Origin of the sequence: Pseudomonas sp. CAM1A (assembly GCF_047501685.1) — a bacterium.
GTDB lineage: Bacteria > Pseudomonadota > Gammaproteobacteria > Pseudomonadales > Pseudomonadaceae > Aquipseudomonas.
Genome location: NZ_JBFNXP010000001.1, coordinates 735,391 through 785,905 on the forward strand (window position 1 = coordinate 735,391; position 50,515 = coordinate 785,905).

Consider the following 50,515-nt stretch of genomic DNA (forward strand, 5'->3'; position numbering starts at 1 on the left):
CGGTGTTGCCGGCCTTGATCGCTTGCGAGTAAGTGCCGATGGCGGCTGGGGCCTTGTCGCTGGTGATGACGGTCTTGCTCATGATGACTCCTTGCGGTTGGCGGACTACGCACGCATCCGGGTGATGCGGACCACGCCGGTCAAGGTGCGCAGCTTCTTGATCACACGGGCCAGGTGTACACGGTCGTGCACGCTGACCACCAGTTGGACCACGCTGATACGGCCGTCGCGTTCGTCCATGCTGATTTTCTCGATGTTGCCGTCGGCGGCGTTGACGCTGCTGGCCAGCAGGGCGATCAGGCCGCGCTGGTGCTCCAGCTCGACGCGCAGCTCGACGTTGAACTCGCCGGTGATGTCCTTGGCCCAGGAGAGCTGCAGGCACTTCTCAGGGTTATGCCGGACTTCACTGATGTTGCGGCAGTCTTCCAGGTGCACGACCATGCCCTTGCCCGCCGACAGGTGGCCGACGATCGGATCGCCCGGGATCGGCGTGCAGCACTTGGCGTAGCTGAGCACCAGGCCCTCGGTGCCACGGATCGCCAGCGGGCCTTCCGGGGCCGGCAGTTGCTCGCCTTCGGCGGACAGCAGGCGGCGGGCGACCACGTAGGCCATGCGGTTGCCCAGGCCGATGTCTTCGAGCAGGTCCTCGACCAGCTCCAGGCGGTACTCGGTGAGGATCGCCTGGATGCGCTCCTGGGGGATCTTCTCCAGGCTGCTGTCGAAGCCAGTAAGTACCTTGTTCAGCAGGCGCTCGCCGAGGCTGATGGACTCGGAGCGGCGCTGCTGCTTGAGGGCGTGGCGGATATGCGTACGCGCCTTGCCGGTGACCACGAAGTTGAGCCAGGCCGGGTTCGGCCGGGCACCCGGGGCGCTGACGATCTCGACGGTGGAGCCGCTCTGCAGTGGCTCGGACAGCGGCGCCAGGCGGCGGTTGATGCGGCAGGCGATGCAGCTGTTGCCGACGTCGGTGTGCACCGCGTAGGCGAAGTCGACCGCGGTGGAGCCTTTGGGCAGCTCCATGATCCGGCCTTTGGGGGTGAAGACGTAGACCTCGTCCGGGAACAGGTCGATCTTCACGCTCTCGATGAATTCCAGCGAGTTGCCGGCGCGCTGCTGCAGTTCGAGGATGCCCTTGACCCACTGGCGGGCGCGGGCGTGGCTGCCTTTTGGCTGCTCTTCCTCGTTGGACTTGTACAGCCAGTGCGCGGCGATGCCGTTGTTGGCCATCTCTTCCATTTCGCGGGTGCGGATCTGGATTTCAATGGGCACGCCGTGCATGCCGAACAGCGTGGTGTGCAACGACTGGTAGCCGTTGGCCTTGGGGATCGCGATGTAGTCCTTGAAGCGGCCCGGCAGCGGCTTGTACAGGTTGTGCACGGCACCGAGCACGCGGTAGCAGGTGTCGACCTTGTCGACGATGATGCGGAAGGCGTACACGTCCATGATCTCGGTGAAGGCGCGGCGCTTGCCGCGCATCTTCTTGTAGATGCCATAGAGGTGTTTCTGCCGGCCGCTGACCTCGCCCTCGATGCCGTCGGCGGCCAGGCAGTTGGCCAGCGAGGTCTCGATTTTGGCGACGATTTCCTTGCGGTTGCCGCGCGCGGCCTTCACCGCCCGGTGGATCAGCGACGAACGCATCGGGTGCATGGCTTTGAAGCCGAGGTCCTCGAACTCCACGCGCACGGTGTGCATGCCCAGGCGATTGGCGATGGGGGCGTAGATCTCGAGGGTTTCCTTGGCGATGCGCCGGCGCTTTTCGCCGGAGAGCACTTCCAGGGTGCGCATGTTGTGCAGGCGGTCGGCCAGCTTGACCAGGATCACGCGGATATCGCGGGCCATGGCCATGGCCATCTTCTGGAAGTTTTCGGCCTGCGCCTCGGCCTTGGTCTCGAAGTTCATCTGGGTCAGCTTGCTGACCCCGTCGACCAGCTCGGCGACGGTCTCGCCGAATTGCTGGCTCAAGGCTTCCTTGGCGATGCCGGTGTCTTCGATCACGTCGTGCAGCATGGCCGCCATCAGGCTCTGATGGTCCATGTGCATGTCGGCAAGGATGCTGGCCACTGCCAGCGGATGGGTCACGTAGGGCTCGCCACTGCGGCGGCGCTGGCCATCGTGGGCCTGCTCGGCGTAGAAGTAGGCCCGCCGAACCAGGTTGACCTGTTCGGGGCCCAGATAGGTCGACAGCCGTTCGGCGAGGGCTTCTATACCCGGCATGGTTTCACCTCTTGCAGTAGAAGAGGGCCTTGCGCCGCACGGTGTCGACTGGGCATCAATCAGACGGCCTCGTTGTTCTCGTCCTCGAACGCGGCGAATACCGGATCCTCGGTGACGATCTCTTCGGCGGCGATGAACTCTGGCGTGACGATGCCTTCGGCGATTTCACGCAGGGCGACGACGGTAGGCTTGTCGTTTTCCCACGCAACGCGTGGCTCTTTGCCGCCGGTAGCCAACTGGCGGGCGCGCTTGGTCGAGAGCATGACCAGCTCAAAGCGGTTATCCACGTGTTCCAGGCAGTCTTCAACAGTTACGCGGGCCATGGTCTTCCTCAGTAGCAAATGCGGTTAGGCGTGCAGCCCAGAATGGGCAGGCGGACTCGATAGTTTAAAAAATCACCAGCCAATAGGGAAGGGCTGTTTTGTCGGGTGTACCTGTGGCGCCTTCATCACGAGGCTGCGTGGGAGCGGGCTTGCCCCGCGAAAAGGCCGATCCAGGCAACTGCAGCCAACCGCCGATACCCGACAATAGCGTGCCGTGCATCGCCGGCACAACCGCCCTTGGCGCGTTAACGCAACATTGCGTCGCGCAGGCGCGGGGTCAGCTCCTCGAACAGCGTCTGCACCGAGCGCAGGGCACGGCAATCGGGCCGCGTCAGCAGCCACAGCTGGGTGTCGCAGCCTGGCAGCGGGCCGCTCAGTGCCTCGACGCCGGGCAGGTCGTGGACCATGTAGTCGGGCAGCGCCGCCACGCCCAGACCGGTGGTCACCAGTTGGGCGATGGTCGACATGCCGCTGCACTGGTAACGCGGGATCAGGCCGGGATGCTGCTGGTTGCGCCAGACCACGGTGGCGTGGTCCTGCATGGAATCGTCGGGGGCGATCCAGGGCACGCTCAGGGGCGCCTCCTGCAGCCGCTCGCGCAGCGCCGGCTGGCCGCAGACCACATAGGAGGTTGAGCCCAGGCAGCGCCCGACAAGGTGCTCCGGCGGCGTGTTGGTCAGGCGCAGGGCGATGTCGGCATCGCGGCGGCTGAGGTTGGCGAAGGTGTTGGAGGTGCCCATCTCCAGCGACAACGCCGGGTAGTTGGGCATGAACTCGGCCAGCGCCGGCAGCAGCAGGCTGTGCAGCACGGCTTCGGTGCAGGTCAGGCGCACGGTGCCGCTGACCACCTGTTCGCCGCTGGTCAGGGCGATGCGCGCCGCATCCAGTGCCTGTTCGGCGCGCTCGGCCTGCTCGGCCAGGGCCTGGGCGGTGTCGGTGGGCAGGTAGCCTTTGCGGCTCTTGACGAACAAGGCGGTGCCCAGCGCCGACTCCAGCCGGCGGATCGAGCGGAACACCGTCGAAACGTCGACCTTGAGCAGTTCGGCAGCCTTGGCCAGCGAGCGGCCGCGCTCCAGTGCCAGGACCAGGGAAAGGTCCGCATGGGTGATCTGATATTGCATCGGTGCACGCTCTGCTTGCCAGAATGCCAATGTCTGTTGCGTTTTGGCCATTTTATAGTGGAACGGCACCCGGTAATCAATGCAGCCGGTCGGCAACCAGCCCCCAACGATGGGCCAGTGAAAAAAACAACAGCAGCACCATCGTCGCCCTCCAAGGCGTCATCCGCAGTTCCCACATCGCCGCTCCGAATCAAAGGATGTACAGCCATGACGTCGGTCTCCCCGTGCGCCAGTTCTTCCCGCGAGATGAATGAATTCCTGGATGCCCATCCGGATACCCAGTACGTCGACCTGCTGATCTCCGACATGAACGGCGTGGTGCGCGGCAAGCGCATCGAGCGCGCCAGCCTGCACAAGGTGTACGAGAAGGGCATCAACCTGCCGGCGTCGCTGTTTGCCCTGGATATCAACGGCTCGACCGTCGAGAGCACCGGGCTGGGCCTGGATATCGGCGACGCCGACCGTATCTGTTTGCCGATTCCCGGCACGCTGTGCGACGAGCCGTGGCAGAAGCGCCCGACCGCGCAGTTGCTGATGACCATGCACGAGCTGGACGGCGCGCCGTTCTTCGCCGACCCGCGGGAAGTGCTGCGTCAGGTGGTGAGCAAGTTCGACGACCTGGGTCTGGATATCTGCGCCGCGTTCGAGCTGGAGTTCTACCTGATAGACCAGGACAACCTCAACGGCCGCCCGCAGCCGCCGCGCTCGCCAATTTCGGGCAAGCGCCCGCAGTCGACCCAGGTGTACCTGATCGACGACCTCGACGAATACGCCGACTGCCTGCAGGACATGCTCGAAGCCGCCAAGGAGCAGGGCCTGCCGGCCGACGCCATCGTCAAGGAAAGCGCCCCGGCGCAGTTCGAGGTCAACCTGCACCACGTCGCCGACCCGCTGAAAGCCTGCGACTACGCGATCCTGCTCAAGCGCCTGATCAAGAACGTCGCCTACGACCATGAGATGGACTCCACCTTCATGGCCAAGCCCTACCCGGGCCAGGCGGGCAACGGCCTGCACGTGCACATTTCGTTGCTGGACAAGAAAACCGGCAAGAACATCTTCGCCCATGACGACCCGCTGCAAAGCGACACCCTGCGCCATGCCGTCGGCGGTGTGCTGGAAACCATGCCGGCATCGATGGCGTTCCTCTGCCCGAACATCAACTCGTACCGTCGCTTCGGTGCCCAGTTCTACGTGCCCAACGCGCCGAGCTGGGGCCTGGACAACCGTACCGTGGCCGTCCGCGTGCCGACCGACAGCAGCGAGAACGTGCGCATCGAACACCGTGTGGCCGGTGCCGACGCCAACCCGTACCTGATGCTTGCGGCGATCCTCGCCGGCATCCACCACGGCCTGACCAACAAGGTCGAGCCGGACGCGCCGATCGAAGGCAACTCGTACGAACAGTTGGAGCAGAGCCTGCCGAACAACCTGCGCGACGCCTTGCGCGCGCTGGATGACAGCGAAGTCCTTAACCAATACATCAGCCCGGACTACATCGACATTTTCGTGGCCTGCAAGGAGAGCGAGCTGGCCGAGTTCGAAGTGTCGATCTCCGACCTCGAGTACAACTGGTACCTGCACACGGTGTAAGCCCATGAGCGCAATTGCGGTCCCCTTGATCGGTGTCAGCGCCTGCCGCCAGCAGGTGGGGAAGAACTCGTCGCACACGGTGGGCGACAAGTATGTCGAGGCCGCGGGCTTTGCCGGGCTGCCGCTGATCCTGCCGGCCCGTGACGGCGGCAGCGACACGCAGGCGCTGCTGGCCAGGCTCGATGGCATTCTTTTTACCGGTTCGCCTTCAAATGTCGAGCCGCATCATTACAATGGCGCGCCCAGCGCGGAAGGCACCCGGCACGATCTTGCACGTGACCGCCTGACCTTGCCGCTGCTGCAGGCGGCCATTGCCGCGGGTGTGCCGGTGTTGTGCATCTGCCGTGGCTTCCAGGAACTGAACGTGGCCCTCGGTGGCAGCCTGCACCAACGGGTGCAGGAGTTGCCCGGCTACCTGGACCACCGCGAACCTGAGGACGCACCTTTGGAGGTGCAATACGGCCCTCGTCACCCCGTCGGCATACAGCCGGGTGGGATGTTCGAGCGCCTGGGCCTGGCTGCGCGGTTCGAGGTCAACTCGCTGCACAGCCAGGGTATCGACCGCCTGGCCCCGGGCCTGCGCGTCGAGGCACGGGCCCCGGATGGCCTGATTGAAGCGGTGTCGATGCCTGATGCGCCGGGCTTTGTACTCGGCGTGCAGTGGCACCCTGAATGGCGTTTCGCCGAAAACCCGGTTTCGCTGCGCCTGTTCGAGGCGTTCCGCGAGGCCTGCATTGCCCATGCTGCACGGGAGGGTGTGCGCCAGAAGACCCTCTGACGTCACCCGGTAGTCTCGGATGACCCACCCCGGCAGTGAGCTTTCAATGAGTGGAAGCGGGCCCTCTACGGCGGGCCTGTGAAAACAATTCCAATAGTTACGGCAAATACTCATGAGCGATTACACAGAAGCCGGCCGCCCACCCGACGTGGCGGCCGACTCGGGCAACACCCAGCGCAGCAAGGGCCTGGCCAAGGGCCGCCTCGGCCTGCTGGCCAGCGTGGTGCTGGGCATATCCACCATTGCACCGGTCTACACCCTGACTGGCGCGCTCGGCCCGACCGTGCGTGAAGTCGGCGCCCACTTGCCGGCGGTGTTCATCGTCGGCTTTCTGCCGATGCTGCTGGTCGCCCTGGGCTACCGCGAGCTGAACTCGGCGGAGCCCGACAGCGGCACGTCGTTCACCTGGTCGGCGCGGGCCTTCGGTCCGATGATCGGCTGGATCGGCGGCTGGGGGCTGGTGGTCGCCACCACCATCGTGCTGTCCAACCTGGCAGGCGTTGCGGTGGACTTCTTCTATCTGTTCCTGGCGCAGATCACCGGCAACCAGGAGCTGGCCGCGCTGGCGGACAACCTGCTGATCAACGTCAGCACCTGTTGCGTGTTCATCGCCCTGGCCGTGTGGATCTGCTGTCGCGGCATGGCCACCACCATGACGGTGCAGTACGGCCTGGTGGCCTTGCAGTTGCTGGTGCTGATCGGCTTCGCCTTTGCCGCGTTCGGCGAGACCACCGCGCCGCCGCCGCTGGCGTTCGACCTGGCCTGGTTCAACCCGTTCGGTGTCGAGTCGTTCTCGGCCTTTGCCGCCGGCCTGTCGTTGTCGATTTTCATTTTCTGGGGCTGGGACGTGTGCCTGACCGTCAGCGAAGAGTCGATCGGCAGCGATGAAGTGCCGGGCAAGGCGGCAACCTGGACCGTGCTGCTGATTCTCGGCCTGTACCTGCTCACCGCCATCGCCACCCTGCAATTTGCCGGGATCAGCGAGCACGGTCTGGGCCTTAACAACCCGCGCATCCAGGAGAACGTGTTCGCCCACCTGGCCGGGCCGGTCATGGGGCCGCTGGCGATCCTGATGTCGATCGCGGTGCTGGCCAGCACCGCCGCCTCGCTGCAGTCGACCTTCGTCTCGCCGGCGCGCACCCTGCTTGCCATGGGCTACTACGGCGCCGTGCCGCAACGCTTTGCCACGGTGTGCCCGCGTTCGCAGACGCCACGTTACGCGACCATCTGCGCCGGCATTGCCGCTGGCCTGTTCTACGTGACCATGCGGACCCTCAGCGAAAACGTGCTGGCCGACACCATCACCGCCCTGGGCATGATGATCTGCTTCTACTACTCGCTGACCGCCTTCGCCTGCGTGTGGTACTTCCGCCGCAGCCTGTTCGACAGTGTGCGCCACTTCTTCATGCGCGGCGTGTGCCCGCTGGTGGGTGGCCTGATCCTGTCGGTGATCTTCCTGCGCACGGCCATCGACAGCGCCTCGCCGGACTTCGGCAGCGGCTCGCATGTGGGTGGGTTGGGGCTGGTATTCGTGATCGCGGCGATCATCTCGGCGCTGGGCATCGTGCTGATGCTGCTGTCGCGCCTGCGGGCGCCAGCGTATTTCCTGGGGGCTACCCTGCGTCAGCAGGCGACCATTCAGTTGCAGGAATAACCCAGCCGGAACCCTCGCGGGGCAATCCCGCTCCCACGAGTCCGTGGGAGCGGGATTGCCCCGCGATGCTTTTTCAGCCGACCAGTTGTTTCAGCAGCGCCCCATGGCGCTGTTGCTGTTTCTTCAGCAGCAGGCGATTGGCCTTGAACACTGCCTTCATCTCTTCCAGTGCCACCGCGAAGTCATCGTTGATGATGACGTACTCATATTCGTCGTAGTGCACCATCTCGCTGACCGCTTCCTTCATGCGTCCGGCGATGATTTCCTCGCTGTCCTGGCCACGGCCGTCCAGACGTTGGCGCAGGGCCTCAAGGCTTGGCGGCAGGATGAAGATCGAACGTGCCTCGGGCATCAGCTTGCGTACCTGCTGGGCACCTTGCCAGTCGATCTCCAGAATCAGGTCGTAGCCCTGGTCGAGGGTTTCCTGCAGGGCGCTGCGTGAAGTGCCGTAGAAGTTGCCGAACACTTCGGCGTGCTCGAGGAAATCGCCCTGGGCGATCAGTGCCTTGAACTCTTCGTGGACGACGAAGTGATAGTTGACCCCGTGTTCCTCGCCCGGGCGCATGGCGCGGGTGGTGTGCGAGACCGAGACGCGTACGCGCTCGTCGTCCTTGATCAGGGCCGTGACCAGGCTGGTCTTGCCGGCGCCGGACGGGGCCGAGACGATGTAGAGGGTGCCGCTGCTGTGGTTCATGGTAGGGGTGGCCTTACTCGATGTTCTGTACTTGTTCACGCATCTGTTCGATCAGCACCTTCAGGTTGACTGCCGCCTGCGTGCTGCGTGGGTCGAATGCCTTGGAGCCAAGGGTGTTGGCTTCACGGTTGAGCTCCTGCATCAGGAAGTCCAGGCGCCGGCCGGCGGCGCCGCCCGACTTGAGCACCCGGCGCACCTCGGTGACGTGGGTGCTGAGGCGGTCCAGCTCTTCGGCGACGTCGCTTTTCTGCGCGAGCAAGACCATCTCCTGCTCGAGGCGCTGCGGGTCGAGCTCGGCCTTCATATCGCCGAAGCGGTCGAGGACCTTCTGCCGTTGCGCGGCCAGCATCTGCGGCACCAGGGTGCGCAGGGTGGCGACTTCGCCGGCCATGCTGTCCAGGCGCTCGTTGATCAGCCTGGCCAGTTCGGCGCCTTCGCGTTGGCGGCCGGCCTTGAGTTCGGTCAGGGCTTCGTCGAACAGTGCGATGGCTTCGGCGTTGAGCGCTTGCGGATCGGTGGCGTCGGCCACCAGCACGCCCGGCCAGGCCAGCACTTCCAGCGGGTTGAGTGGTGCCGGTTGCTTGATCAGGCTGGCGACGGTTTCGGCGGCGGCGACCAGTTGCGCGGCGCGTTCGCGATCGACCTGCAGTGGCTTGCCGGTGCTGTCCTCGCTCAGGCGCAGGGTGCACTCGACCTTGCCGCGCGAGAGGCCTTGGCGCAGGCCTTCGCGTACGGCACCTTCGAGGTCGCGCAGGGCCTCGGGCAGGCGCAGGTGGGGTTCGAGATAGCGGTGGTTGACCGAGCGCAGCTCCCAGACCAGGGTGCCTTGGCTGCCAGCGCGCTCGACACGAGCAAAAGCGGTCATGCTATGCACCATGGGGAGTACCTCGCGTATTCAGGTGAACGGGGAGCCTGTCGGCTGCAAGGCGCAGGATTGTAGCGCAGTGCGGCGCGGGCGCCCAATCCAGCCATGCTAACGGTCGCCCGGAAACCTGTCGGAAAACACGACAGGCTGCGCGCGCGACGACAGGCGTGCCTTCGTCGGGTGTCGGGCTCTATAATGCTCGGCAGATTCAAAGTCCCCGTACAGGTATTCCAGATGAAACGTCCAAGTGGTCGCGCCGCCGATCAGCTCCGCTCGATCCGCATTACCCGCAACTACACCAAGCACGCCGAAGGATCGGTTCTGGTCGAGTTCGGTGACACCAAGGTCATCTGCACGGTCAGCGTCGAGAACGGTGTTCCCCGCTTCCTCAAAGGCCAGGGCCAAGGTTGGCTGACCGCCGAGTACGGCATGCTGCCGCGCTCCACCGGCGAGCGTAACCAGCGCGAGGCCAGCCGTGGCAAGCAAGGCGGCCGCACCCTCGAGATCCAGCGCCTGATTGGCCGCTCCCTGCGCGCCGCGCTGGACATGAGCAAGCTCGGCGACATCACCCTGTACGTCGACTGCGACGTGATCCAGGCCGACGGCGGCACCCGCACCGCCTCGATCACCGGCGCCATGGTCGCCCTGTGCGACGCCCTGGCGGTGATCAAGAAGCGTGGCGGTCTCAAGGGTGGCAACCCGCTCAAGCACATGATCGCCGCAGTATCGGTGGGCATGTACCAGGGCGAGGCCGTGCTCGACCTCGACTACCTCGAGGACTCCGCCGCCGAGACCGACCTGAACGTGGTCATGACCAGCGCCGGTGGTTTCATCGAGGTACAGGGCACTGCCGAAGGCGCGCCGTTCCAGCCTGCCGACTTCAACGCCATGCTGGCGCTGGCGCAGAAGGGCATGGACGAAATCTTCGAATTGCAGAAGGCGGCGCTGGCCGACTGAGCAGACGCCAGGGAGGTGCGGGACATGAACGATTCGGATCTGCCGATCACCCCGCCCAGCGCCGATGTCCGGCAATGGGCGATGTTCTGCCACCTCTCGGCGCTTCTGGGGCTGGTGCTGCCCCTTGGGCATTTGCTGGGCCCGCTGGTGCTGTGGCACCTCAAGCGCGAGCAGGACCCGTTCATCGATGCCCAGGGCAAGGAGGCGCTGAACTTCCAGATCAGCGTGACCATCGCCGGCTTCGTCTGCTTCCTGCTGATGTTCGTGTTCATCGGCATTCTGCTGTTTGCCGTGCTGATGGTGGCGGTGCTGATCCTGATCATCCTGGCAGCGGTCAAGGCCAATGAAGGCAAGCCGTATCGCTATCCCTTCATCTGGCGGCCGATCAGATAGACGCAAAAAAGCCGACCCGATGGTCGGCTTTTTTGTGCGTGCCATCCTCAGATGGTCAGCGTCCAGTCATAGTCCACGATCAGCGGCGCGTGCTGGGAGAAGCGCGGCTGGCGCGGCAGGCGGGCGTTGCGCACGAAGCGGCGCAGGCCTGGGGTGAGGATCTGGTAGTCGAACCGGTAACCCAGGTTGAGCATCTCGGCCTGCTCGTTGTCCGGCCACCAGCTGTACTGGTCGCCTTCACGGCTGACTTCGCGCAGGGCATCGACATAGCCCATGTCGCCGACGATGGCGTCCATCCAGGCGCGCTCGGGTGGCAGGAAACCCGGCGACTGCTGGCTGTCACGCCAGTTCTTGATGTCGAGCTTCTGCTGCGCCACGTAGAACGAGCCGCAGTAGATGTACTCGCGACGCTTGCGGCGCTGCTTGTCCAGGTACTTGGCGAAGTCGTCCATCAACTTGAACTTCTGGTTCAAGTCTTCGTCGCCGTTCATGCCCGAAGGCAGCAACAGGCTGGCAATACTGACTTTGTCGAAATCTGCTTGCAGATAACGCCCGTAGCGGTCGGCTGTCTCGAAGCCCAGGCCGGTGATGACTGCCTTGGGCTGCATGCGCGAGTAAAGTGCCACGCCACCTTGGGTGGGCACCTCCGCGTCGCAGGCGTAAAGGAAATAGCCATCGAGCTGGAAAGCTGGGTCGTCGAGTTCAAAGGCCGAGGCGCGGGTATCCTGAAGGCAGATGACGTCGGCATTCTGGGCTTGTAGCCAGCTGAGCAATCCACGCTCGGCCGCAGCCTGAATGCCATTTACGTTCACACTGATGATCCGCATAAATGGCCCCAAAAATCTCGTGCGTGTATGATACCCGAGCTCAACACATTTAGCTAAATCCGTGGTGTCCGGGACCTTTCATGCAGCCGTATCAGCGCGACTTCATCCGTTTTGCCATCGATCGCGGCGTTCTGCGCTTCGGTGAGTTCACCCTGAAATCGGGGCGTACCAGCCCGTACTTCTTCAATGCCGGCCTGTTCAATACCGGGTCCGCCCTGGCGCAGCTGGGGCGTTGCTACGCGGCGGCCATCGTCGACAGCAAGATCCCCTTCGACGTGCTGTTCGGCCCGGCCTACAAGGGCATCCCCCTGGCGGCGGCCACTGCCGTGGCCCTGGCCGAGCAGCACCAGCTGGACGTGCCGTGGTGCTTCAACCGCAAGGAAGCCAAGGACCATGGGGAGGGCGGCAGCCTGGTCGGCGCCCCGCTGGCCGGCGACGTGCTGATCATCGACGACGTGATCACCGCCGGCACTGCCATCCGCGAAGTGATGCAGATCATCAACGCCCAGCAGGCCAAGGCGGCCGGTGTGCTGATCGCGCTGAACCGCGAAGAACGTGGCAATGGCGAGCTTTCGGCGATCCAGGAAGTCGAGCGCGACTTCGGCATCCCGGTCGTGAGCATCGTCTCGCTGACCCAGGTGCTGGAATTCCTGGCTGACGACCCGCAGCTCAAGCAGCACCTGCCGGCGGTCGAAGCCTACCGCGCCCAGTACGGCATCTGACCGGCCCGCGGCGCATGAAAAAGGCGACCTTCGGGTCGCCATTTTCATGCCTGTGGTTCAGCGGCGGTTCGGGKAAGGGTCCTGCACGGCATCACCGACGCCGGKGAGGATCTTCCAGCCACGCTTGGGGTGGGTGCCGGGGGTAAAGTCAGGGCAGGGGGGCATCGAGGTCTTGCCCTGGTTGGAGTACTTGCGTCCGCAGTCGGCGCATTCGTAGCTGCCTGCGGAAACATCACTGCCATATTTGACCAGTTCTTTCTGCATCGCTGTATCTCCGATGGGGTGGAGTTGGAATGCTAGTCGGCTGGCAGAGATGCGTGTTGTAGTGCCTGTCCGTGCTGGCGGTAGGATATTTCCGAACGGCAAAAGAAAGGCGGCCCTTGGGCCGCCTGCGCATCGTGTCAGTCTGTGCCGTACTTCGGCGAACGTGGCCCGTAGAGGATCCCGCCGTTCGGGTAGGGCGTCAGCAAGCGTGCGCTGGTCATCCCGGCGATCGGGTAGCCGGCGTCATCCTGCACGCTGCTGATGATCTGGTTGATGGCCGCCGCCACCAGCATGCCGATCAGGCCACCCTGGTTCTGCTTGCCTTCCTCGCTGGAGGCCGTGGCGCTGCCGGTCCACAAGGTGGCGCCGGTCTTCAGGTCGACCAGTTTGGCGCTGGCGGTGACGATGGTCGCGCTGCTCAGCACCATGTAACGCGTGCCGTAGTCGCTGACGGTCACGTACAGGCCGGCGTCGGCGCCGAAGATCTCGTTCAGCTTGGTCGTGGGCAACTGGTGGATATCGGCCGGCGTGGTCAGGCCGTTCTGGCGGAAGGTTTCATCCACCAGCGCCACCGGCATCACGTAGTAGCCGGCCTCGGCCAGCGGATAGGTGACCTGGGACAGCATGCTGTAGGTGGCCTTGACGTCGGGCGACTCGTTCAGCGGTGGCAGGATCAGGATCGACTTCGGTCGGCTCTGTTTGTAGGCCGAATAGTCGATGCTCTTGCGCTCGGCGCAGCCGGCGAACAGTACCAGCACGCAGGCGCCGACGATCAGTTGGGTCAGGCGCTTGATCATTGCTTGGCCCCCTTGCTGGCGTTGCTCATCAGGAAGTCCATATAGGCCGCCGACTCGGGGAACAGCGCTTTTTCGGTACGGAACTGCTGGATCATCTGGTCATCCTTGCCCAGGCTGGAGTACAGCAGGCCCAGCTGCGCGTGGTAGCCCGGCGGCACGGCGCCGTTCTTGGCCTTGATCTTCTCCAGGTCGCGCTCCAGGGCGGTGGCCTGTTCTTCCTTGGCGTCACCCTTGAGGTAGCCGTACACCTGGGGCTGGTAGCTTTCCCACTGGTACAGGGTCTTGGGTGAATTGCAGCCGGCCAGCAGGACGCTGCCCAGCAGCAGCCCGGCGACGGTGCGCCAGGCCGGGTAGGTGATGCTCATCGAACGGTCTTCCTTGTCGTGTTGTGCTTGTTATTGCGCTTGTGGCTTCCATTGGCCGCTTTCGACTGCGCCCACCAGTTTGTTGACGGCTTCGCGCATGGCCAGGTCGAGCACTTTGCCGTTGAGGGTCGAGTCGTAGCTGGCGGTGCCGCCGAAACCGATGACTTCACGGTTGGACAGGGCGTACTCACCGGCGCCCTGGCTCGAATAGACCACTTCGGAGGTGCTGATGTTGACGATGTTGAGGGCGACCTTGGCGTAGGCGATCTGGGTCTTGCCGCGGCCGAGGATGCCGAACAGCTGGTGATCGCCGACTTCCTTGCGGCCGAACTCGGTGACGTCGCCGGTCACCACGAAGTCGGCGCCCTTCAGGCGCTGGGCCTGGCCCTTGATGGCAGCTTCCTGCTGGATTTCGCCCATGTTGTCGCGGTCCAGCACGTTGAACCGGTTGGTTTGCTGCAGGTGGGTGATGAGGATGGTCTTGGCCTGGCCGCCGAGACGGTCGACGCCATCGGAGAAGATGCCGCGCATGTAGCTGGAGCGGTTGTCGAACTTGCCCACGGCGATCGGTGTGCGCACGCCGCTGTAGGGGCGGTTGACGCTTTCGACCTGTTGCACGGCAACAGCGGTAGAGGTTTCGGTAGCACAGCCGGCGAGGGACCCGACAGCCAGGGCGGCTGCCAGCACGAGTCCATGTGATGCGTATTTCACGCGTGTTCTCCAGGTAAATAGAAACTATTTGCAATGAGCGTGCATTCTGCCACGTTGTTTCGGCAGATTACCGGGATTCTTGATGGTCAAATATGAAGAATGATGGCTTTGAGCCATCTTTTTGCGTGTGTGCAATTACCCATCGCGGGGCAAGGCTGCTCCCACTGTCATGCGTGGGTACGGCCTTGCCCCGCGAAGGGCTGGTAGGGTCAGCGTGGCTTGCGGTTGCTGATCAGCGTGCCCACGCCGCTGTCGGTGAAGATCTCCAGCAGCACGGCATTCGGCACGCGGCCGTCGATGATGTGCGAGGTGTTGACGCCGCCCTGGACTGCGTCCAGTGCGCACTTGATCTTCGGCAGCATGCCGCCGTAGATGGTGCCGTCGGCGATCAGTTCGTTGACCTGCTCGGTGCTCAGCCCGGTGAGGACTTCGCCCTGCTTGTCCATCAGGCCGGCGATATTGGTCAGCAGCATCAGCTTCTCGGCCTTCAGCGCCTCGGCCACCTTGCCGGCCACCAGGTCGGCGTTGATGTTGTACGACTCGCCGTTGGCGCCCACGCCGATCGGCGCGATCACCGGGATGAAGTCACCCTTGACCAGCATGTTCAGCAGGTCGGTGTTGACGCTGACGACCTCGCCGACATGGCCGATGTCGATGATTTCCGGGGTGGTCATCTCCGGAGTCTGGCGGGTGACGGTGAGCTTCTTGGCGCGGATCAGCTCAGCATCCTTGCCAGTGAGGCCGATGGCGCTGCCGCCGTGGCGGTTGATCAGGTTGACGATGTCCTTGTTCACCTGGCCGCCCAAGACCATCTCCACCACGTCCATGGTCGCCGCGTCGGTGACGCGCATGCCATCGATGAAGTGGCTGTCGATCGACAGGCGCTTGAGCAGGTCGCCGATCTGCGGCCCGCCACCGTGCACCACCACCGGGTTGATGCCCACGGCCTTCATCAGCACGATGTCCCGAGCGAAGCCGGTCTTGAGCTCCTCGCTCTCCATCGCGTTGCCGCCGTACTTGATCACCAGGGTCTTGCCGACGAAGCGGCGGATGTAAGGCAGTGCTTCGGACAAAACCTCGGCTACATGGGAAGCGGCATCGCGATCGAGGGTCATGCAGGGCTCCAGGTAAGGAACGGATAGTCGTCAGAACGGCAGTTGCAGGCCTGGTTGGACGCGCAGCAACTGCGTGCGGAATACAGCCTTGATTCGGTCGAGTTCTGCGGCGCTGTCGGCTTCGAAGCGCAGCACCAGCACCGGTGTGGTGTTGGAGGCGCGAACCAGGCCCCAGCCGTGGAGATAGTCGACCCGTACACCGTCGATGGTGGTCAGGTTGGCTTCGCCCCAGTCGGCGTCGCGTTGCAGTGCATCAATGATGCTGAATTTACCCTCGTCGGTCACATCAATGTTGATTTCCGGCGTGGAAATATCATTGGGGAACGCGGCGAACAGGCTTTCGGCGTCCTGCCCGGCCTTGCTGAGGATCTCCAGCAGGCGCGCGGCGCTGTAGATGCCGTCGTCGAAACCGTACCAGCGCTCCTTGATGAAGATGTGTCCGCTCATCTCGCCGGCCAGCAGCGAGCCGGTCTGTTTCATCTTCTTCTTGATCAGCGAGTGGCCGGTCTTCCACATCAGCGCGCGGCCACCGTGCTGTTCGATCAGCGGGGTCAGGCGGCGCGTGCATTTGACGTCGAAGATGATCTCGGCGCCCGGGTTGCGCGACAGCACGTCCTGGGCGAACAGCATCAGCAGGCGGTCGGGGTAGACGATGCTGCCGGTGTTGGTCACCACACCCACGCGATCACCGTCGCCGTCGAAGGCCAGGCCGATATCGGCGCCGGTTTCCTTCACCTTGGCGATCAGGTCTTCCAGGTTCTCGGGCTTGCCCGGGTCCGGGTGGTGGTTGGGGAAGTTGCCGTCGACTTCGCAGAACAGCGGGATGACGTCGCAGCCCAGCGCTTCGATCAGTTGCGGAGCGACCACGCCGGCCGCGCCGTTGCCGCAGTCGACCACCACCTTCAGACGCTTGGCCAGTTTCACGTCGGCGACGATCTGCTGGAAGTAGCGCTCAAGGATCTCGACCTTTTCCATGCGGCCATCGCCACGGGTCAGGTCATTGGTCTTCAGGCGGGTCAGCAGGGCCTGGATCTGCTCATTGGCCAGGGTGTCGCCGGCGATGACGATCTTGAAACCGTTGTAGTCCGACGGGTTGTGGCTGCCGGTGAGCATCACGCCCGATTTGCCGGCCAGCACATTGGCCGCGTAGTACAGCGCCGGGGTCGGCACCAGGCCGACATCGCTGACCTGGCAACCGGCGTCGACCAGGCCTTTGATCAGTTGCTCGACCAGCATCGGGCCGGACAGGCGGCCATCGCGGCCGACCGAGATCTGTGGCTCGCCCTGGGCGAGAGTCTGGGCGCCGATGGCGCGACCGATCCAGTAGGCGGTCTCGGCATGCAGGGTCTTGCCGACCACGCCGCGAATGTCATAGGCGCGGAAGATGCTGTCGGGCAGTGCGGGGACCAGCTGGGCCATGTCGTTCATCTCTGGGACTCCAAGTATTCAAAGGCTTCTGGGCAGGCACAAACTGAACGCTTGGACGGTGGTTTCGCCGCAGAGTTCGCCATCCATGGCCCGAACGGTCTGTCGTCGGCTCAGCGGGTACCCGAATGGCCGAAGCCGCCGGCACCGCGCTGGGTCTCGTCGAACTGCTCGACGATATCGAAGTGCGCCTGCACCACCGGCACCAGGATCAGCTGCGCGATGCGTTCGCCGACGGTGATGGTGAACGGCGTGTTGCCACGGTTCCAGCAGGACACCATCAGCTCGCCCTGGTAGTCCGAGTCGATCAGACCGACCAGGTTGCCCAACACGATGCCGTGCTTATGGCCCAGGCCCGAGCGCGGCAGGATCATGGCCGCCAGGCCCGGGTCGCCGATGTACACCGACAGGCCGGTGGGGATCAGCAGGGTCTGGCCCGGCTCGAGGACGGTGTCCTCCTTGAGCAGGGCACGCAGGTCGAGGCCGGCGGAGCCTGGGGTGGCGTACTGTGGCAGCGGGAATTCGCTGCCCAGGCGTGGGTCGAGGATCTTGGCTTGAAGAGCGTGCATGTAACTTATTGAACCTGGTTGAGCCGTTCGGCGATGAAGGCGACCAACTGGCGGGCAATCTTGCCTTTGCTGGTCTGCGCGAAGAGGGTTTGATGCTGCTGCCGGTCGATCACGGTCAGGGCGTTTTCCTCGCTGTTGAAGCCGATGCTGGGGTTGGCCACATCATTGGCGACGATCAGGTCGAGGTTCTTGTCCTTGAGCTTGCGCGTGGCGTAGTCGAGCAGGTGCTCGGTCTCGGCGGCGAAGCCGACGCTGAACGGGCGGTCGGCGCGGCCGGCAATGGTCGCAAGGATATCGGGATTGCGCACCATCTGCAGCAGCATGCCGTCGCCGGTGGTGGGATCTTTCTTGAGCTTCTGCGGGGCGACCACCTCAGGACGGTAGTCCGCGACTGCGGCCGAGGCGATGAACAGGTCGCACGGCATCGCTGCTTCACACGCCGCGAGCATGTCCCGCGCGCTCACCACGTCGATGCGGCTGACCCGGTCAGGTGTCTGCAGATGAACCGGGCCGGTGACGAGGGTCACCCGGGCCCCGGCTTCGGCGGCGGCCTCGGCCAGGGCGAAGCCCATCTTCCCTGAACTATGGTTGGTGATGTAGCGCACCGGGTCGATGTTCTCTTGCGTGGGGCCGGCGGTGATCAGTACGTGCTTGCCGGTCAGCGCCTGGCGCTTGAAGCTTTCGGCGGCGCACCAGGCCAGGTCGGTGGCTTCGAGCATGCGGCCCAGGCCCACGTCGCCACAGGCCTGGCTGCCGGAAGCCGGGCCGAATACCTGGATGCCTCGGCTTTTCAGCAGCTCGAGGTTGGCCTGGGTCGCCGGGTCGCGCCACATGGCCTGGTTCATCGCCGGGGCGACTGCCACGGTGGCGTCGGTGGCCAGCACCAGGGTGGTCAGCAGGTCGTCGGCCATGCCCTGGGCCATGCGCGCCATCAGGTCGGCGGTGGCCGGGGCGATCAGCACCAGGTCGGCCCACTTGGCCAGTTCGATGTGGCCCATGGCCGCTTCGGCGGCGGGGTCGAGCAGGTCCAGGTGCACCGGGTGGCCGGACAGCGCCTGCAGCGTGAGCGGGGTGATGAACTCGGCGCCACCACGGGTCATGACCACGCGCACCTGCGCGCCGTGTTCCAGGAGTCGGCGAATCAGCTCGGCGCTCTTGTAGGCGGCGATGCCGCCACCCACGCCGAGAACGATGCGCTTGCGATACAACCGCTGCATAGGCCTTGCCTTATTCCAGTGAAAGCGGGTGGCGACGACAGCTGCCTGCGGCAGATCGTCGCATTTTCGAAGCGAACTAGATTAACACAGCGCCCAAAGGGGCCGTAGTGGCAGGCGAGGAGGGGAAATGAACATCAGGGAGTGGCCGGCTGAAGAACGGCCGAGGGAGAAGTTGTTGCAGCGTGGGGCGGCGATCCTGTCGGATGCGGAATTGCTGGCGGTACTGCTGGGGTCTGGGGTTGCCGGGCGCAATGTGCTCGACCTGGCGCGTGGGCTGCTGGCGAAATTCGGCGGGCTGCGGCAGTTCCTCGAGGCGGATCGGGCCATGGTACTGCGCGAGCCTGGCCTGGGGCCGGTGCGGTATGCGCAGTTGCAGGCATTGCTGGAAATAGGCAGGCGCTACCTGGACGAACACATCGAGCGTGCGTCGGTCCTGGAGAGCCCGGCCTCGGTGAGGCGCTATCTCAAGTCCATGCTGCGGCACGAGTCCAGCGAGGTGTTCGGCTGCCTGTTCCTGGACACCAAGCATCGGCCGTTGGCGTTCGAGATACTGTTCCGTGGCACCATCGACCGCGCGAGTATCTACCCCCGCGAGGTCGTCCGGCGCTCATTGCTGCACAATGCGGCTGCACTGATCCTTTGCCACAACCATCCGTCGGGCATATGCGAGCCGAGCCAGGATGATGTGCACTTGACGTTGATGCTCAAGCGCTCGCTGGCGCTGATCGATGTGCGGGTGATGGACCATGTCATCGTGGGTGATGGCGAGCCGTTGTCGATGGTCGAGCATGGATGGCTGGTCGGTTAGGCATCGCGGGGCAAGCTCGCTTTCAAAATGATTGTGGGCTTGCCTCGCGATAGGGCGTCAGCGGTTGACTGAGACCTTGCTGAAATCCTGCCGCCCGAACGGACTCACCTGATAACCCTGTACGTCCTGGCGCAGCAGCGCGGCCGCCGTCGGATGCGCCAGCGGCAGCCACAGCGCCTGCTGCTGGATCAGCGTCTGGGCCTGCTGGTACAGCCGGCTGCGCACGCTCTGGTCGTTGGTGGTGCGTCCGGCGTTGATCAGCTGGTCCAGGCGGTTGTCGCAGAACCGTGCGAAGTTGGTCCCGGACTTGACCGCGGCGCAGGAAAACTGCGGGCTGAGGAAGTTGTCCGGGTCACCGTTGTCTCCGGCCCAGCCCATGAACAATAGGTCGTGTTCGCCGGCCTTGGCGCGGCGGATCAGCTCGCCCCACTCGATAGTGCGGATCTCGGCTTTGATGCCAATTTTCGCAAGGTCGGCCTGCAGCATCTGTGCGCCCAGGCTGGGGTTGGGGTTGAGCAGGCTGCCCGACGGGCGGGTCCAGATGGTGGTCTCGAAACCCTTGGCCAGGCCGGCCTTGGCCAGCAGTGCCTTGGCTTTCTTGTGATCGAGCGTGTAGCCCGGCAGGTCCTTGGCGTAGCTCCAGGTATTCGGCGGATAGGGACCGTTGGCGGCGGTGGCGGTGTCTTCGAACACGGCCTTGAGGTAGGCCGGCTTGTCGAAGGCCAGGTTGATGGCCTGGCGCACTTCAGGCTTGTCCAGTGGCGGGTGCTGGCTGTTGATGGCGACGAAGGCGGTCATGAATGCCGGGGTGGTGGCGACCTTGAGGTTGCCGTCCTTGCCGGCCTCGGCGATGTCCAGCGGCTTGGGCGACAGGGCCACCTGGCATTCGCCGCGCCTGATCTTTTGCAGGCGTACGTTGGCGTCCGGGGTGATGGCGTAGATCAGCGGGTCGATCGACGGCTTGCCGGCGAAATAGTCAGGGTTGGCGCGGTAACGCACCACGGCGTCTTTCTGGAAACGCTGGAAGACGAACGGGCCGGTGCCCACTGGCTGGTTGTTGAGTTTCTCGGGGGTGCCGGCCTTGAGCAGTTTGTCGGCATACTCGGCGGAGTAGATCGAGGCAAAGCCCATGCTCAGGGTGGCCAGGAAAGTGGCGTCGGCGTGGGTCAGGGTGAAGCGCACGGTGTGCGGCTCGGGTGCGTCGATGGCCTTGATCAGGCTGCCCAGTTGCAGAGATTGGGCATGCGGGTAGCCGCCCGGGGCGGTCTTGTGCCAGGCGTGGGCCGGGTAGAGCATGCGCTGGAAGCTGAACAGCACGTCGTCGGCGTCCAGTTCGCGGGTCGGCTTGAAGTAGGCGGTGGTGTGAAACTTCACGTCCGAGCGCAGCTTGAAGTCGTAGACCAGGCCGTCAGGCGACACCGTCCAGCTTTGCGCCAGGCTCGGCACCACCTTGCCCTCGGCGGCGTCGAACTCGACCAGGCGGTTCATCAGCACGTCGGCCGAGGCGTTGGTGGTGGTCAGCGAGTTGTACTGCACCACGTCGAAGCCTTCGGGGCTGGCTTCGGTGCACACCGACAGCGCTGCGGCCTGGGCAAGGCCCGCGGCGCACAGGGTGGTGAACAGGAGGGAAAGGGCGGCGGCACGCATGGTGACTCCTTGGCTGGTCGGTGGCCCATCTGCCGGTGCAGTCTGGAAAATTGAGGAAATGTCCTACCCTAGTGCGGGCATGGGCAAATGACCACACCCTTTCGCATTAATTCGGCGACGGGCGGTCGACAGCTTGCCGCCCCAGTCGTTATGCTGCCCAGGCGCGCTCGGCCCGACCGGAACTCTCATATTCTGTTGTTGTGGCGGAGTCTTTCTGGTATAAAGCAGCGCTCTTTTCTAGGGGCTCGGTCTGTCGCGTAAGCGCACCCGGCCGATAAGACCCCCGGGAACACGGCGCCTTGGCGCCATTGACTGAGAGATTAAGCGGCCAACCCATGCCGGGTTGGGCATGTGGTTTTAGAGGGCTGAGGCATGTCGAGAGTCTGTCAAGTTACCGGTAAGGGTCCGGTAACTGGGAACAATATTTCCCACGCAAACAACAAAACCCGTCGTCGTTTCCTGCCGAACCTGCAGCACCACCGTTTCTGGGTTGAGTCCGAGAAGCGCTTCGTGCGTCTGCGCGTTTCCGCCAAAGGCATGCGTATCATCGACAAGCGCGGCATCGATGCCGTTCTGGTCGACATCCGTCGCGCTGGCGCCAAGGTTTAAAGGAGAACATCATGCGTGAATTGATCCGTCTGGTTTCGAGTGCCGGTACCGGCCACTTCTACACCACCGACAAGAACAAGCGCACCACTCCGGACAAGATCGAGATCAAGAAGTACGATCCGGTCGTCCGCAAGCACGTGGTGTACAAGGAAGCCAAGATCAAGTAATTGATCGGCAGCCTGAAAAAACCCGCAACCGCAAGGTGGCGGGTTTTTTTATGCCTGCAGCAAAGCCATCGCGGGGCCTGCATAAAAGCGGGGCCCCACGATTGGTTTTATTTCTGCTCGAACATCACATAGATCTTGCGGCATGGCTCCAGCACTTCCCAGGTGCCCTTGAAGCCTGCGGGAATCACAAAGCGATCGCCGGCACGCAGGGTCTTGGCGCCACCGTCCTGGTCGCGCAGCACCGACACACCCTGCACGATTTCGCAGTACTCGTGCTCGGTGTAGTTCACCGTCCACTGGCCCACCTCGCCTTCCCAGACGCCGGCGGCGAACTGCCCGCACGGGCTGGCGTAGTGGTTGTAGACAGCCTGGTCAGGCTCGCCCTTGAGGATTTTCTCCGCTGCCGGGCGGTAGCGTTCGGCTTCGGTCAGAACCTGGGCAAAGTCGACGATGCTGGTGATACTCATGGTGGTTACCCTGTTGTTGTTTAATAAAATGAACATCAGTAGGCATTTGAGCCGTTGGTGTCAAATATATTGATAGTTTGCCCGCCCTGGTTTAGGGTGGCAGGTGCCCGTGTGCCTCGTCACCCGGCCAGAATTTCTGACAGCGCCCGTGAGTCCTCAGTGCGGCGTTGCACCTTAACAAGAGAGGAGTTTCCTATGACCACCCTGACTCGTGCGGACTGGGAACAGCGTGCCCAGCAACTGAAGATCGAAGGCCGCGCCTTCATCAACGGCGAATACACCGATGCCGCATCCGGTGAAACCTTCGACTGCCTGAGCCCGGTGGACGGACGCTTCCTGGCCAAGGTCGCCAGCTGCGACCTGGCCGACGCCAACCGCGCTGTCGACAACGCCCGCGCCGTGTTCGAATCCGGCGCCTGGTCGCGCCTGGCCCCGGCCAAGCGCAAGGCCAAGCTGATCCGCTTCGCCGACTTGCTGCGCAAGAACGTCGAGGAGCTGGCCCTGCTCGAAACCCTCGACATGGGCAAGCCGATCGGTGACTCCTCCACCATCGATATCCCGGGGGCGGCCCAGGCCATCCACTGGACCGCCGAAGCCATCGACAAAGTCTACGACGAAGTCGCGCCGACCCCGCACGACCAGCTCGGCCTGGTGACCCGCGAACCCGTGGGTGTGGTCGGTGCCATCGTACCGTGGAACTTCCCGCTGCTGATGGCCTGCTGGAAGCTGGGCCCAGCCCTGGCCACCGGCAACTCCATCGTGCTCAAACCGTCCGAAAAATCGCCGCTGACCGCGATCCGCATCGCCCAGCTGGCCATCGAGGCCGGTATTCCGGCTGGCGTGCTGAACGTGCTGCCAGGCTACGGCCACACCGTGGGCAAGGCCCTGGCCCTGCACATGGACGTCGACACCCTGGTGTTCACCGGTTCGACCAAGATCGCCAAGCAGCTGATGGTCTATGCCGGTGAGTCGAACATGAAGCGTGTCTGGCTGGAAGCCGGTGGCAAGAGCCCGAACATCGTCTTCGCCGACGCCCCTGACCTGCAGGCCGCCGCCGAGGCCGCCGCCAGCGCCATCGCCTTCAACCAGGGCGAAGTCTGCACCGCAGGTTCGCGCCTGCTGGTCGAGCGCTCGATCAAGGACAAGTTCCTGCCCATGGTGGTCGAGGCCCTCAAGGCCTGGAAACCGGGCAACCCGCTGGACCCGGCAACCACCGTCGGCGCACTGGTCGACACCCAGCAGATGAACACCGTGCTGTCGTACATTGAGGCCGGCCATCAGGATGGCGCCAAGCTGCTGGCTGGTGGCAAGCGTACCCTTGAGGAGAGCGGCGGCACCTACGTCGAGCCGACCATCTTCGACGGCGTGACCAACGCCATGAAGATCGCCAAGGAAGAGATCTTCGGCCCGGTACTGTCGGTGATCACCTTCGACACCGCCGAAGAGGCCGTGGCCATCGCCAACGACACGCCATACGGCTTGGCGGCGGGCATCTGGACCGCGGACATCTCCAAGGCGCACAAGACCGCCCGCGCCGTGCGCGCCGGCAGTGTCTGGGTCAACCAGTACGACGGTGGCGACATGACCGCGCCGTTCGGTGGCTTCAAGCAGTCGGGCAACGGCCGTGACAAGTCGCTGCACGCGCTGGAGAAGTACACCGAGCTGAAGGCGACCTGGATCAAGTTGTAATCAGGTAGCGCCTTTTCGCGGGGCAAGCCCGCTCCCACGTGAATCGTGGGAGCGGGCTTGCCCCGCAATGCTTTCTGCCAGAATTTTACCCGGAGGCCAACATGCGTTGGGGAACCTACTTTGCCGTCCTGGCGTCGGTGCTCAGTGTCGGGCTTGCGCTTGGCGTGAGCATGCCGCTGGTGTCCCTGCGCCTGGAGGGCTGGGGCTACGGTGGGTTCGCCATCGGCGTGATGGCGGCGATGCCGGCCCTTGGTGTGCTGGTCGGTGCCAGCCTGGCCAGCCGCCTTGCCGGCTGGGTCGGCGTGCCCATGGCCATGCGCTTGTGCCTGTGGGGTGGGGCGCTGTCGATCGGCCTGGTGGCGGTGCTGCCCAGCTATGCCCTGTGGCTGGTGCTGCGTTTGATGATCGGTATGTCGCTGACGGTGGTGTTCATCCTTGGCGAGAGCTGGATCAACCAGTTGGTAGTCGAGCAGTGGCGTGGCCGGCTGGTGGCGCTGTATGGCAGCAGCTATGCCCTGAGCCAATTGGCCGGGCCGCTGGTGCTGGGGTTCCTGGGCTCGGACGACGATTTCGGTTTCTGGGCCGCGACCGGGCTGTTGCTGGTCGCGCCGCTGATCCTGCTGGGCCGGGGAGGGGCGCCGACCACCGAGGCGTGCAGCGTGACCTTCCGCGACCTGTTCGCCTTCTGCCGACGCCTGCCGGTGATCGCCTGGGCCATCGCGCTGTTCGCGGCATTCGAGGCGATGATCCTGACGTTGCTGCCGGTGTACTGCCTGCAGCAAGGGTTCACCACGGAGGTGGCGTTGTTCATGGTCAGCACCGTGGTGGTGGGGGATGCGGTGCTGCAATTGCCGATTGGCGCCTTGGCCGACCGCATGTCGCGGCGCACGTTGTTCAGCGGTTGCGCACTGACCTTGATGGTTTCCAGCCTGGCGATTCCCCTGCTGATGCACACACCGGTGATCTGGCCGCTGTGGGTACTGTTCGGTGCCAGTGCGGGAGGGTTGTTCACTCTGTCGCTGGTGCTGATCGGCGAGCGCTACCGGGATGACGAACTGGTGCGGGCCAATGCCCATGTGGCGCAGCTATGGGGTATCGGTTGCCTGCTCGGGCCTTTGCTGGCCGGGGCGGGAAGCCAGTGGATCAGCGGGCATGCGCTGCCGTTGCTGATGGCGGTGGGCGCGGCGGGGTTGGTGCTGCTGACGCGGCGGCGGGATGCCTTCGAGCCTGCTTCTGCCTGACCGATTGCAATCGCGGGGCAAGCCCGCTCCCACGCCAGAACGCAATCTGGCGTGGGAGCGGGCTTGCCCCGCGATGCGTTCTACAACATCTTCTCCAGCCCGACCGCCTTGCTGATCCAGGCATTGAAGCGTCGCCACATTCCCCCGGGCTCGGTCACCAACATGTGCCGCTGGCCGTTGTCCTCGGTCGCCCAGACCATCCTCCCGTCCACCAGCTTCACCTGGTAACTCAGCGCTGGTGCCATGCCTTGTAGCGCCAGTTCGCGGGTGTACTCGGCCAGCTCTGGGCTGTCCACCATCACGCCCACCTCGGTGTTCCACAGCACGGAACGTGGGTCGAAGTTGAACGAGCCGATGAAGGTCTTGCGTCGGTCGAACACCATCGCCTTGCTGTGCAGGCTCGAATCGGAACTACCGTGAAAGCCCAGCCGAGGGCGTGGGTCACCGGGCTGGCGGCGTAGCTCGTACAACTGCACGCCATGCTCCAGCAAGGCGCGGCGATAAGGCGCGTAGCCGCCATGGACCGCTGGCACATCGGTGGCTTCCAGCGAGTTGGTCAGGAGCTTGACCGAGGTGCCGGCGTCGGCGCGGCTGGTCAGGTACAGCAGGCCGGGTTCGCCGGGTACGAAGTAGGCGGACACCAGGATCAACTCCTCGTGCACGCGGTTGAGGTCGGGGGCCAGTTGCTGGGTCATCAGCAGTTGCGGATCCGGTTCGCCATCTGCCAGGACTTTGCTCGGCGCGTCCCACAAAGCCTGGCTGTGGGCCCAGATCAGCTCATTGCGCCACACATCCAGGCGGGGCTGTGACTGATAGGCCATCAAGCGGTCGTAAAGGGCCTTGCGCTTGGTACGTGCTTCGGCCAGGGACACCTCCAGGCGCTGACGGCTGCTGAACAGGTCGTCGGCGTCGGGCTGGCGCCAGAGGAAGTCACCGATCGGAAGGCTCAAGGCGCTGTTCCAGTACTGGTCGAAGCTGTGCCCGAGTTGTTCGGCCACAGGCCCCACGCCCAGCAGGTCGATGTCGGTGAAGTTGAGGTTGGGTTCGGCGTCGAAGTACTCGTCGCCCAGGTTACGGCCGCCAACGATGGCCATGCTGTTGTCCACCAGGAACAACTTGTTGTGCATGCGCCGGTGCTGAAGCGACAGGTTGAACAGTCGACCTACCGCGCGGGTGACGCCGGTGCTGCGCCCGAGGTGCAGCGGGTTGAACACGCGGATGTGGATGTTCGGGTGGGCGGCAAGGGTGCCCATCAGGCTGTCCAGGCCGTCGCTGGTGGTGTCGTCGAGCAGGATGCGCACACGCACGCCGCGGTCGGCGGCCCGCAGCAGTTCATGGACCAGGGCGCGGGTGCTGAGACCATCGTGGACGATGTAGTACTGCAGGTCGATGCTCGCCTGGGCGTTGCGGATCAATTCGGCGCGGGCACGGAACGCCTCGTTGCTGTTGGGCAGCAGACGGAAACCCGAGCGCCCTTCGTAGGGCGCGGCCTGGCGCTGCACCGAGCGGCCGAAGGCCGAGTCGGCCGCCGGTAATGCCTGGCTGACTTCACGCGGTGTACCGACGCTGGCGCAGCCCGACAGGCCGAGCGCCAGCAGCAGAGGCAGGGCTCGCTGGAGTCTCAAGGGTGGATCGTCCTGTGCAGCAAGGGCTTATGGGGTTTGACCGTGGCAGGCGGCGCAAAGTTACCCGCCGCTGTGCTCTGCATCCAGTAGACGAAGGGCGGTTTCACCTACCTTGCGCACGGCGGCTTCGATCTGCGCCGTGGGCCGGGCGGCGAAGTTCATGCGCAGGCAACTACGGTACTTGCCCGAGGCCGAGAAGATGCTGCCCACGGCGATCTGCACGCCTTGCTCCAGTAAAGCGCGGTTCAGGCGCAGCGTATCGAAACTTTCCGGCAATTCAATCCACAGCATGAAGCCCCCTTGGGGCCTGCTGGCGCGGGTGCCCGGCGGGAAGTAGCGGGTCACCCAGTCGCACATCTGGTCGCGGCCGCGCTGGTACTGGCTGCGCATGCGCCGCAGGTGCGGCTGGTAGTGGCCTTCGGCGATGAAGTCGGCGATCGCCAGTTGCGGCTGGCAAGAGGTGCTGCCGGTGCTGATGTACTTCATGTGCAGCACGCGTTCCAGATAGCGCCCCGGGGCCACCCAGCCGACCCGCAGGCCCGGGGCCAGGGTCTTGGAGAACGAACTGCAGAGTAATACCCGGCCATCGTCGTCGAACGACTTGATGGTGCGTGGGCGTGGGTAGGTGTAGGCCAGGTCGCCATACACATCGTCTTCGAGGATTGCCACATCGTAGCGTTGGGCGAGGGTCAGCAGGGCCTTCTTGCGCGCCTCGGGCATGATGTAGCCCATTGGGTTGTTGCAGCTGGGGGTGATCTGGATGAGCTTGATCGGCCATTGCTCGAGGGCCAGCTCGAGGGCTTCCAAGCTGATGCCGGTGATAGGGTCGGTGGGGATTTCCAGGGCCTTCATGCCCAGCCCCTTCAGCGTCTGCATGGCGCCGTGGAAGCTGGGTGAGTCGACCGCGACGATGTCGCCGGGCTGGCACACCGCGCGAATACTGCACGACAGCGCTTCGTGGCAGCCGGTGGTCACCACCAGGTCGGCCGGGCCCAGGCGGCAGCCGGAGTCGAGCATCAGCCGGGCGATCTGCTCGCGCAGCAGGGCGTTGCCGTGGATGTTGTCATAGTACAGGCCGGGCATGTCCATGCGCCGGCTGATCTGCGCCAGGCTGCGCAACAGTGGCTTGAGCGTGGGGCTGTCGACGTCGGGCATGCCGCGGCCGAGCTGGATCACATCCGGGCGCGGGGTGGCGCGGATCAGTTCCAGTACCTGTTCCCACTGTGAGATATCCACAGGCCGCTGGACCGGGCGGCTGATGTCGGGCAGGGCCGGGAGCTGCTGATCCTCGGCGACGAAGTAGCCGGACTTGGGCCGTGGCGACACCAGGCCGTTGTCCTCCAGCAGGCGATAGGCCTGCTGTACGGTGCTCAGGCTGACGCCGTGCTCGACACTCAGGGCGCGCACCGAAGGAAGGCGCTGGCCGGGGCGGTAGAGGCCTTGCTCGATACGCGAGCCGAGCAGTTCGGCGAGGTTCAGATAGAGTGTCACGGCATACTCCTGCCCGTTGCGCGGGTCGATGACCGATACAGATTGTTGAAAAATACTTCATTCAGGCGTCTTTTCGCCAATTCTGTATGGGAATAATAAGCCGCTGTTGGGTCTGTATTGTCGAGGGTACGAGCGCGCATGCTTTCTTCACGGTATCAACTGATGGGAGAACGCAGTGATGGGTGGCTTGAGCGATGTGCGCTTGCAACTTTTGCCTGGTGAACTCGAGGCTGGTCAGCGGCCCAGGGTCTTCAATGCGCCGGCTGGCCTGAGCCGTTGGGGCCTGATGCTGCATCGCTGGCGTACCCGCAGGGCGTTGTTGCAAATGGATGATCGGCAGTTGTGCGATATCGGCCTGACCTGGGAGCAGGCGTGGCGGGAAGGGKGCAAGCCCTTCTGGAAGGACTGAGCCGGATTTCAGATTATTGCTGAAATCGCTGGGGCCGCCTTGCAGCCCGATCGCGATGCAAGGCCGCTCCCACGGAGGGTTTGGTTCAGTCTGGTATCAGACCAGCTCCTTGAGCCGGTACCAGAGCATCCCCAGTGCCAGCAGCGGCGAGCGCAGCAGCTTGCCGCCGGGGAAGGTGGTGTGCGGGACCTTGGCGAACAGGTCGAAGCGTCCGCTGTGCTGGCCGCTGATGGCCTCGCCGAGCAGACGCCCGGCGAGGTGGGTGGCGTTGACGCCATGGCCGGAGTAGGCCTGCGCGTAGTAGACGTTGGGCTGGCTGGCCAAGCGGCCGATCTGCGGCAGGCGGTTGGCACCGATGCCGATCATGCCGCCCCATTGGTAGTCGATGCGCACCTCGGCTAGCTGCGGGAACACCTTGAGCATCTTTGGCCGCATGTAGGCGGCGATGTCCTGTGGGTCGCGCCCGGAATAGTGGCAGGCGCCGCCGAACAGCAGGCGGTTGTCGGCAGAGAGGCGATAGTAATCCAGCGCTACGCGCTGGTCGCAAACCGCCATGTTCTGCGGCAGCAACTGGCGGGCGCGTTCCTCACCCAAGGGTTCGGTGGCGATGATGTAGCTGCCAGCGGGCAGCACCTTGCCGCCCAGTTCGCGGTTGAGGTCGTTGTGGTAGGCGTTGCAGCACAGCACCAGCGTCTTGGTGCGTACCCTGCCTTGTGCAGTATGCACTTTCACTTCCGGGCCGTATTCGATGCGGGTCACTTCCGATTGCTCGTACAAGCCGACACCCAGGCGCCTGGCCACGGCGGCTTCGCCCAGCGCCAGGTTGAGTGGGTGCAGGTGACCCGAACCCATGTCGACCAGGCCACCGACATAGCAGTCGGAACCCACCACCGAGCGCATGTCGCCGGGCTGCACCAGGCGCAGTTCGTGACGATAACCCAGGCTGCGCAGTGCCTCGGCCTCCTCGGCGAAGCCTTCCAGCTCGGCGGGCTTGTTGGCCAGGTCGCAGTAGCCCCAAGTCAGGTCGCAGTCGATGGCGTGGCGCTCGACGCGTTCGCGGACGATTTCCACCGCCTCCAGGCCCATCAGTTTCATGCTGCGCACGCCTTCTTCACCGATCACCGGGAGGAACTGTTCCAGGCCGTGGCCGACGCCACGGATCAGCTGGCCACCGTTGCGGCCGCTGGCGCCCCAGCCGAGCTTGCGTGCTTCCAGGAGGATCACCGACAGGCCGCGCTCGGCCAGTTCGATGGCGGTGTTCAGGCCCGAGTAGCCACCGCCGACAATGCACACGTCGGCGCTGTGCTCGCCTTGCAGGAACGGGTAGTCGGGGTGTGGCGCGCTGCTGGCGGCATAGTAGGAGGCGGCGTGTTGCGCGCTGTGGACCATGTGTCGTTTCCTGGGTGCAAGGCGAAAAGGCGAGGATAGGCAACCGGCCAATCGCGGGGCAAGCCCGTCCCACGATGATTTCTGTGATTGCCTTATAATCTCGCACTCATGTCCCAGATGCGCCGTTTATGTCCTGCAACCGCCACAAGATCCATTTCCTGCGCGAGCTCATCCCCTCGTTCGAGTGCGAGCCCGGCTGCCATGACTGCTGCGGCCCGGTCACCACCTCGGCCGAGGAAATGGCCCGCCTGCCGCGCAAGACCCAGGCCGAGCAGGACGCTGCCCTGGAGCGCCTGGACTGTGTGCACCTGGGCCCGAACGGCTGCACCGTATATGAAGAGCGCCCGATGATCTGCCGCCTGTTCGGCACCACGCCGCGTCTGGCCTGCCCCAGGGGGCGGGGCCCGGAGCAGCCGATCGACCCGGCGGCCGAGCAGCTGGTTCACACCTATATCGCCAGTACCCGCCAGGTGCTGGTGTAAGGCTTCAGTCCGGAATCGGCAGGCACAGGCTCTCTTTCACTTCTTCCATCACGATGTAGCTCTTCGACTCGCGCACATGGGGCAGCTTGAGCAGGATGTCGCCGAGCAGCTTGCGATACGATGCCATCTCCGAGATCCGCGCCTTCACCAGGTAGTCGAAATCGCCCGACACCAGGTGGCACTCCAGCACGTGGGGCAGCTTGAGCACGGCGCGGCGGAATTCCTCGAAGGTGTCGCCGGACTTGTAGTCCAGGCTGATCTCGACGAACACCAGCAGGCTGCCCTTCAGGTGCTGCGGATTGAGCCGGGCGTTGTAGCCCATGATGATCCCCTCGCGCTCCAGGCGCCGCACGCGCTCGGTGCAGGGGGTGGTGGACAGCCCGACCTTCTCGCCCAGTTCGGTGAAGGAGATGCGGCCGTCATTCTGCAGGATCCGCAGGATGTTGCGGTCGATCTTGTCCAGTTCACGCTTGCTCTGGTGCTGGGTTCTCATAGGGGATGCCCCTCCGTGAAAGGCAGTTTTGCCGAGAATTCTCGCCAAATATAGCTGCTTATATAGTGAATAGCACTGGTCGGAGATTCTTATACTGCGCGCATCCATGCCATTTCAACAAAAGACTGCGGCAAGCCGCGTGCGAGGGATACACAATGCGAGTTCTGGTACTTGGTAGCGGTGTGATCGGTACCGCCAGTGCCTACTATCTGGCCCGGCAAGGTTTCGAGGTCACGGTGGTCGATCGCCAGCCGGCGGTGGCCATGGAAACCAGCTTCGCCAACGCAGGCCAGATCTCGCCCGGCTATGCCTCGCCCTGGGCCGCCCCGGGCGTGCCGCTCAAGGCCATCAAGTGGCTGCTGGAGCGCCACGCGCCCCTGGCCATCAAGCTGACCGGCGACGTTGACCAGTACCTGTGGATGGCGCAGATGCTGCGCAACTGCACCGCCAGCCGTTATGCGGTGAACAAGGAGCGCATGGTGCGCCTGTCCGAGTACAGCCGCGACTGCCTCGACGAGCTGCGCGCCGAAACCGGTATCGCCTACGAAAGCCGCAGCCTTGGCACCACCCAGCTGTTCCGCACCCAGGCGCAGCTGGACGCCGCAGCCAAGGACATCGCCGTGCTGGAACAGTCCGGTGTACCGTACGAGCTGCTCGACCGTGACGGCATTGCCCGGGTCGAACCGGCCCTGGAGAGCGTGAAGGGTATCCTCGCTGGCGCCCTGCGCCTGCCCAACGACCAGACTGGCGACTGCCAGATGTTCACCACCAAGCTCGCCGAGATGGCCATCAAGCTGGGCGTCGAGTTCCGCTTCGGCCAGGACATCCAGCGCCTGGACGTCGCCGGTGACCGCATCAACGGCGTATGGATCGACGGCAAGCTGGAAACCGCTGACCGCTACGTGCTGGCGCTGGGCAGCTACTCGCCGCAGCTGCTCAAGCCGCTGGGCATCAAGGCCCCGGTCTACCCGCTCAAGGGCTACTCGCTGACCGTGCCGATCACCAACGGTGACATGGCGCCAACCTCGACCATCCTGGACGAGACCTACAAGGTCGCCATCACCCGTTTCGACAACCGTATCCGTGTCGGCGGCATGGCCGAAATCGCCGGTTTTGACCTGTCGCTGAACCCGCGTCGACGCGAAACGCTGGAGATGATCGTCAACGACCTTTATCCTCGCGGCGGCGACCTGAGCCAGGCGAGCTTCTGGACCGGCCTGCGCCCGGCCACCCCGGATGGCACCCCGATCGTCGGGGCGACCAAGTTCCGTAACCTGTTCCTCAACACCGGTCACGGCACCCTGGGCTGGACCATGGCCTGCGGTTCCGGTCGCCTGCTGGCAGACCTGATCGCGCGCAAGAAGCCGCAGATCAGTGCCGAAGGCCTGGACATCTCGCGGTATGGCAATAGCCGCGAGCTCGCCAAGCACGGCCAGCCGGCGCCTGCGCACCAGTAAGCATTGATGCTGTTGGCTTCATCGCGGTGCGCCGATGCGACTTGCCCGCGATGAGGCCCGAAACCGTTTGACCTGTTCCCTCACCCCGGCGCGGTGGGTACCTACCCCCATCTGCCGCGCCGGGGCTTTATCGATAACCAGAACTGCCAGAAGGCTGCCGCCATGCGTCCCGCCCGTGCCTTGATCGACCTCCAAGCCCTCCGACACAACTACCGTCTGGCCCGTGAGCTGACCGGCGCCAAGGCCCTGGCCGTGGTCAAGGCCGATGCCTATGGCCATGGCGCGGTGCGTTGCGCCCTGGCACTCGAGACCGAGGCCGACGGTTTTGCCGTGGCCTGCATCGAGGAGGCCCTGGAGTTGCGCGCGGCGGGCATCAAGGCACCCGTTCTGTTGCTTGAAGGTTTCTTCGAGGCCAGCGAGCTGGCACTGATCGCCGAGCATGACCTGTGGTGCGTGGTGCATTCGCCATGGCAACTGGAAGCGATCGAGAAGACCCCGGTGCACAAGCCGCTGACCGTCTGGTTGAAGATGGACACCGGCATGCACCGTGTCGGCGTGCACCCCAAGGACTACGCTGAGGCCTACCAGCGCCTGCTGGCCAGCGGCAAGGTCTCGCGCATCGTGCTGATGAGCCACTTCGCCCGCGCCGACGAGCTCGACGCCGCCGCCACCGAGCAGCAGGTTGCCGTGTTCGAGGCTGCCCGCCAGGGCCTGGCCGCCGAGTGCAGCCTGCGCAACTCGCCGGCGGTGCTGGGCTGGCCGAGCATCAAGAGCGACTGGGTGCGCCCGGGCATCATGCTCTACGGCGCCACGCCATTCGAAGTGGAGCAGGCCGAGGCTGCTCGCCTGCAGCCTGTGATGACCCTGCAATCGCGCATCATCAGCGTGCGCGAGCTGCCTGCCGGTGAGCCCGTGGGCTATGGCGCCAGGTTCATCAGCCCGCGCCCGACCCGCGTGGGCGTGGTCGCCATGGGCTATGCCGACGGCTACCCGCGCCAGGCGCCCACCGGCACGCCGGTGGTGGTGGCTGGCAAGCGCACTCAGCTGATCGGTCGGGTGTCGATGGACATGCTCTGCGTCGACCTCACCGAGGTTCCCGAGGCCACTGTCGGCAGCCCGGTGGAGCTGTGGGGCAAGCAAGTCCTGGCCAGCGACGTGGCGCTGCAGGCCGGGACCATTCCGTACCAGATCTTCTGCAATCTCAAGCGCGTGCCACTGGACTATATCGGCGAATAAGGCGCTGAAGCGGACAGGCTGCGGGGCTGTGTGTTGTAAATACTGAACGGCATTGCCATCATATCGTTCACACACCCCCATCTCGACCGATTCAGGAGGCTCCAGCTTTGGACGTCGGTGAACGACTGCAAGCCATCCGCAAGCTCAAGGGCCTGTCCCAGCGTGAACTCGCCAAGCGCGCGGGGGTGACCAACAGCACCATCTCGATGATCGAGAAGAACAGCGTGAGCCCGTCGATCAGCTCTCTGCGCAAGGTGCTCAGCGGTATCCCCATGTCCATGGTCGAATTCTTCTCGGTGGAGCTGGCGCCGGAAAGCCCGACCCAGATCGTCTACAAGGCGCACGAGCTGATCGACATTTCCGACGGCGCGGTGACCATGAAGCTGGTCGGCAAGTCGCACCCCAACCGGGCTATCGCCTTCCTCACCGAGGTCTACCCGCCGGGTGCCGACACCGGCGCGGAAATGCTCACCCACGACGGCGAAGAGACCGGCATTCTGCTCGAAGGCCGCCTGGAACTGGTGGTCGGCACCGAGATCTTCATCCTCGAGGCCGGCGACAGCTACTACTTCGAAAGCACCCGCCCGCACCGCTTCCGCAACCCGTTCGCGGAGCCGGCCCGGCTGATCAGCGCCGCCACCCCGTCGAACTTTTGATCCAGCGCAGTGCATTGACTGGTCAATACCCTTTCCCTGAGTGTGGTCGTTTCACGCCTTCCAGGTTCCCGCTATACTTTTCAACGCTCGCAATTCCGTGGCCGCGGGCGTGATTAGCCACCATGAGGGTGTTCGCGTGAACCAAATCAAGAAGATGCTGGCCGTACCAGCAGCCGTATTCGCCCTTTGGGCAATGAGCGCAACCGCTGCAACCAACGACGACATTGCCAAGCGTCTCGAGCCGGTCGGCCAGGTGTGCGTCCAGGGCCAGGAATGCAAAGGCATGGAAGTGGCCGCCAGTGTTGGTGGCGGCGGTGCCAAGACGCCGGACGAGATCATCGCCAAGCATTGCAATGCCTGCCATGGCACCGGCCTGCTGAACGCACCGAAGATCGGTGATACCGCTGCGTGGAAAGAGCGTGCCGACCACCAGGGCGGCCTTGATGGCATCCTGGCCAAGGCCATCACCGGGATCAACGCCATGCCACCGAAGGGCACCTGCGCCGATTGCTCGGATGAAGACCTCAAGGGTGCGATCAAGAAGATGTCCGGGCTGTGAGCCTGACCTGACTTGTATAAAGCCCGCCTCTGATGGCGGGCTTTTGTTTTTTGGGCGGTAGCCCTGTTGCGGGGGCGGAACAGGCAACCAACCCGCCGTGACTTGTGTCCAACCCCTGACCCCACGGATGACTCAGGAGGCCCAGATGTATCGCTGCTCCATCGACCAGGCTGTCGACCAGGCCCTGGCCCGACTGCCCAGCCATATTCACATGGGCCTGCCGCTTGGCCTGGGCAAACCCAACGCCTTCGTCAACGCGCTGTACGCCCGCATCCGCGAGTTGCCTGAGCGTCGTCTGACCCTCTACACCGCCCTGTCCCTCGGCCGCCCGCCGTTGGGCGATGGCTTGCAACGGCGCTTCCTTGAGCCTTTCGTCGAGCGTGTATTCGCCGACTATGAGGAGCTCGCCTACCTGGGCGACCTGCGTGCCGACAAGCTCCCGCCGAACATCCGCGTCGAGCAGTTCTTCATGCAGCCCGGCAGCCTGCTGCACAGCGACGCGGCGCAGCAGGACTACGTCAGCAGCAACTACAGCCATGCCGCACGGGATATCAACGCCAAGGGCCTGAACCTGATCGCACAGCTGGTGGCAGCCACGCCCGAGCGGCCCGATCACCTGAGCCTGGCCTGCAACCCCGATATCACCCTCGACCTGCTGCCGATGGTCGCCCGGCGCCGTGCTGAGGGCGAGACCATCCTGGTGCTTGGCCAGGTCCATGACGAACTGCCCTACATGCCAGGGGACGCGGAGCTGGGCCTGGAACAGTTCGACCTGCTGATCGACCAGCCCGAGAGTCGCCGGTTGTTCTCCACGCCAAACATGCCGGTTAACACCCAGGACCATTGCATCGGCCTGCATGCCAGTACCCTGGTGCGCGACGGCGGCACGCTGCAGATCGGCATCGGCGCCATGGGCGATGCGGTAGCGGCGGCGCTGCTGGCGCGCCAGGGCGACAACGAAGGCTATCGTGCGCTGCTCGATGAGCTGGACATCGGCCCATGGCAGGCACTGATCGAGCGGGAAGGGGGGCTGGATACCTTCGCCCAGGGGCTGTATGGCTGCAGCGAAATGTTCGTCAACGGGTTGCTTGCCCTGGCCGAAGCCGGGGTGGTGCGCCGCCCGGCCGACGAGCAAGGCGTGCTGGTGCATGGCGGCTTCTTCCTTGGCCCTCGGGCGTTCTACCAGCGCCTGCGCGAGATGCCGCTGGAGCAGCGCGCACGCTTTGCCATGACCGCCATCAGCTACATCAACGAGCTGTACGGCCAGGAGGAGCGCAAGCGCCGTCAGCGCCGGGATGCGCGCTTCATCAATACGGTATTCGGCATGACCTTGCTGGGTGCCGGTGTCGCCGACCAGCTCGAGGATGGCCGGGTACTCAGTGGTGTGGGTGGGCAGTACAACTTCGTGGCTCAGGGGCACGCGCTCGAGGGCGGTCGCTCGATCCTGTTGCTGCGCAGCTGGCGCGAGGCCGGGGGCGAGGTGACCTCCAACCTCTACTGGACCTACGGCCACTGCACCATACCCCGGCACTTGCGAGACATCGTGATCACCGAATACGGCATCGCCGACCTGCGTGGGCAGACCGACAGCGAGGTGATTGCGCGGTTGCTGGCTATCAGTGATTCACGCTTCCAGGCTGCGCTGACGGAGCAGGCCAAGGCGGCAGGCAAGCTGGCAAAGGACTTCGAGCTCGACGAGCGCTACCGCGACAACACCCCCGAGCGCCTGGAGGCGATTCGCGCGCGGCATGGGCGGTTGTTCCCGGAGTACCCGCTGGGCAGCGACTTCACGGCTGAGGAACGCGACCTGTTGCGGGCGCTGAACTGGTTGAAGTGCAAGTTCAAGCTCAGCGAGGTGCTGGAGCTGGGCAGGGCTGCGCTGGATGCGCCTGGGCCTGAGGGGTATGAGGCGCATCTGCTGCGCATGCAGCTGGATCAGCCGAGGGGGCTGAAGGAGGAGCTGTACCAGCGGTTGCTGCTGGCGGGGTTGCATGCGACCCAGTAACCAACACGTGGGAGCGGGCTTGCCCCGCGATGGCGTCAGGTCGGGCAAAATCTTTGTCTGATCTGACGCCATCGCGGGGCAAGCCCGCTCCCACGGAGGCCTTACTCGATAAAGGTCACTACGCCACCTTCCAGCGACTTCACCCGGGCCAGCGATTCGACACGGTAGCCCTGGCTGTCCAGCTCGGCGCGGCCGCCCTGGAACGACTTCTCGATGACGATGCCAAGACCCGCCACGGTGGCGCCGGCCTGTTTGATGATCGAGATCAGCGCCTGGGACGCCTTGCCGTTGGCCAGGAAATCGTCGATCACCAGCACGCGGTCGCTGCTGTTGAGGTGGCGCGGCGAGATGGCCACGGTGTTCTCGGTCTGCTTGGTGAAGGAGTACACCGAGGCAGTCAGCAGGTTCTCGGTCAGGGTCAGTGACTGGTGCTTGCGGGCGAAGATCACCGGCACGCCGAGCTTCAGGCCGGTCATCACCGCCGGGGCAATGCCCGAGGCTTCGATGGTGACGATCTTGGTCACGCCGGAGTCGGCGAACAGGCGGGCGAACTCGTCACCGATCAGCTGCATCAGCGCAGGGTCGATCTGGTGGTTGAGAAACGCATCGACTTTGAGTACCTGGTCGGAAAGCACGATGCCTTCTTCGCGAATCTTCTGCTGCAGTGCTTCCACTGTGTGTCTCCGATGTAACAAAGGTGGCCGCAAGAAGCGGCAAAGTTTAAGAGTAATGGTTGATCAGCGTTTGAGCATCGCCCGGATATCGGCCAGGGCGTTGTTGCCGCGCGCGGCTTTGACTTCCACGGGCGCATCGTCCAGGCCTTCCCAGGCGAGGTCGTCCGGCGGCAGTTCATCCAGGAACCGGCTCGGTGTGCAGTCGATGATTTCGCCGTACTGCTTGCGCTTGGCGGCGAAGGTGAAGGCCAGGGTCTGGCGCGCGCGGGTGATGCCCACATAGGCCAGGCGGCGTTCTTCCTCGATGGTGTCGGCCTCGATGCTCGAGCGGTGGGGGAGAATCTCCTCCTCCATGCCCATGATGAACACGTAAGGGAATTCCAGGCCCTTGGAGGCGTGCAGGGTCATCATCTGCACACCCTCGGCGTTCTCTTCCTCTTCCTGCTGGCGCTCGAGCATGTCGCGCAGCACCAGCTTGCCGATGGCGTCCTCGATGGTCATCTCACCCTCTTCGTCCTTCTCGAGGGTGTTCTTCAGCGCTTCGACCAGGAACCAGACGTTGCTGATGCGGAACTCCGCGGCCTTGTCGCTGGCGGTCTGCTGGCGGATCCAGTTCTCGTAGTCGATGTCGCGGATCATCTCGTGCAGCGCGGCGATCGGGTCGTCCAGGGCGACTTTGTGGCGTACCCCGTCGAGCCAGTGCTTGAAGCGCTGCAGGCGCTCGGTGTAGCGGGCGTCGAGGTGCTCGCCCAGGCCCATCTCCTCGCTGGCGGCATACATCGAGATGCCGCGCTCGGTGGAATAGTTGCCGAGCTTTTCCAGCGTGGTCGAGCCGATCTCGCGGCGCGGCACGTTGATGACGCGCAGGTAGGCATTGTCGTCGTCGGGGTTCACCAGCAGGCGCAGGTAGGCCATCAGGTCCTTGACCTCCTGGCGGCCGAAGAAGCTGTTGCCGCCAGACAGGCGGTACGGCACCTGGTGGTGTTGCAGCTTCAATTCGATCAGCTTGGCCTGGTAGTTACCGCGGTAGAGGATGGCGAAGTCGCTGTACGGACGGTTGGTGCGCAGGTGCAGGGTGAGGATTTCCATGGCCACGCGCTCGGCCTCGGCTTCCTCGTTCTTGCAGCGGATCACGCGGATCTCGTCACCGATGCCCATCTCGCTCCACAGCTGCTTTTCGAAGGCATGCGGGTTGTTGGCGATCAGTACGTTGGCGCAGCGCAGGATGCGGCTGGTGGAGCGGTAGTTCTGCTCGAGCATGACGATCTTCAGGGAGGGGTAGTCCTCCTTGAGCAGCATCAGGTTCTCGGGGCGGGCGCCGCGCCAGGCGTAGATCGACTGGTCGTCGTCGCCGACCACGGTGAACTGGTTGCGCATGCCGATCAGCATCTTCACCAGCAGGTACTGGCTGGCGTTGGTGTCCTGGTATTCGTCCACCAGCAGGTAGCGCACGCGGTTCTGCCAGCGTTCGAGCACGTCGGGGTGTTCCTGGAACAGCTTCACCGGCTGCAGGATCAGGTCGTCGAAGTCCACCGCGTTGAACGCCTTGAGCGTGCGCTGGTAGTGGGTGTAGACGATGGCGGCGGTCTGCTCGCGCGGGTTGCGCGCCTTTTCCAGGGCCTCGGGCGGCAGGATCAGGTCGTTCTTCCAGGCACCGATCATGTTCTTGATCTCGTCGATGCCGTCGTCGCCGGAGTATTCCTTCTGCATGATGTCCGACAGCAATGCCTTGATGTCGGACTCGTCGAAGATCGAGAACCCCGGCTTGTAGCCCAGGCGGTCATGCTCCTTGCGGATGATGTTCAGGCCCAGGTTGTGGAAGGTGCACACGGTCAGGCCACGGCCTTCCCCCGGGCGCAGCAGGGTGGCGACTCGCTCCTTCATCTCGCGCGCGGCCTTGTTCGTAAAGGTCATGGCGACGATGTACTGGGCACGGATACCGCAGTTCTGGATGAGGTGGGCAATCTTGCGCGTGATCACGCTGGTCTTGCCGGAGCCTGCACCGGCGAGCACCAAAAGAGGGCCGCCGACGTAGTCGCGGGCTTCCTGTTGCCGGGGATTGAGTCGGGACATGCTAGAAACCGGGGGTAACCAGAAAATAGCCGCGCATTCTAGCAGGCATGCGGTGGTTAATGCGCGACCGTCTGACGTTGTGATGCAGGGCGCGAATCGGATTTGCCGCATCTGCTACTTTCGCGCAGGATGCACGTCAGATTGCGTCGGGATGGTGGCCAGGGACAGGCAATGACTAAAAGTGAAAATCATTTCCAATTAATCGGGTAGGATTGCCCGCGCTCGCCGTTCCACCGCCCACATCTAAGGAGCCCGCTTGTCCACGCCTGTCGAACCCCTGCGTTTGCTGCTGTTGGCTGATGAGCCGGAGTGGGCCGTGCACCTGCGCGAGTGCCTGCAACCGATGGGTGGCAGCGTCGTGCTGCTGACCGCGCCGAACTGGGCGGCGGTGGACAGCCTGTTCGCCAACGACCGCCAGGCCGTGGTGCTGGCCACGCCCGAGCTGCAGCCCGCGCCGGGGCGTTGCGAGCTGCCGACGATCCTGCTGCTCGAGCAGGAGCCCGTCACTGCACCGTTGGGCGCAAGCGATTGGCTGGTGCTGGCGCAACTGACTACCGACACGCTGCGTCGCTCGCTGCGCCATGTGCGTGAGCGTGGCGTGCTGGTAGCCACCTTGCAGCGCCTGGCCGAGCAAGACCCGCTGACCGGCATCGCCAACCGCCAGGGCTTCCAGGCCTTGCTGACCGCACGTTTGGCCGAGAACGAAGGCCGCGGGCTGGCCCTCGGCCACCTCGACCTGGACAACTTCCGCCACGTCAACGACGCCCTCGGCCACCAGGGGGGCGATCGCCTGATCTTGCAGGTGGTCGCCCGCCTGAAGCACCAGCTGGAGGCGAGCGACCAACTGGCGCGCCTGGGCAGCGACGAGTTCGCGTTGTTGATCGACACCCGGCGTGACCCCAACCGCGCCGAGTGGATGGCCGAGCGCATCACCGAGGCGCTGACCGAGCCCTATTGGATCGACGGCGAGAGCCTGCTACTCGGCTGCAGCCTGGGGATCGCCCACGCCCGCGCCCAGGCGGGCGCCGACCCGCTGATGTGGCACGCCCACATCGCCATGCGCCAGGCCAAGGGCAGCCAGGGCTGCACCTTCCACGTATTCAACGAGCGTATCAATCGCAACGCCCGCAGCCTCGCCGACCTGGAAAGCGAGCTGCGCCGCGCCTTGCGCCGCGACGAGCTGGAGCTGCACTACCAGCCGCGGCTCAACCTTGCCGATGGTCGTATCGTCGGACTAGAGGCGCTGGTGCGCTGGAACCATCCCGAGCGCGGCCTGCTGGCACCGAGCGAGTTCGTGCCGCTGGCCGAGCAGAGCGGGTTGATCGTGCCACTGGGTTACTGGGTGATCTCGCGGGCCCTGAGCGATATGCAGGCCCTGCGCGAACGTGGCCTGGCACCGCTGCACATGGCGGTGAACCTGAGTTTCCGCCAGTTCCAGGACAGTCAGTTACTGGCAACCCTGAGCCGGCTGATCGTCGAGCACGGGGTCGATGCGCGCTGGCTGGAGTTCGAGCTGACCGAGACCGCCGTGATGCGGCGCAACGAGTTGGTCCGCCAGACCATGGATGCCCTCGGGCGCCTGGGGGTGCGCTTCTCGCTGGATGACTTCGGCACCGGCTTTTCATCGTTCGTGCACCTGAACAGCTTGCCGATCACCTTGCTGAAGGTCGATCGCAGCTTCGTCGGCGGCATGGAGCAACGCGAAGAGAACGCCAAGCTGGTCCACGCGATGATCAACCTGGCACACAACCTCAACCTGGAGGTGGTGGCAGAAGGGGTGGAGAGTGAGGAGCAACTGGCGTTGCTGCGGGCATTCGGTTGCGACCAGGTGCAGGGTTTCCTGGTCAGTCGGCCGTTACCGGTGGAGGCGTTGATCGAGTACCTGTTGCAGGTGCCGAGCCCGAGCCAGGTGCAGATTCTTTAGGGGTAAACTGGCTCCCACAGGTGTAGCGCTGTCCTTGTGGGAGCCGGCTTGCCGGCGATGCGCCGCGTCAGCGGCGCCCTGTTGCCATTGGATCAACCCGCCAGCATGCGCCCGGTTTCTTCCAGGTTCTCGTGCCAGCTCAAGGCTTCGCGCAGGATATGCGGAGTATGCCCGCCACGCTGGCAGGCGCGCTCGAAGTAATCGTTCAGCGCGGCGCGGTAGTCCGGGTGCACGCAGTTGTCGATGATCACCCGGGCGCGCTCGCGCGGCGCCAGGCCGCGCAGGTCGGCCAGGCCCACCTCGGTCACCAGGATGTCCACGTCATGCTCGGTGTGGTCGACATGGCTGACCATCGGCACCACGCTGGAAATCGCGCCGCCCTTGGCAATCGACTTGGTGACGAAGATCGCCAGGTGGGCGTTGCGGGCGAAGTCGCCCGAGCCGCCGATGCCGTTCATCATCTTGGTGCCGCAGACGTGGGTCGAGTTGACGTTGCCGTAGATGTCGAACTCCAGCGCCGTGTTGATGCCGATGATGCCCAGGCGACGCACCACCTCGGGGTGGTTGGAGATCTCCTGCGGACGCAGCACCAGCTTGTCCTTGTAGCGCTCCAGGTTGCCGAACACATCGGCATTGCGACGGCTCGACAGGGTGATCGAGCTGCCCGAGGCGAAGCTCAGCTTGCCAGCGTCGATCAGGTCGAAGGTCGAGTCCTGCAGCACTTCGGAGTACATGGTCAGGTTTTCGAACGGTGACTCGATCAGGCCGCACATCACCGCGTTGGCGATGCTGCCGATGCCGGCCTGCAGCGGGCCGAGGTTGTTGCTCATGCGCCCGGCCTCCACCTCGCCCTTGAGGAAGGCGATCAGGTGGTCGGCGATGCCTTGGGTCTCATGATCGGGCGGCAGTACGGTGGACGGCGAGTCCGGCTGGTCGCTGATGACGATGCCGACGATCTTCGCCGGGTCGATCGGGATCGCGGTGCTGCCGATGCGGTCGTCGACCTTCACCAGCGGGATCGGCGTGCGGGTCGGGCGGTAAGTCGGGATGTAGATGTCGTGCAGGCCTTCGAGGTTGGCGTTGTGCGACAGGTTGATCTCGACGATGACCTGCTTGGCGAAGATCGCGAAGCTGGCCGAGTTGCCCACCGAAGTGGTCGGCACGATATGGCCTTGCTCAGTGATCGCCACTGCTTCGATGACCGCGATGTCCGGCAGGGTCAGTTGCTTGTTGCGCAACTGCTCGACGGTTTCCGACAGGTGCTGGTCGATGAACATCACCTTGCCGTCGTTGATGGCCTTGCGCAGGGTGCTGTCGACCTGGAACGGCATCCGCCGGGCGAGTACGCCGGCTTCGGTCAGTTGCTTGTCCAGGTCGTTGCCCAGGCTGGCGCCGGTCATCAGGCTGATCTTCAGCGGCGACTGCTTGGCGCGCTCGGCCAGTGCGTGGGGCACGGCCTTGGCTTCGCCGGCGCGGGTGAAGCCGCTCATGCCGACGGTCATGCCGTCCTCGATCAGGCCAGCGGCGTCAGCCGCACTCATTACCTTGCTGTGCAGGGAGGACAAGCGGATACGATCACGGTACATGGATTGTTATCTCAGGCTACTGAAGCTACTGGGAGCGCAGTCTAGAGATTTCGCCCGCAACCGTCCCGCGACCATGGTCGTAGGCGAAGGCCGGAAGTAGAGCCGTTGATCTGGATCAAGCAAATGAAAAGGCCCCTGGGAATATTTCCCCAGGGGCCTTATGCGCTTCTATATGGGAAAGGCTGGGTCAGTCCACGGCCTTGACCATGTCCTCGATGACCTTTTTGGCGTCACCGAACACCATCATGGTCTTGTCCAGGTAGAACAGTTCGTTGTCCAGGCCGGCATAGCCGCTGGCCATGGAGCGCTTGTTGACGATGATGGTCTTGGCCTTGAAGGCCTCGAGGATCGGCATGCCGGCGATCGGCGACTTCGGATCGTTCTTCGCCGCCGGGTTGACCACGTCGTTGGCGCCCAGCACCAGAACCACGTCGGCCTGGCCGAACTCGGCGTTGATGTCCTCCATCTCGAACACCTGGTCGTACGGGACCTCGGCCTCGGCCAGCAGCACGTTCATGTGCCCGGGCATGCGCCCCGCTACCGGGTGGATCGCGTACTTCACGGTCACGCCGTTGTGGGTCAGCTTCTCGGTCAGCTCCTTGAGCGCGTGCTGGGCGCGGGCCACCGCCAGGCCATAGCCCGGGACGATGATCACGCTGTCGGCGTTGCTCAGCAGGAACGTGGCGTCGTCGGCCGAGCCGGACTTCACCGGACGTTGCTCTTTCGAACCCGTCGCGGCGCCGGCATCGACGTCGGCACCGAAGCCGCCGAGGATCACGTTGAAGAACGAACGGTTCATCGCCTTGCACATGATGTACGAGAGGATCGCACCGCTGGAGCCGACCAGGGAGCCGGCGATGATCAGCATCGAGTTGTTCAGCGAGAAACCGATACCCGCCGCCGCCCAGCCCGAATAGCTGTTGAGCATCGACACCACCACCGGCATGTCGGCGCCGCCGATCGGGATGATGATCAACACGCCCATGACGAAGGCCAGGGCCAGCATCAGGGTGAAGGCGCTGTAGTGGCCGGTGAAGGTGAACAGCAGCCCCAGGGCGATGGTCGCCAGGCCCAGGATCAGGTTCAGCTTGTGCTGGCCGGCGAACTGTACCGGTGCGCCCTGGAACAGGCGGAACTTGTACTTGCCCGACAGCTTGCCGAAGGCGATCACGGAACCTGAGAAGGTGACGGCGCCGATGGCCGCGCCAAGGAACAGCTCGAGGCGGTTGCCGGTGGGGATCGGGTCGCTGATGGCAGCAACAATGCCCATCGACTGTGGTTCGAGCACGGCGGCGATGGCAATGAACACTGCGGCCAGGCCGATCATGCTGTGCATGAAGGCGACCAGCTCCGGCATCTTGGTCATCTCGACGCGCTTGGCCATGATCGAACCGGCAGTACCACCGACCAGCAGGCCGACGATCACGTAGCCGATACCCGCTGTCGCAAGCTCAGCCCCAAGCTTATAGATGAGGCCAACCGTGGTGAGGATGGCGATCCCCATGCCGATCATGCCGAACAGGTTGCCGCGCCGCGAAGTGGTCGGGTGCGACAGGCCCTTGAGCGCCTGGATGAAGCACACCGAGGCGACGAGGTAGAGGAGCGTTACCAGATTCATGCTCATGCTTACTTCTGCGCCTCGTTCTTGGTTTTCTTCTTGAACATCTCAAGCATGCGGCGGGTGACCAGGAAGCCACCGAACACGTTGACCGCGGCCAGCGCCACGGCCAGGGTGCCCATGACTTTGCCGGCCGGGGTGACGGTCAGCGCGGCAGCCAGCATGGCGCCGACGATGACGATCGCGGAAATGGCGTTGGTGACCGCCATCAGCGGCGTGTGCAGGGCCGGGGTGACGTTCCACACCACGTGGTAGCCCACGTAGATGGCCAGCACGAAGATGATCAGGTTGTAGATGCCGTGGGAAATCAGCATGTCTTCCATTGTCGTGCTCCTCAGCCGTTCTTGCGCACGACCTGGCCGTCGCGGCACATCAGGCACGCGGCGACGATGTCGTCTTCGAGGTTGATGACCAGGTTGCCGTCCTTGTCGAACAGCAGCTTCATGAAGTCCAGCAGGTTGCGCGCGTACAGCGCCGAGGCGTCGGCGCCGACCTGGGCCGGCAGGTTGGTCGGGCCGACGATGGTCACGCCGTTCTCCATCACCACCTGGTCCGCCACGGTCAGCGGGCAGTTGCCACCTTGTGCCGCAGCCAGGTCGATGACCACCGAGCCGGGTTTCATCTGCGCCACGGTTTCGCTGCTGAGCAACGTCGGTGCCTTGCGTCCGGGGATCAGCGCGGTGGTGATGACGATGTCCGCCTGCTTGGCACGCTCATGCACGGCCTGGGCCTGGCGTTGCATCCAGCTGGCTGGCATCGGCCGGGCGTAGCCGCCCACACCTTCGGCGCACTCGCGTTCCTCGTCGGTCTCGTAGGGCACGTCGATGAACTTGGCGCCGAGCGACTCGATCTGCTCCTTCACTGCCGGGCGCACGTCGGACGCCTCGATCACCGCGCCCAGGCGCTTGGCCGTGGCGATGGCCTGCAGGCCGGCCACACCGGCGCCGAGGATCAGCACGCGGGCGGCCTTCACGGTGCCGGCGGCGGTCATCAGCATGGGCATGAAGCGCGGGTAGTGGTGGGCTGCCAGCAGCACGGCCTTGTAGCCGGCGATGTTGGCTTGCGACGACAGCACGTCGAGGCTCTGCGCGCGTGAGGTGCGCGGTGCGGCCTCCAGGGCGAAGGCGGTGATGCCGCGCTCGGCCATCTTGGCGATCAGTTCGTTGTTGAACGGGTTGAGCATGCCTGCCAGCAGGCTGGCGCTGTTGATCAGCGCCAGTTCCTGGTCACTGGGCGCGACCACCTTGAGCACCAGCTGCGCGCCGAAGGCGTCGGCGGCTTCGCCCAGGTTGGCGCCCACGGCCTCATAGGCACTGTCCGGAATGCTGGCCTTGAGCCCTGCCCCCCGTTGCACGGTGACCTGATGGCCCTGACCAACCAGTTTCTTGATGGTTTCCGGGGTCGCGGCGACCCTTGTCTCACCCGTCTGCGTCTCGAGAGGAACACCAATGTGCACGACTTTGTCTCCTGCGGTGACCTTTTGTCTTTATAGGAACCAGCGCACTTCGGCTGGTGCGGCTGGGTGGTCGTAGAGCACGACCCCGCCGGATCCGGGGCGGGGGAGGCATTTTGCAGACGAACCCGAGGGCCTTCAACCGGTTCTGAAGCGAAACGAAGTTAAAACTACAAGTCACCCTGTGACCGTATGTCGCAACGATTTGCCCTCAACCCGTCAAGCACGCGCTATGCGGAGCTTAGGAGAAAATTTGAAAAAAATTCCGCTATTTTCGTTCTCAGTTTGCTGAATGTCGCAAAATCAGCTGCAAACCCGCGCAGTAACTAGGGTTGCTAGGTTTTTCAGGGTGAACGGAACAGATTACGGATTTGCGACAAATCCATATATCTGTAGGTGTTTAAAATAATTGACTACGGGGTCAGCTTTGCTCGTTTCAGCCTATTTCGTAGCGGTGTACTGTTGCGCCTGCGCCACCAGCCAGTCGCGGAACGCCCGGAGCGAGGCGGACTCGACCTTCCGCTCGGGGATCATCAGATGGTAGGCCTTGTCGCTGCAGAGGGCATGCCTGTTAGCGACCACCAGTCGACCCTCCTGCAGCTCGCGTTGGATCAGGAACGGTGGAATCAGCGCAATGCCCATGTCATGCATGGCGGCCTGGGCGAGCATCGAAAACAGCTCGTAGCGCGGGCCGGTCATGTCGCGTTCGACGCTCATCCCCAAGCCGTCGAACCATTGCCGCCAGGCATAGGGGCGGGTGGTCTGCTGCAGCAGCGGCAAGCCGGCAATGCGCTGGGCGTCGAGGCTGGCTTGCCCTTCCAGCAGGGAAGGGCTGCACACCGGCATGGGGTTCTCGCCCATCAGTCGGTGGGACTGGGTGCCCGACCAATCGGCGTCGCCGAAGTAGATGGCGGCATCGAAGGGCGTGTCGGCGAACAGGAAGGGGCGGGTGCGGTTGGTCAGGTTGACCGTGACCTCCGGGTGACGCTGCTGGAAGTCTTTCAGCCGCGGCAGCAACCACTGGGTGCCGAAGGTCGGCACCACCGCCAGTTCGATCACATTGGCGCCTTGCTGGCGCATCACCGAAAGCGTGTCGCGCTCCACCGCATCCAGCTGTGCAGCTACCTGGCGACTGTAGGAGAGCCCGGCTTCGGTCAACTTCACGCCCCGGCGAGAGCGGCGGAACAGTTCGACATTGAGGAAGGCCTCCAGGCTACCGATCTGCCGACAGACGGCACCCTGGGTCAGGGCCAGTTCCTGGGCGGCCTTGGTGAAGCTCTCGTGACGTGCGGCCGCCTCGAAGCAGACCAGGGCGGTAGTGCTGGGGATCTTGCGGCGCATGTACGTGAACCTCACATGTCGGGCGCTGAGCAGGGCGGTTTGATGATTACGAAGTGAGAAAATATCACTAAACCGTGCGCAATCCTCGTTTGTCCCTCACACCAAACAGGCCTAGGATCAATCCAGCACAACAATTCGTTCCCATCTTTCGAGGAATCCGCACATGGCTGGCAAGGCAAGCTTCAACTGGATCGACCCGCTGCTGCTGGATCAGCAGCTCACTGAAGAAGAGCGCATGGTCCGTGACAGCGCCTATCAGTTCGCCCAGGACAAGCTGGCACCTCGTGTGCTGGAGGCGTTCCGCCATGAGCAGACGGATCCGGCGATCTTCCGTGAGATGGGTGAAGTCGGCCTGCTCGGCGCGACCATTCCCGAGCAGTACGGCGGCAGCGGCCTGAACTACGTGTGCTACGGCCTGATCGCCCGTGAGGTGGAGCGTATCGACTCCGGCTACCGCTCGATGATGAGCGTGCAGTCGTCGCTGGTCATGGTGCCGATCAACGAGTTCGGTACCGAGGCACAGAAGCAGAAGTACCTGCCGAAGCTGGCCAGTGGCGAATGGATCGGTTGCTTCGGCCTGACCGAACCCAACCATGGTTCCGACCCGGGCTCGATGATCACCCGTGCCCGCAAGGTCGACGGTGGTTATCGCCTGAGCGGCAGCAAGATGTGGATCACCAACAGCCCGATCGCCGATGTGTTCGTGGTCTGGGCCAAGGACGATGCCGGCGATATCCGCGGCTTCGTGCTGGAGAAAGGCTGGGACGGCCTCAGCGCTCCGGCCATCCATGGCAAGGTCGGCCTGCGTGCTTCGATCACCGGCGAGATCGTCATGGACAACGTGTTTGTGCCGGAAGAGAACATCTTCCCTGACGTGCGTGGCCTCAAAGGCCCGTTCACCTGCCTGAACTCGGCCCGCTACGGCATCTCCTGGGGCGCGCTGGGTGCCGCCGAGGCCTGCTGGCACACCGCTCGCCAATACACCCTGGATCGTCAGCAGTTTGGCCGCCCGCTGGCTGCCAACCAGTTGATCCAGAAGAAGCTGGCTGACATGCAGACCGAGATCACCCTGGCCCTGCAAGGCTGCCTGCGCCTGGGCCGGATGAAGGACGAAGGGACCGCGGCGGTCGAGATCACCTCGATCATGAAGCGCAACTCTTGCGGCAAGGCCCTGGACATCGCTCGCCTGGCGCGGGACATGCTGGGTGGCAATGGTATCTCCGACGAGTTCGGCGTCGCCCGCCACCTGGTCAACCTCGAGGTGGTCAACACCTATGAAGGCACTCACGACGTGCATGCGCTGATCCTTGGGCGTGCGCAGACCGGCATCCAGGCGTTCTATTAATAGAGGAGCCAGGCCATGGGCGCGCTTTCCCATCTGCGGGTGCTGGATCTTTCCCGGGTATTGGCCGGCCCCTGGTCCGGTCAGATCCTCGCTGACCTTGGGGCGGATGTAATCAAGGTGGAGCGTCCCGGCGCGGGTGACGACACCCGTTCCTGGGGGCCGCCTTTCCTGCGCGATGCCCAGGGCGAGAATACCAGCGAGGCGGCCTACTACCTGTCGGCCAACCGCAACAAGCGCTCGGTGACCATCGACTTCACCCAACCCGAAGGTCAGCGCCTGGTGCGCGAGCTGGCGGCGAAGTCGGATATCGTCATCGAGAACTTCAAGGTGGGTGGTCTGGCGGCCTACGGGTTGGATTACCAAAGCCTGAAGGCCATCAACCCGAAGCTTATCTATTGCTCGATCACCGGCTTCGGCCAGACCGGGCCATATGCCAAGCGTGCTGGCTACGACTTCATGATCCAGGGGCTGGGCGGGCTGATGAGCCTCACCGGGCGCCCGGAGGGCGAGGAGGGCGCGGGGCCGATGAAGGTTGGGGTGGCACTCACTGACATCCTGACCGGGCTGTATTCCACCGTGGCGATTCTTGCGGCCTTGGCGCATCGTGATCAGGCGGGGACGGGCCAGCATATCGATATGGCGTTGCTGGATGTGCAGGTGGCCTGCCTGGCCAACCAGGCAATGAACTACCTCACCACCGGTACCGCGCCTCGTCGACTGGGCAATGCGCATCCGAATATTGTGCCGTACCAGGATTTCCCGACGGCCGATGGCAACTTCATTCTTACCGTGGGCAATGACGGGCAGTTCCGCAAGTTCGCGGAAGTGGCCGGGCAGGCGCACTGGGCGGATGACCCGCGCTTTGCCACCAATAAACAGCGGGTGGCCAATCGCGCCGAGCTGATTCCGTTGATTCGCCAGGCCACGGTGTTCAAGACCACGGCCGAGTGGGTGAGTGAGCTGGAGAAGGCAGGCGTGCCATGCGGGCCGATCAACGACCTGGCGCAGATGTTCCAGGATCCGCAGGTATTGGCGCGTGGGCTGGCGGTGAACGTCCCACATCCGCTGGCGGGCAGCGTGCCGCAGGTGGCCAGCCCGATCCGGTTGTCGGAGACGCCGGTGGAGTATCGGCATGCGCCTCCATTGCTGGGGGAGCACACCGAGGCGGTGCTGATGGATGTGCTGGGGCTGAGTGGGGAAGCGGTACAGGAGCTTCGGGGCGCAGGCGTGCTGTAATACGCGCTATAGATAGAAAGAAGCGGGGCGGCSGGCAGGCCGCCCCGCTTTGCCTTTCAACAATCTGAAGGTTTTATGAAATTAACGGTTGACGCCCTCTCAGATCCCCTTATAATGCGCCCCACTTCCAGCGACATCGGAACGAAAAACTCCTTGAATATCAATGAGTTGATTGTTTAAGAGGGTTGCGGAGGTGCTTCGGTCTTACGATCGGCAGCGGTGAAAAAGGCAGTT

At 64.1% G+C, this 50,515-nt stretch carries 48 protein-coding genes and 1 pseudogene (1 of these 49 cut by a window edge); 21 read left to right on the top strand and 28 right to left on the bottom strand.

Going from position 1 to position 50,515, the window contains the following annotated elements:
* From ABZO33_RS03420 to ABZO33_RS03435, 4 genes are all read right to left on the bottom strand, one after another.
* Positions 1 to 82 carry the 5' end (the start) of a RidA family protein gene (locus ABZO33_RS03420; RefSeq protein WP_028689951.1) on the bottom strand. Its footprint begins 299 nt before the window's first position, so only the first 82 of its 381 coding nucleotides appear in the window; its start codon is at positions 80 to 82; its stop codon lies beyond the left edge, outside the window.
* Positions 83 to 105: 23 nt separating this feature from the next.
* Entirely contained in the window at positions 106 to 2,214 is a 2,109-nt protein-coding gene (gene spoT, locus ABZO33_RS03425) for a bifunctional GTP diphosphokinase/guanosine-3',5'-bis pyrophosphate 3'-pyrophosphohydrolase (RefSeq protein WP_046857592.1), read from the bottom strand.
* Between the two features lie 59 nt (positions 2,215 to 2,273).
* Positions 2,274 to 2,537 carry a DNA-directed RNA polymerase subunit omega gene (rpoZ, locus tag ABZO33_RS03430; RefSeq protein WP_008091595.1) on the bottom strand — a complete coding sequence of 88 codons (264 nt, stop codon included), beginning with the start codon at positions 2,535 to 2,537 and terminating at the stop codon, positions 2,274 to 2,276.
* A 245-nt stretch (positions 2,538 to 2,782) separates the two neighbouring features.
* A complete protein-coding gene (locus ABZO33_RS03435) occupies positions 2,783 to 3,658 on the bottom strand; it encodes a LysR family transcriptional regulator (protein ID WP_414534845.1) in 876 nt (291 codons plus the stop codon).
* 207 nt (positions 3,659 to 3,865) lie between these two features.
* Here ABZO33_RS03435 and ABZO33_RS03440 point away from each other — a divergent pair, with 207 nt between their 5' ends.
* From ABZO33_RS03440 to ABZO33_RS03450, 3 genes are all read left to right on the top strand, one after another.
* On the top strand, positions 3,866 to 5,248 hold the full coding sequence (locus ABZO33_RS03440) for a glutamine synthetase family protein (RefSeq protein WP_414534846.1): 1,383 nt from the start codon (positions 3,866 to 3,868) through the stop codon (positions 5,246 to 5,248).
* A gap of 4 nt (positions 5,249 to 5,252) precedes the next feature.
* Positions 5,253 to 6,026, top strand: coding sequence for a gamma-glutamyl-gamma-aminobutyrate hydrolase family protein (locus tag ABZO33_RS03445; protein ID WP_023631274.1), 774 nt, complete (start codon positions 5,253 to 5,255; stop codon positions 6,024 to 6,026).
* A 112-nt stretch (positions 6,027 to 6,138) separates the two neighbouring features.
* Complete coding sequence (locus ABZO33_RS03450; protein WP_414534847.1) at positions 6,139 to 7,680, top strand: APC family permease; 1,542 nt, start codon at positions 6,139 to 6,141, stop codon at positions 7,678 to 7,680.
* Between the two features lie 73 nt (positions 7,681 to 7,753).
* Here ABZO33_RS03450 and gmk read toward each other — a convergent pair whose 3' ends face one another.
* Together gmk and ABZO33_RS03460 are read right to left on the bottom strand one after the other, a co-directional pair.
* On the bottom strand, positions 7,754 to 8,374 hold the full coding sequence (gene gmk, locus ABZO33_RS03455; protein WP_414534848.1) for a guanylate kinase: 621 nt from the start codon (positions 8,372 to 8,374) through the stop codon (positions 7,754 to 7,756).
* 13 nt (positions 8,375 to 8,387) lie between these two features.
* Positions 8,388 to 9,251 carry a YicC/YloC family endoribonuclease gene (locus ABZO33_RS03460; protein ID WP_038707059.1) on the bottom strand — a complete coding sequence of 288 codons (864 nt, stop codon included), beginning with the start codon at positions 9,249 to 9,251 and terminating at the stop codon, positions 8,388 to 8,390.
* Between the two features lie 222 nt (positions 9,252 to 9,473).
* Between ABZO33_RS03460 and rph the strand changes: the two genes are divergently transcribed.
* Both rph and ABZO33_RS03470 read left to right on the top strand, forming a co-directional pair.
* Positions 9,474 to 10,196, top strand: coding sequence for a ribonuclease PH (gene rph / locus ABZO33_RS03465; protein ID WP_046857587.1), 723 nt, complete (start codon positions 9,474 to 9,476; stop codon positions 10,194 to 10,196).
* Positions 10,197 to 10,220: 24 nt separating this feature from the next.
* The gene (locus tag ABZO33_RS03470; RefSeq protein WP_414534849.1) at positions 10,221 to 10,589 is read left to right on the top strand and encodes a DUF4870 domain-containing protein; all 369 of its coding nucleotides are present in this window, start codon (positions 10,221 to 10,223) and stop codon (positions 10,587 to 10,589) included.
* Between the two features lie 47 nt (positions 10,590 to 10,636).
* On the opposite strand, the gene ABZO33_RS03475 is transcribed toward ABZO33_RS03470, so the two are convergent.
* Positions 10,637 to 11,416 (bottom strand): exodeoxyribonuclease III, encoded by a 780-nt coding sequence (locus ABZO33_RS03475; protein ID WP_023629898.1) that lies wholly within the window; start codon positions 11,414 to 11,416, stop codon positions 10,637 to 10,639.
* Between the two features lie 80 nt (positions 11,417 to 11,496).
* On the opposite strand from ABZO33_RS03475, the gene pyrE reads away from it, so the two are divergent.
* Positions 11,497 to 12,138, top strand: a complete 642-nt coding sequence (pyrE, locus tag ABZO33_RS03480) for an orotate phosphoribosyltransferase (RefSeq protein WP_011536401.1) — start codon at positions 11,497 to 11,499, stop codon at positions 12,136 to 12,138.
* A gap of 57 nt (positions 12,139 to 12,195) precedes the next feature.
* Here pyrE and ABZO33_RS03485 read toward each other — a convergent pair whose 3' ends face one another.
* From ABZO33_RS03485 to coaBC, 8 genes and pseudogenes are all read right to left on the bottom strand, one after another.
* On the bottom strand, positions 12,196 to 12,402 hold the full coding sequence (locus ABZO33_RS03485) for a hypothetical protein (protein ID WP_414534850.1): 207 nt from the start codon (positions 12,400 to 12,402) through the stop codon (positions 12,196 to 12,198).
* Positions 12,403 to 12,539: 137 nt separating this feature from the next.
* Complete coding sequence (locus ABZO33_RS03490) at positions 12,540 to 13,199, bottom strand: DUF799 domain-containing protein (RefSeq protein WP_414534851.1); 660 nt, start codon at positions 13,197 to 13,199, stop codon at positions 12,540 to 12,542.
* The gene (locus tag ABZO33_RS03495; RefSeq protein WP_414534852.1) at positions 13,196 to 13,564 is read right to left on the bottom strand and encodes a DUF4810 domain-containing protein; all 369 of its coding nucleotides are present in this window, start codon (positions 13,562 to 13,564) and stop codon (positions 13,196 to 13,198) included. The genes ABZO33_RS03490 and ABZO33_RS03495 overlap by 4 nt, the downstream gene beginning before the upstream one ends.
* Positions 13,565 to 13,594: 30 nt before the next feature.
* On the bottom strand, positions 13,595 to 14,275 hold the full coding sequence (locus tag ABZO33_RS03500; protein WP_414534853.1) for a CsgG/HfaB family protein: 681 nt from the start codon (positions 14,273 to 14,275) through the stop codon (positions 13,595 to 13,597).
* A gap of 209 nt (positions 14,276 to 14,484) precedes the next feature.
* Entirely contained in the window at positions 14,485 to 15,390 is a 906-nt protein-coding gene (gene argB, locus ABZO33_RS03505) for an acetylglutamate kinase (protein ID WP_414534854.1), read from the bottom strand.
* Positions 15,391 to 15,420: 30 nt separating this feature from the next.
* Positions 15,421 to 16,794: pseudogene (locus ABZO33_RS03510) on the bottom strand (phosphomannomutase/phosphoglucomutase); the annotation flags it as partial.
* Between the two features lie 134 nt (positions 16,795 to 16,928).
* Positions 16,929 to 17,384 carry a dUTP diphosphatase gene (gene dut, locus ABZO33_RS03515; protein ID WP_134689201.1) on the bottom strand — a complete coding sequence of 152 codons (456 nt, stop codon included), beginning with the start codon at positions 17,382 to 17,384 and terminating at the stop codon, positions 16,929 to 16,931.
* A gap of 5 nt (positions 17,385 to 17,389) precedes the next feature.
* Positions 17,390 to 18,601, bottom strand: coding sequence for a bifunctional phosphopantothenoylcysteine decarboxylase/phosphopantothenate--cysteine ligase CoaBC (coaBC, locus tag ABZO33_RS03520; RefSeq protein ID WP_217867663.1), 1,212 nt, complete (start codon positions 18,599 to 18,601; stop codon positions 17,390 to 17,392).
* Positions 18,602 to 18,728: 127 nt separating this feature from the next.
* Between coaBC and radC the strand changes: the two genes are divergently transcribed.
* Entirely contained in the window at positions 18,729 to 19,409 is a 681-nt protein-coding gene (gene radC / locus ABZO33_RS03525; protein WP_414534855.1) for a RadC family protein, read from the top strand.
* A 57-nt stretch (positions 19,410 to 19,466) separates the two neighbouring features.
* Here radC and ABZO33_RS03530 read toward each other — a convergent pair whose 3' ends face one another.
* Positions 19,467 to 21,056: an ABC transporter substrate-binding protein gene (locus ABZO33_RS03530; protein ID WP_414534856.1), complete on the bottom strand. Its 1,590-nt coding sequence runs from the start codon at positions 21,054 to 21,056 to the stop codon at positions 19,467 to 19,469.
* A gap of 372 nt (positions 21,057 to 21,428) precedes the next feature.
* Between ABZO33_RS03530 and rpmB the strand changes: the two genes are divergently transcribed.
* Positions 21,429 to 21,665, top strand: coding sequence for a 50S ribosomal protein L28 (gene rpmB, locus ABZO33_RS03535; protein WP_023629974.1), 237 nt, complete (start codon positions 21,429 to 21,431; stop codon positions 21,663 to 21,665).
* Positions 21,666 to 21,676: 11 nt separating this feature from the next.
* Positions 21,677 to 21,832, top strand: coding sequence for a 50S ribosomal protein L33 (gene rpmG, locus ABZO33_RS03540; protein ID WP_003253507.1), 156 nt, complete (start codon positions 21,677 to 21,679; stop codon positions 21,830 to 21,832).
* 107 nt (positions 21,833 to 21,939) lie between these two features.
* Here the strand turns inward: rpmG and ABZO33_RS03545 are convergent, their stop codons facing one another.
* A complete protein-coding gene (locus tag ABZO33_RS03545) occupies positions 21,940 to 22,299 on the bottom strand; it encodes a cupin domain-containing protein (protein WP_046857580.1) in 360 nt (119 codons plus the stop codon).
* Positions 22,300 to 22,494: 195 nt separating this feature from the next.
* Between ABZO33_RS03545 and ABZO33_RS03550 the strand changes: the two genes are divergently transcribed.
* A complete protein-coding gene (locus tag ABZO33_RS03550) occupies positions 22,495 to 23,988 on the top strand; it encodes an aldehyde dehydrogenase (RefSeq protein WP_414534857.1) in 1,494 nt (497 codons plus the stop codon).
* Positions 23,989 to 24,089: 101 nt separating this feature from the next.
* Positions 24,090 to 25,229 carry an MFS transporter gene (locus tag ABZO33_RS03555; protein ID WP_414534858.1) on the top strand — a complete coding sequence of 380 codons (1,140 nt, stop codon included), beginning with the start codon at positions 24,090 to 24,092 and terminating at the stop codon, positions 25,227 to 25,229.
* A gap of 80 nt (positions 25,230 to 25,309) precedes the next feature.
* On the opposite strand, the gene ABZO33_RS03560 is transcribed toward ABZO33_RS03555, so the two are convergent.
* Positions 25,310 to 26,854, bottom strand: coding sequence for a phospholipase D family protein (locus ABZO33_RS03560; protein WP_414534859.1), 1,545 nt, complete (start codon positions 26,852 to 26,854; stop codon positions 25,310 to 25,312).
* A 60-nt stretch (positions 26,855 to 26,914) separates the two neighbouring features.
* Positions 26,915 to 28,345 carry a PLP-dependent aminotransferase family protein gene (locus ABZO33_RS03565; RefSeq protein ID WP_414534860.1) on the bottom strand — a complete coding sequence of 477 codons (1,431 nt, stop codon included), beginning with the start codon at positions 28,343 to 28,345 and terminating at the stop codon, positions 26,915 to 26,917.
* 178 nt (positions 28,346 to 28,523) lie between these two features.
* Here ABZO33_RS03565 and ABZO33_RS03570 point away from each other — a divergent pair, with 178 nt between their 5' ends.
* Positions 28,524 to 28,754, top strand: coding sequence for a DUF1127 domain-containing protein (locus ABZO33_RS03570; RefSeq protein WP_414534861.1), 231 nt, complete (start codon positions 28,524 to 28,526; stop codon positions 28,752 to 28,754).
* A gap of 96 nt (positions 28,755 to 28,850) precedes the next feature.
* Here ABZO33_RS03570 and ABZO33_RS03575 read toward each other — a convergent pair whose 3' ends face one another.
* Positions 28,851 to 30,143, bottom strand: a complete 1,293-nt coding sequence (locus ABZO33_RS03575) for an NAD(P)/FAD-dependent oxidoreductase (protein WP_414534862.1) — start codon at positions 30,141 to 30,143, stop codon at positions 28,851 to 28,853.
* A gap of 128 nt (positions 30,144 to 30,271) precedes the next feature.
* Here ABZO33_RS03575 and ABZO33_RS03580 point away from each other — a divergent pair, with 128 nt between their 5' ends.
* Entirely contained in the window at positions 30,272 to 30,625 is a 354-nt protein-coding gene (locus tag ABZO33_RS03580; protein ID WP_023630241.1) for a YkgJ family cysteine cluster protein, read from the top strand.
* A 4-nt stretch (positions 30,626 to 30,629) separates the two neighbouring features.
* Here the strand turns inward: ABZO33_RS03580 and dadR are convergent, their stop codons facing one another.
* Complete coding sequence (dadR, locus tag ABZO33_RS03585; protein ID WP_003258963.1) at positions 30,630 to 31,118, bottom strand: transcriptional regulator DadR; 489 nt, start codon at positions 31,116 to 31,118, stop codon at positions 30,630 to 30,632.
* Between the two features lie 155 nt (positions 31,119 to 31,273).
* Between dadR and dadA the strand changes: the two genes are divergently transcribed.
* The 5 genes from dadA (at position 31,274) to ABZO33_RS03610 (ending at position 37,031) form a co-directional block, all read left to right on the top strand.
* The gene (gene dadA / locus ABZO33_RS03590) at positions 31,274 to 32,575 is read left to right on the top strand and encodes a D-amino acid dehydrogenase (RefSeq protein ID WP_414534863.1); all 1,302 of its coding nucleotides are present in this window, start codon (positions 31,274 to 31,276) and stop codon (positions 32,573 to 32,575) included.
* A gap of 162 nt (positions 32,576 to 32,737) precedes the next feature.
* Complete coding sequence (gene alr / locus ABZO33_RS03595; RefSeq protein WP_414534864.1) at positions 32,738 to 33,811, top strand: alanine racemase; 1,074 nt, start codon at positions 32,738 to 32,740, stop codon at positions 33,809 to 33,811.
* A 107-nt stretch (positions 33,812 to 33,918) separates the two neighbouring features.
* On the top strand, positions 33,919 to 34,467 hold the full coding sequence (locus ABZO33_RS03600; protein WP_134689215.1) for a cupin domain-containing protein: 549 nt from the start codon (positions 33,919 to 33,921) through the stop codon (positions 34,465 to 34,467).
* A 154-nt stretch (positions 34,468 to 34,621) separates the two neighbouring features.
* The gene (locus ABZO33_RS03605; RefSeq protein ID WP_414534889.1) at positions 34,622 to 35,026 is read left to right on the top strand and encodes a c-type cytochrome; all 405 of its coding nucleotides are present in this window, start codon (positions 34,622 to 34,624) and stop codon (positions 35,024 to 35,026) included.
* Between the two features lie 145 nt (positions 35,027 to 35,171).
* Positions 35,172 to 37,031, top strand: coding sequence for an acetyl-CoA hydrolase/transferase C-terminal domain-containing protein (locus ABZO33_RS03610; RefSeq protein WP_414534865.1), 1,860 nt, complete (start codon positions 35,172 to 35,174; stop codon positions 37,029 to 37,031).
* A gap of 101 nt (positions 37,032 to 37,132) precedes the next feature.
* On the opposite strand, the gene ABZO33_RS03615 is transcribed toward ABZO33_RS03610, so the two are convergent.
* Positions 37,133 to 37,705: a xanthine phosphoribosyltransferase gene (locus ABZO33_RS03615; RefSeq protein ID WP_011536381.1), complete on the bottom strand. Its 573-nt coding sequence runs from the start codon at positions 37,703 to 37,705 to the stop codon at positions 37,133 to 37,135.
* 63 nt (positions 37,706 to 37,768) lie between these two features.
* Complete coding sequence (gene rep, locus ABZO33_RS03620) at positions 37,769 to 39,778, bottom strand: DNA helicase Rep (RefSeq protein WP_414534866.1); 2,010 nt, start codon at positions 39,776 to 39,778, stop codon at positions 37,769 to 37,771.
* A gap of 256 nt (positions 39,779 to 40,034) precedes the next feature.
* Here rep and ABZO33_RS03625 point away from each other — a divergent pair, with 256 nt between their 5' ends.
* Entirely contained in the window at positions 40,035 to 41,702 is a 1,668-nt protein-coding gene (locus ABZO33_RS03625; protein WP_414534867.1) for a putative bifunctional diguanylate cyclase/phosphodiesterase, read from the top strand.
* 92 nt (positions 41,703 to 41,794) lie between these two features.
* On the opposite strand, the gene ABZO33_RS03630 is transcribed toward ABZO33_RS03625, so the two are convergent.
* The 5 genes from ABZO33_RS03630 to ABZO33_RS03650 all read right to left on the bottom strand — a co-directional run bounded on the left by ABZO33_RS03630 (position 41,795) and on the right by ABZO33_RS03650 (position 47,700).
* Positions 41,795 to 43,288, bottom strand: a complete 1,494-nt coding sequence (locus tag ABZO33_RS03630; RefSeq protein WP_414534868.1) for an acetyl-CoA hydrolase/transferase family protein — start codon at positions 43,286 to 43,288, stop codon at positions 41,795 to 41,797.
* A gap of 187 nt (positions 43,289 to 43,475) precedes the next feature.
* Complete coding sequence (locus ABZO33_RS03635) at positions 43,476 to 44,912, bottom strand: NAD(P)(+) transhydrogenase (Re/Si-specific) subunit beta (RefSeq protein WP_414534869.1); 1,437 nt, start codon at positions 44,910 to 44,912, stop codon at positions 43,476 to 43,478.
* A gap of 2 nt (positions 44,913 to 44,914) precedes the next feature.
* Complete coding sequence (locus ABZO33_RS03640) at positions 44,915 to 45,229, bottom strand: NAD(P) transhydrogenase subunit alpha (RefSeq protein WP_008097413.1); 315 nt, start codon at positions 45,227 to 45,229, stop codon at positions 44,915 to 44,917.
* A gap of 11 nt (positions 45,230 to 45,240) precedes the next feature.
* A complete protein-coding gene (locus ABZO33_RS03645; protein WP_414534870.1) occupies positions 45,241 to 46,362 on the bottom strand; it encodes a Re/Si-specific NAD(P)(+) transhydrogenase subunit alpha in 1,122 nt (373 codons plus the stop codon).
* A 438-nt stretch (positions 46,363 to 46,800) separates the two neighbouring features.
* Positions 46,801 to 47,700 (bottom strand): LysR family transcriptional regulator, encoded by a 900-nt coding sequence (locus ABZO33_RS03650; protein WP_414534871.1) that lies wholly within the window; start codon positions 47,698 to 47,700, stop codon positions 46,801 to 46,803.
* A gap of 163 nt (positions 47,701 to 47,863) precedes the next feature.
* Between ABZO33_RS03650 and ABZO33_RS03655 the strand changes: the two genes are divergently transcribed.
* Both ABZO33_RS03655 and ABZO33_RS03660 read left to right on the top strand, forming a co-directional pair.
* Positions 47,864 to 49,045, top strand: coding sequence for an acyl-CoA dehydrogenase (locus ABZO33_RS03655; protein WP_023630017.1), 1,182 nt, complete (start codon positions 47,864 to 47,866; stop codon positions 49,043 to 49,045).
* A 15-nt stretch (positions 49,046 to 49,060) separates the two neighbouring features.
* Positions 49,061 to 50,281 carry a CaiB/BaiF CoA transferase family protein gene (locus ABZO33_RS03660; protein ID WP_414534872.1) on the top strand — a complete coding sequence of 407 codons (1,221 nt, stop codon included), beginning with the start codon at positions 49,061 to 49,063 and terminating at the stop codon, positions 50,279 to 50,281.
* Positions 50,282 to 50,515: the final 234 nt, after the last annotated feature.

Bases quoted from the DNA above. Each gene is read 5' to 3' on its own strand.
- spoT (WP_046857592.1), bottom strand. From the start codon at position 2,214: ATGCCGGGTATAGAAGCCCTCGCCGAACGGCTGTCGACCTATCTGGGC.
- rpoZ (WP_008091595.1), bottom strand. From the start codon at position 2,537: ATGGCCCGCGTAACTGTTGAAGACTGCCTGGAACACGTGGATAACCGC.
- ABZO33_RS03435 (WP_414534845.1), bottom strand. From the start codon at position 3,658: ATGCAATATCAGATCACCCATGCGGACCTTTCCCTGGTCCTGGCACTG.
- ABZO33_RS03440 (WP_414534846.1), top strand. From the start codon at position 3,866: ATGACGTCGGTCTCCCCGTGCGCCAGTTCTTCCCGCGAGATGAATGAA.
- ABZO33_RS03445 (WP_023631274.1), top strand. From the start codon at position 5,253: ATGAGCGCAATTGCGGTCCCCTTGATCGGTGTCAGCGCCTGCCGCCAG.
- ABZO33_RS03450 (WP_414534847.1), top strand. From the start codon at position 6,139: ATGAGCGATTACACAGAAGCCGGCCGCCCACCCGACGTGGCGGCCGAC.
- gmk (WP_414534848.1), bottom strand. From the start codon at position 8,374: ATGAACCACAGCAGCGGCACCCTCTACATCGTCTCGGCCCCGTCCGGC.
- ABZO33_RS03460 (WP_038707059.1), bottom strand. From the start codon at position 9,251: ATGGTGCATAGCATGACCGCTTTTGCTCGTGTCGAGCGCGCTGGCAGC.
- rph (WP_046857587.1), top strand. From the start codon at position 9,474: ATGAAACGTCCAAGTGGTCGCGCCGCCGATCAGCTCCGCTCGATCCGC.
- ABZO33_RS03470 (WP_414534849.1), top strand. From the start codon at position 10,221: ATGAACGATTCGGATCTGCCGATCACCCCGCCCAGCGCCGATGTCCGG.
- ABZO33_RS03475 (WP_023629898.1), bottom strand. From the start codon at position 11,416: ATGCGGATCATCAGTGTGAACGTAAATGGCATTCAGGCTGCGGCCGAG.
- pyrE (WP_011536401.1), top strand. From the start codon at position 11,497: ATGCAGCCGTATCAGCGCGACTTCATCCGTTTTGCCATCGATCGCGGC.
- ABZO33_RS03490 (WP_414534851.1), bottom strand. From the start codon at position 13,199: ATGATCAAGCGCCTGACCCAACTGATCGTCGGCGCCTGCGTGCTGGTA.
- ABZO33_RS03495 (WP_414534852.1), bottom strand. From the start codon at position 13,564: ATGAGCATCACCTACCCGGCCTGGCGCACCGTCGCCGGGCTGCTGCTG.
- argB (WP_414534854.1), bottom strand. From the start codon at position 15,390: ATGACCCTCGATCGCGATGCCGCTTCCCATGTAGCCGAGGTTTTGTCC.
- dut (WP_134689201.1), bottom strand. From the start codon at position 17,384: ATGCACGCTCTTCAAGCCAAGATCCTCGACCCACGCCTGGGCAGCGAA.
- coaBC (WP_217867663.1), bottom strand. From the start codon at position 18,601: ATGCAGCGGTTGTATCGCAAGCGCATCGTTCTCGGCGTGGGTGGCGGC.
- radC (WP_414534855.1), top strand. From the start codon at position 18,729: ATGAACATCAGGGAGTGGCCGGCTGAAGAACGGCCGAGGGAGAAGTTG.
- ABZO33_RS03530 (WP_414534856.1), bottom strand. From the start codon at position 21,056: ATGCGTGCCGCCGCCCTTTCCCTCCTGTTCACCACCCTGTGCGCCGCG.
- rpmB (WP_023629974.1), top strand. From the start codon at position 21,429: ATGTCGAGAGTCTGTCAAGTTACCGGTAAGGGTCCGGTAACTGGGAAC.
- rpmG (WP_003253507.1), top strand. From the start codon at position 21,677: ATGCGTGAATTGATCCGTCTGGTTTCGAGTGCCGGTACCGGCCACTTC.
- ABZO33_RS03545 (WP_046857580.1), bottom strand. From the start codon at position 22,299: ATGAGTATCACCAGCATCGTCGACTTTGCCCAGGTTCTGACCGAAGCC.
- ABZO33_RS03550 (WP_414534857.1), top strand. From the start codon at position 22,495: ATGACCACCCTGACTCGTGCGGACTGGGAACAGCGTGCCCAGCAACTG.
- ABZO33_RS03555 (WP_414534858.1), top strand. From the start codon at position 24,090: ATGCGTTGGGGAACCTACTTTGCCGTCCTGGCGTCGGTGCTCAGTGTC.
- ABZO33_RS03575 (WP_414534862.1), bottom strand. From the start codon at position 30,143: ATGGTCCACAGCGCGCAACACGCCGCCTCCTACTATGCCGCCAGCAGC.
- ABZO33_RS03580 (WP_023630241.1), top strand. From the start codon at position 30,272: ATGTCCTGCAACCGCCACAAGATCCATTTCCTGCGCGAGCTCATCCCC.
- dadR (WP_003258963.1), bottom strand. From the start codon at position 31,118: ATGAGAACCCAGCACCAGAGCAAGCGTGAACTGGACAAGATCGACCGC.
- dadA (WP_414534863.1), top strand. From the start codon at position 31,274: ATGCGAGTTCTGGTACTTGGTAGCGGTGTGATCGGTACCGCCAGTGCC.
- alr (WP_414534864.1), top strand. From the start codon at position 32,738: ATGCGTCCCGCCCGTGCCTTGATCGACCTCCAAGCCCTCCGACACAAC.
- ABZO33_RS03605 (WP_414534889.1), top strand. From the start codon at position 34,622: ATGCTGGCCGTACCAGCAGCCGTATTCGCCCTTTGGGCAATGAGCGCA.
- ABZO33_RS03610 (WP_414534865.1), top strand. From the start codon at position 35,172: ATGTATCGCTGCTCCATCGACCAGGCTGTCGACCAGGCCCTGGCCCGA.
- rep (WP_414534866.1), bottom strand. From the start codon at position 39,778: ATGTCCCGACTCAATCCCCGGCAACAGGAAGCCCGCGACTACGTCGGC.
- ABZO33_RS03630 (WP_414534868.1), bottom strand. From the start codon at position 43,288: ATGTACCGTGATCGTATCCGCTTGTCCTCCCTGCACAGCAAGGTAATG.
- ABZO33_RS03635 (WP_414534869.1), bottom strand. From the start codon at position 44,912: ATGAGCATGAATCTGGTAACGCTCCTCTACCTCGTCGCCTCGGTGTGC.
- ABZO33_RS03640 (WP_008097413.1), bottom strand. From the start codon at position 45,229: ATGGAAGACATGCTGATTTCCCACGGCATCTACAACCTGATCATCTTC.
- ABZO33_RS03650 (WP_414534871.1), bottom strand. From the start codon at position 47,700: ATGCGCCGCAAGATCCCCAGCACTACCGCCCTGGTCTGCTTCGAGGCG.
- ABZO33_RS03655 (WP_023630017.1), top strand. From the start codon at position 47,864: ATGGCTGGCAAGGCAAGCTTCAACTGGATCGACCCGCTGCTGCTGGAT.
- ABZO33_RS03660 (WP_414534872.1), top strand. From the start codon at position 49,061: ATGGGCGCGCTTTCCCATCTGCGGGTGCTGGATCTTTCCCGGGTATTG.